Raw genomic sequence first — 55,879 nt, forward strand, 5'->3', positions numbered from 1 at the left:
CCCCCGCGGCCCGGTCGGCCAGGAGCAGCAGCATGAGGTGGAGCGCCAGCACCGTCTTCCCCGCCCCGGGCGCCCCCGTGATCACCAGGCGTCCCGGGCGCAGCGCCCGGTAGTAGTCGGCGACGTCCTCCAGCGTGCCGCTGGGTCGCGCACCGCTCGCGTTGTGGGCCGGGGCGGGCACGAAGGCGAACGTCACGTTGATGGTGCGGTCGCTGCCTCCCAGCAGTCGCTGCCGGGCTTCCTCCTCCCGCTTCCGCACCTCGACCGCCAGCCGGTCAGCCAGCCCGGCGGTGTCGCCGTCCTGCCAGCGCACCGCCACGAGCGCCAGATAGCCGCCCCACAGGGCGACGAGGAGACCGACCGTCGCGAGCACGGCCCCAGCTGGATCGACGTCGCCGGTCCCCGCCCACACGCCCACCGTCGCCACGACCATGAGGGCCGCCATGGCCACTCCACCCAGCACCCATCGAGCGACACGCCCAGTCCCCATGCCCCCATCATCCCCGGGACAGGGAGAACGTGTTCGACGAATGCAACGGACTGCTCGGCTGGAGGAGCGCGGCTGTCCGAGACCGGTGGTGGATGTTCGTCTGCTCCCTGACTCCCGCGAAGGCCGCGCGGATCCTGCGTACTCCTGGCCGACCACCAACCAGGCTGCGCGCACGCGGGCTCCTCCCGCGCATCCCACGCCCGGGGACCGCATCGGGGGAACGGCTCGGCCGGCACCGCTGGACGACCGAGCGGTCGATCGCCTGGCCGTTCGCCTGTCGCCGCCTCACGGTCCGATACCAGCGAGCCGGCTCGCACGCCCTCGCCCTTGCCTGGCCGCGCCGCACGCCCTGACCTGCCGCAGAAGCCCCCATGACTGAAGGGTCGGGCAGTGGGAGCCGCGACGGTCTCCCACTGCCAGAACGTGATCCGCGTCAGGCTCGGGCGCGCCTGGTCAGGCCCCAGTCACCGGCGCCTGGAGTTCCGTCACCCAGTCGTCACGGTTCTCGGGGCATTCGAGGGTGACCTCCCGGGGGTAGCCGATCGACTGGTAGCCGTTGGCATCAATCCAGCGCGCCAGGGTCTGGGCGGTCGGGAGCACGGTGTCCATCGAACCGCGGTGCACGATGGTCGCGGCCTGTTCGAGGGACGGCAGGTCGAGGACCCGGAAGGCGCCGTCCTGGAGCGGGGCGGAGACCTGGACGGCGGCGTGGACGACGATCCTGCCGCCGCCCTCCGGGGCGTCCTCGTAGGAGGCGACACCGGGGCCCGTGGGCGTGACGCCCGCCGAGCCCAGGCGGCGCAGCAACTCGTCGTAGAGCGGCCCGATGACCGGGCCGATGTCCTTCGGCTCGAAACTCGCGGCGGTCGCGGTCAGCTCCGCCACCCGGACAGTGGGGACGCTCTTGATGACAACGTCGTTCGTGGGCATCTGCCCCTCGCTCTCGATCGCTCGGAGCCTCGCCTCGACCTGGACCAGCCGTGCTCCCGCGTCAGCCATGGCCGTCTCCAGTTCGGCCCGCCGCAACCGCAGCATGCCGCGCAGTTCCTCGGCGCTGGCCTTCTCGTCCACGATGTCCTGGACCTGCTGGAGGGTGAATCCGAGGTCCTTGAGGGCGATGATCCGGTTGAGGCGGGCGAGCTGAGCAGCAGCGTAGTAGCGATAGCCGCTGGCGGGGTCGACGTGGGCCGGGCGCAGCAGACCCGTCGCGTCGTAGTGACGCAGCATCCGGACTGAGACGCGGCCGTGCCGGGCGAAGTCTCCGATGGTGAACATGATGTCTCCGAGTCGACCGCCTGACACGGTGTGAGAGTCAAGAAGTTACTTTGCGACCGCGGGGCGGCGAGACCGCGGAGCTTCATCGGCGCAGCCGCATGGGGTGTCCGTCAAGCGAACGGTCCGCGACGAGGCACCACCACGTGGGACGTCCTCTGAGTTCCTTCGGCGGAGACGACGTCTGATCTGCAATCCCTGTCCGGGCGGGGACTGGGAGATGCCCCGGTCAGTCGTGGACGGCAAGGCGACTGTTCCAGGTCAGGGGCCCGATCGCGGATCGCGGTCAGGCCCCTGACCTGTCGCGCCGCTGAAGCGGGAGAGTTCGGTGCGCGAGGTGATGCCGAGCTTGGGGAAGGCGTTGTACAGGTGGTAGCCGACCGTGCGGTGGCTCAGGAAGAGGTGGGTGGCGATCTCGCGGTTGGTCGCGCCGGTGGCGGCCAGCAGGACCACCTGGCGTTCCTGGGCGGTGAGGGCGGCGAGTTCGTCGACGGCCTGGGCGGGGGCCGTGCCGCGTGGTGTGGCGCCGATGGCGGTCAGTTCGGCGACCGCGCGGTCGAACCAGGGGGAGGCGCCGAGGTCCTGGAAGATCTTCGCGGCGGCGCGCAGCCGGGGCGCCGCGTCGTTCCGTCTTCGGGCGCGGCGCAGCCACTCGCCGTAGAGCAGCAGGGTGCGGGCGTGCTCGAACGGGCGGGTGGCGTGCTCGTGGTGGTCGAGGGCGGCGAGGTAGTGCTTCTCGGTGTGCTCGGGCGCGCCCAGCAGTGCGCGGCACCGTTCGGCGACCGCCAGCGCCCACGGCCGCGCGCTGTTGCGGGCCCAGCTCTCGAACCGGGCGAACGGCTCAGCGGCCCGGCCCGGCTCGCCGAGCCGCACGGCCGCCTCGACCAGGCTGGGGAGCGCGAAGCGGACGATCACCGTGTGCCCGACGGGTCCCGCTCGCAGGGCGGTCAGCCGGTCCGCGGCCAGGCGGTGGTCCCCCAGGCCCAGTGCCAGCAGCCCGAGAGCGTAGCCACCCCAGGAAGCGCCCGGTGCCCGGCCACCGTCGGTGCCGTTGCGGGCCAGCTCCTCGCAGCGCCCCTCGTCGCCCTGGATCGCCGCCGCGAGGGACAGGACGCCCCGGATGTCGCGGGCCCGCCGGGTGTGCCCGATGGCGTCGGTGATGCGCAGCGCCTCGGCCGCGTCCGCCTCGGCTTCGGGGATGCGGCCGAGGACGATCCATGCCTGGGTTCTCAGTTGCAGGGCATGCGTCAGTTCACTGATCTGGCCCTGGGCCCGGCAGATCCGCGTCAGCTCGTCGGCCGCGGCCAGCGCCTCGGAGTCCCCGCCGGTCCGCAGCGCCGCGAACACGGTGTAGGTGGCCGCCAGCAGGTCGGCGGGCACGGATGATCCGGCGGCGGCCAGCGATGCCCGCAGCAGTTCGAGACCGGCGGTGTGGTCGCCGGCCAGCAGGAGCTCGGTGCCTCGTACGACCGACGGGATGGTGCCCAGCGGAACGCCGCTGTGCCGCTGTACGGTCTCCATGAGGTGGCTGGCCCGCCGCAGGACCTCGCGGTCCCCGGCGAACCAGGCGTATCCGGCGGCCGCGCCGAGCAGGGCGACCGCCTGTTCCGGAGCGGTCGCGGCCGTGGTCTCGGCGGCGTCGGCGGCGATACGGCCGGCGGCCGCGGCGTTGCCCTGCTCGAACTCCAGGGCGGCGGTCACGGCGGCCAGGCGCGCCGCCACCTCCGGGCGCGCGGTGAGCCGGGTGCCGCGGGCGGCGAGCCGGCCGGCCCGGTCGAGTTGCCCGGCGGCGGCCGCGGCCTCGGCGGCCGCGGCGAGCCGCCCGGCGCGCAGTTCGGGGTCGGCGCTCAGCTGCGCGCACCGCTCGAAGACGGAGGCGGCGACGGCCGGGGCGCCGCGGCGCAGCGCGCGGTCGGCGGCGTGTTCCACGACGCGACCCAGGTCCTCGTCGACGCCGGTGGCGGCGGCGGCCAGGTGGTGGGCGCGGCGATCCTCGGCGCCGTCGCGGTCGTCCTCGGCGCCGCCGCGGCCCAGCTCGGCCGCGAGCGCCCGGTGCGCCGCCTGGCGGACCGACAGCGGTGCGCCCCGGTAGGCCGCGGCCTTGACCAGCGGGTGTCGGAAGGCCAGCACGTCCGCTCCGACGCGTACCAGGCCAGCGTGCTCGGCCGGCTCCAGGTCGGCGGCGACGGCCGCCAGGCGGCCCGCCGCCCGGAGGATCAGGTCGAGTCCGCGGGTGCCGTCGGCGGCGGCGACGGCCAGCAGGGTCCTGGTGCGCTCGGGAAGGGCGGCGATGCGCTCACGGTAGGCGGTCTCGACGCGGCCCGCCGGGGTGGCGGCCTCGGTGTAGAGGGTGAGCGCGGGCACCCTGCCCGCGCGTTCCTCTGGCCCGAGCATGCCGGACAGTTCGATCAGCGCGAGTGGGCTGCCCTCGGCCTCCGCGATGACGCGGTCGCGGACGGCGGGGGCGATCTCGCCGCACCGCTCGGCCAGCAGCGCCACCGACTGTTCGGCGTCGAGTCCCGCCAGGACCATCTCCGGGACGCCGGCCGCCGGGAAGGGACGGTCGCCGCCGCGGGCACCGAAGACGACCGCGATCCGCTCGGCGTTCAGGCGGCGGACGGCGAAGAGCAGCGCGTCGGCGGATGCCTGGTCCAGCCACTGGGCGTCGTCGACCAGGCACAGCAGCGGCCCGTCGTCGCTGAGGTCGGCGAGCAGCGTCAGCACGGCGAGCCCCGCGAGGAAGCGGTCGCCGTCGCGCGCGGGGGCCAGGCCGAACGCCGCGCGCAGCGCGCCGGACTGCGGTGCGGGAAGCGCGTCGATCCGGTGCCGGACCGGGTGCAGCAGGGCGTGGAGGGCGGCGAAGGGCAGGTCGCCCTCTGCCTCGGTGCCGGTGGTGCGGAGGACCGGCCCCGCGCCGTGGAGCCCGGCCGCGTAGTCCAGCAGCGTGGACTTGCCGATGCCGGGCTCGCCCCGGACGACCACCGCCTGGCCGCGCCCCCCGGCCGCGGCGGCGAGCAGGCCCGCCAGGCGCGCCCGTTCCCCCTCACGTCCGTGGATCACGGCCCCAACATACCGATGCCCGGGACCGGGTGCCCCGGTCATTCCCGGTACCCGTGACAGATCCGCCGCCGTGGTGCCCGCGCCTAGCGTCGAGACGTCGGCCCGCGCTACCGGAGGAGGCGTTCGTGCAGGTGAAGCCCGTAGGCATGGTGGTCGGTGGCCGGCCGGAACCGTACGACGACGACTGGGGCGCCGAGCGTGCGGTCATCCGGCTGGACGCCGACGCGTTCGGCGGCGAATCCCTCTTCGGGCTCGCGGAGTTCTCCCACATCGAGGTGGTGTTCGCGTTCCACCTCGTGGCCCCGGAGGACGTGAGCACCGGGGCCCGGCGTCCCCGGGGCAACCCCGGCTGGCCGCCCGTCGGGATCTTCGCGCAGCGCGGCAAGAACCGCCCGAACCGACTCGGGGTCTCGCGCTGCCGCCTGGTCTCCGTCGAGGGTCTTGACGTTCACGTCGCCGGCCTCGACGCGATCGACGGCACGCCGGTGCTCGACATCAAGCCCTACATGGCCGAGTTCGGGGCGCTGGGCGCGGTCCGGCAGCCGGAGTGGGCCACGGAGCTGATGCGCGACTACTACTGACCGGCCTCGGTGTCCCCTCCCCCGTCCTCGTCCCCGTTCCCGTCCACCCGTCCCGGGAGACTCATCGTGTCCACTCCACAGACCGCCGCACCCCCGCCCACCTCGACCACGCCCAGACGCGGGGTGCTCCCCGTCGTCCTGGTCTCACTCGCCGTCGTGGTGTCGGCCGTTCCCTCGCTGAACGTCGCCCTGCCCGGCCTCGCGCAGGACACCGGCGCCGACCAGACCCAACTGCAGTGGATCGTCGACGCCTACGCCCTGGTGTTCGCCGGGCTCCTGCTCCCCGCGGGCGCGCTGGGCGACCGCTTGGGCCGCAAACCCGTCCTGATCGCCGGCCTGGCGCTGTTCGCGGCGGGGGCGTTCGGCGCGGGCGCCGTGGACGAGCCGGACGCGATCATCGTCCTGCGCGGGCTCTCCGGGGTCGGCGCGGCCCTGGTCATGCCGACGACCCTGTCGATCATCACCAGTTCCTTCCCCGCGGCCGAGCGCGGCAAGGCGGTCGGCGCGTGGATCGGCGTCGCCGGAGCCGGCGCCGTCTTCGGCCTGCTGACCTCCGGGCTGCTGCTGGAGTGGTTCGCCTGGCCGTCGATCTTCGTCTTCGGCGGCAGCCTCGCCGCGCTGACGCTCGTCGCCGCGGTCGCCGTCATACCCGACTCGCGCGACGCCGCCGCGCCGCGCATCGACGCCGTCAGCGGCGTACTCTCCTCGCTCGGCCTGGCCGGGATCGTCTACGGCACCATCGAGGGCCCGCACCGCGGCTGGACCGACGCCGGCACCCTGACCGCGTTCGCCGTCGGCGTGCTCGCCGGCGCGCTGTGGCTGGGCTGGAGCCTGCGCACAGCCAACCCCATGCTCGACCCGAGGCTGTTCCGGGTGCGCGGCTTCGCCACCGGGGTGCTGTCCATCACCGTCCAGTTCTTCGTCTTCTTCGGCATGGTCTTCGTCGTCCTGCAGTACCTCCAGCTCATCCTGGACTACACCGCGCTGCAGGCCGGGCTGGCGATGACCCCCATGGGCCTGGTGCTCGGCGGCCTGTCGCGCCGCGCGCCGCACATCGTCGCGACGATCGGCCGGCGCCGGGCGGCGGGGATCGGGCTGGCCCTCATGACGGCGGGCGTGCTGGTCCTTGCCCGCCTCGACGCCGGCTCCTCGTACTGGCTGGTGCTCGCCGGGCTGCTGCCGATCGGCGCGGGCATGGCCCTGGCCACCACCCCGGCCACCACCTCCATCGTCGACTCCCTGCCCGGCCACAAGCAGGGCGTCGCCTCCGCCGTCAACGACGCCGCCCGCGAGGTCGGCGGGACCCTCGGCATCGCCGTCCTCGGAAGCCTCCTCAACGACGGCTACCGCCAGGGCGTCTCGGACAACGCCCCGGCCGGCCTGCCGCCCGAGGCGGTCCACGCGGCCCAGGAGTCCCTCGCGGTCTCGCAGACCGTCGCCGAGCGCCTCGGAGCCCACGGCGAACGCCTCGGCCAGGTCGCCGTCGACGCCTTCGTCGACGGATACGCCGTCGCGTACCTCGTCTCGGCCGTGCTGCTGGCGCTGACCGCCGTGGCGATCCTCGCGCTGGGGCCCGGCCGGGCGGCGAACGACAGCTGAACGTGTCCTCATGACGGGGCTCACGGCGTCCGTCCGCGAGGGGCGCGGATACGTTGGCGGGGCTCCGTCTGCACAGGCAGGGGATGACCGTCATGGAGGGCATCTCACTGAGCCCTTCCCGACCTGCGGTGCAGCAGTGTTGGTGGGCGGGCGGCCCGGGTGCGCGACGTGGCGAAGCTCCTGGTCGACGAGTTCACGACCAAGACCACCCCCCGACCAGGAGCTTCGTCGTGCTTGTCCACCCATCCGGGATCGATCTGTCCGGCTCGGCGCTGAGACACCTGGCCGGCCTGCTCGCGACCCGCCGCCGTGAGCCAGGAACCCGGCGGCGCAGGCTTCCGGTCGGCCGGCCGGCTCTGCTCGTCCTGGCCCACCCCTCGTGGCTGCCGCGGTGATGGACCTCGCTGATCCACTAATGCCTGGTCCTCGATCCCCTCGCCGCGGCTGTGGACATCGGGCCCCTTGTAGGCGGGCAGGTGGTGGATTCAGCCCTTCCCGCAGTGCGGAAGAACCGCTCGACGGTCGGCTTGTCCGTCGGCTTCTTCGGCTGAGCCGGCTGGATCGACATCCCCAGCCGGGTGCAGACACTGATGACGTGGGTCGACATGAACGCCCGCCCGTGATCGATGACCAGCGTCTCGGGTGGACACAAACCCCGGCCCGGCCGCGGCGTGTCCTCGGTGAAGACACCTCGTCGAACACCCCGTGGTAGGGAGCCAGCGCGGGGCGGGTGGCGTCCTGAAGCGGCGGGCACAGGGCCTCGAACAACACCCCGGCGACATCCACCGCCTTCGTCGAGTACGCGGTCACCCGCAGCCCGACGATGCGGAGAGGGAACAGGTTCTGGGCAACGGTCAGCTGGATGGGCACCCAGCGGCAGGTGACCGGCGCCATCGGTCGGCCTCCAGCCGTTCGGTGCCCCGGCGCAGCAGGGCTGAGCGGGTGGGCGTCGAGTCCGGGGCCGACGCGGCCACCACCCGGCGGACAGCGTCCTCCCAGCGCGGATCGACCCGCGAACCGCGGCCCTTCAACACCCGCGCGTCGATCAGAGCGCCTCACCGCCCTGACGGTAGGCAGCCACCGGGGCGACCCACCCCGCAGAGGGGTGAAGGGGCAGGCATCACGCGGAAGCCGGAGACCTGCCGGGCAAGGGCGGGTCCCGTGTGAACTCCGCTGTGGCAGCCGCGGGGTACGCCTCCGGCCGAGGACTCGCTGCTCTGCCCGGTGGGTAAGCGTGGAGCTGACAGTCCGCCAGCACGGCCAGGCCGCCCCCTGTCCGCCGGCCACACCCATGCGGTGGCGGCGTCGCCCTCGGACACACCGCGCGGGAGTGCGGCACCTCTGAGAGAGCGGGAGCTGCCATGGCTCATGCGGTCAGGCTCATCATCGCCGAGAGTGGAGAGAAGCCATGAAGTCCTCCGTCCGCACCTTCCTCGCCGGTTCCAGCATCCGGTACGCGCGCACGGCCCTGCAGGTGCGTGAAACGGGCCACGGCCCCGCCCCGAGCGACACCCCGACTCGTCCGGCCAGGGCCGGAGGATCGGTCATGCGGTTCCGGACCTTACTCGTCATCATCGGCCTGGTCGGTGCGCTGGTGGCGGGGACATCCACGCCCGCCGCGGCTGACACGGGCCGGTACCGGAACGTGGCCACGGGCCTGTGTCTGGACAGCAACGCCAGGGGCGAGGTCTACGCCATCAACTGCAACGGCGGGAACTACCAGAACTGGACAACGACGGTGAGTCCGCAGGGAGACCTCGAGTTGCGGAACGCGGCCACGGGACTGTGCCTGGACAGCAACGCGAGTGGCGACGTCTACACCCTCGGCTGCAACGGCGGGCATTGGCAGGCATGGCTGGAGCGGAGCCACGACGGCGGCGCGACGAGGGAGTTCATCAACCTGGCCACCGGTAGGTGCCTGGACAGCAACTTCATCCACGACGTGTACGCCCACGCCTGCAACGGTGGGGAGTACCAGCGCTGGTGGCGTTGATCGCCGCCGGCGGGACACCCGCGGAGCCGCCCCTTGCGGGACCGGAAGAGGTGCGGCTTTCCCTTTTTCCATCCCGGCGGAATGGAGTTCGGACGGTTGTCGCGGGGTAATGGGATTCCCGACAGGGGTGCAGTACACCCGTGACGTGTCCGGAAGTGCTCGACAACGGGATTGGTGCCCCTGCCGGGGCCCCGGCCCCACAGGTTCGGGGCGGTGGGTGCCGGCCTTTCCCGGCGGCACCGCGGCGCGGATGGCATGGGCGGCATGCAGCACATTCCGCTCGTACGTGCGCAGCCAGTCTTCGGGCGTCGAGTCCAGCAGCCCGCCCCCCGTACGCACCGCCGGCGTTGGCCACCAGCAGATCGAGACCGCCCATCTGCCCGGCCGCCTCGTCGACGGCCCGGGCAAGCGTCGCCCGGATCGGTGACGTCCGCCTGGATACCGGGCAGTCCGGATTCCTTGAGCCGCTCCGGATTCCGCCCGCAGACGGTGACCGCCGCTCCCTCTCCCCGCAGTGCCCGGCCGATGGCCAGCCCGATACCGCTGCTACCTCCGGTGATGAAGGCCGCTTTCCCCGCAAGGCCCAGTTCCATGGCGTCACCCTGTCAGCAGACAGCGAGACGACGAACCGATCATCTACGTCGACCAGTCCCTCATGGGCGTCCTCAAGATCCAGAAGGAGCGACAGGACAGAGAGAAGGACCGCCTCGGAGAAGCATGGACGGACCACGACCTGGTGTTCGCCCGGGACGGCTGGCGGCTGCGAGCTGCCGACCGTGCCGGCGGTCCCCAGGACCCCGACAAGGTGACAGCCCGCTGACGCACGGTCCGCAACCGCCTGGACCCGCCCGACAGCTTCCGGCTCCACGACGCCCGCGCCAGCAAGACCAACAACGATCTCGACGCCGGGGAGAACCCTGTGGAGGTCGCGGCGAACGCTCGCCAGCACAGCCCCGGCTACAGCATGAGGGCCTACGGCCGCCGCCGGGCCGACTCGGCCAAGAAGCTGGCCAGTGCCAGTGCCGCACGGATCGGGCTGGCCACGGTCAGCTGATCAGCAAGATCATTTCCGTTGGCCACGCGGTTGGCCACGAAGGGCTTCCGAGAGCCTTCGACAACAGAAAAACCCCAGCTCAGCTGGGGCCTCTGTGAGTGTCCGAGGGGGGACTTGAACCCCCACGCCCTTAATCGGGCACTAGCACCTCAAGCTAGCGCGTCTGCCATTCCGCCACCCGGACGAGGTGTTTTCCGGGGTCAACGATACCAAGACCGAGCGGGTGGTCTCACCGCGATACCGCGCCCGCCCCTCGCGCGCCCTCGGCGAGGTGGGCGCCGCAGGAGTCGCGGACGACGACGGTGGGCCACAGCTGGGTGCGGTGGACGGGTCGCTCGGCCGAGGGCGTGGCGGAGCGGGCCAGCGCGAGGTCGGCGGCGAGGGCGCCGAGGCGGTGCTTGTCCGGGCGGACGGCGGTCAGCGGTGGGTCGGAGGCGGCGGCGACCTCGTCGTCGTAGGAGACGACGGCGAGCTCGCCCGGGACGGCGATGCCCTGGTCGCGGGCGCGTTCGACCATGCCGACGGCCTCGCGGTCGGAGTGGACCAGCAGGGCGTGGGCGCCTCGCTCGCGGCAGCGGCGGAGCACCGCGTCGTAGGCGACGGCCCAGCCGGGGGCGCCGTAGTGCGGGACGTCGTGGGCGAGGCCGTCGTGCGGGGGCAGGTCGAGGGAGGCGACGGTCTCGCGCCAGCCGGCGCGCAGGGCGCGACTGGTGGGGCTGGTGCGGCTGGTCACCAGGGCGATGAGGCGGTGGCCGAGCGTGACGAGGTGGCGGACGGCGAGTCCCGCGCCGAGCGCGTGGGCGGTGGTGGCGGCGTCGAGGGCGAGGGTGGGGAGTTCGGGCGGGGGCAGCCGTTCGACGAGCACGACGGGCACGGGCAGGGAGCCGAGCCAGCGCAGCAGTTCCACGCCGGCGCTGCCGCCGGTGGCGGGGGCCACCAGGAGCGTGTCGACGCCGCGTTCCAGCAGCTTGCCGACCTGGCGGCGGTCCTCGGCGGCCTCGTAGCGGGAGGCGCGCAGCACCAGCCGACCGCCGGCGGCGGCGACGGTGGCCTGGGCGCCGTGGATGACGTGCGGCCAGTAGTACTCGACGGAGGGGACGACCATCCCGACCAGTGCGCCCGCGGCGCGTCGCGGCCCCGGTCGCTGCGGTGGGTAGGGGAGGGTGACGCCGCCGTGGACGCGGGCGACGAGGCCGCGGTCGGCGAGCGCGGTGACGTCGCGCCGCACGGTGACGGCGGAGACGCCCAGGTGCTGGGCGAGGTCGGCGAGGCGGACGGTGCCGTGGTGGCGGACGGCGGCGAGGATGCGTTCCTGCCGGTCCACGGCGAGCGCACCCTGTGCTGTCGCGCGACCCTCCATCGTCACCTTCGTTTCTGATCGATTCTGATCGTTTTCCTTCAGGCTGATTGACCCCGAACTATCGCACACGTATCAAGTGGCGGGCACCACACCCCACGAGGAGGTGTACGTCATGACGCTTCACCGCTCACGTGCCTGCTCGCGTCGGACGTTCCTGCGAGCCTCGGTCGGCGTCGCGGCGGCCACGGCGGCGGGCGCGTCGCTCACCGGCTGCGGCTCGACGACGACGGCCTCGGGCGCCACGCGGGTCACGGTCTGGTCGTGGATGACGGGCATGGACCAGTACGTCGCCGCCTTCAACGCCGCCCAGAGCGACGTCCACGTCGAACTGAGCGTGATCGCGGCCGGCCTCTCCGGCGGCTACGCGCAGCAGACGAACGCGATCAGGGCGCACAACGCGCCCGACATCCTGCACGTCGAGTACCAGGGTCTGGTCCAGCTCATGGTCAGCGGCGGCCTGCGCGACATCACCGACGACGTCGCCGACCTCGCCGAGGGCTACTCCCCCGCCGCCTGGCAGGGCGTCCGCCCCGGCGGACGCACCTGGGCGGTGCCGATGGACCTCGCCCCGATGGTCCTCTACTACCGCAAGGACCTCCTCGACCGGCACGGCATCCCGGTGCCCCGCACCTGGGAGGAGTTCCGCGAGGCCGCCAGGGCCGTGCGCCGGGCGGACCCCGGCGCCCGCCTCACCACCTTCCCCACCAACGACGGCTCCTTCTTCGCCGGCATGTGCTGGCAGACCGGCGACCCGTGGTGGCGGATCGAGGACGAGACGTGGGTGGTCGACATCGAGGGGGAGGGCACGCTGCGGACGGCCTCGTACTGGCAGGAGATGATCTCCTCCGGCCTGGTCCGCTCCACCCCCACCGGCACCCAGGAGTGGATCGCGGCCATCCACGAGGGCCGGCTGTGGGGCCTGCTCGGCGCCTCCTGGAGCGTCGGCACCCTGGCCAAGTCCGTTCCCGAGGACACCGGCCGCTGGGCCGTGACGACGATGCCGACCTGGGGCGGCGAGCCCGCCAACGGCGTGCAGGGCGGTACCGCGTTCGGCATATCGGAGGAGAGCGCGGTGCCCGAGGCGGCACTGACGTTCCTGCGCTGGCTGAGCACCGACCCCGAGGTGCCGCGCATCGGCGCCACCTTCACCTCCCCCTTCCCCGCCTACCTGCCCAACCGCGCGGTGGCCCGGCGGGTCTACCAGGGCGGCTACTTCCTCGGCGACCCGGTCTACGAGGTCCTCGACGAGGCCGCCGACCGCGTCCCGCCGTGGACCTGGGGCCCCAACGCCCTGGGCCTGTTCTCGACCGTCCGCGACGAGTTCGGCGGCGTCCCGACCGGCGCCACCACCCTCCCCGACGCCGTCCGCCGCGTCCACGCCTCGGCCCTGGACGACATGCGCGACCGGGGCCTCGCCGTGCGCGACGCCTCCACCCACGGGAGCCCGGCATGACCGTCGTCACCCCCGACCCCGCCACCGCGCCCTCCCCCACCACGTCCTCCACCGCCTCCCGCCGCCCCACCGCGCGCGGGCGCCGCTCCCGGCTGGCCGTGGCGGTCCTCGTCGGCCCGTTCACGCTGCTGCTGCTCGGCACCGTCCTCGTGCCCGTCGGCTACGCGCTCTACCTCAGCCTCTTCACCGAGAAGCTCTCGGGCCTCGGCTTCGAGGGCCCCCACGAGGTCTTCGTCTGGCTCGGGAACTACGCCGAGGTCCTCACCGACCCCGCCTTCCTCGACGGCGCCGGGAACGTCGCCGGCTACGCCGCCCTCCACGTCCCCGTCATGCTGGGTGGCGCCCTGCTGCTGGCGCTGCTGCTCGACAGCGCGACGGTCCGCCTGAAGCAGGTCTGGTCGCTGGCCGTCTTCCTGCCGTACGCCGTGCCGGGCGTGATCGGCGGCGTCATCTGGGCCTACCTCTACAGTCCCGACATCGGGCCCCTGGAGGACCTGCTGCCCTACGACCCGCTCGGCAGCGCCGGCATCCTGCCGTCGATCGTGACCATCGCGACCTGGCAGTGGCTCGGGTACAACACGATCATCTTCTACACCGCGCTGCGGACCGTCCCCCGCGAGCTGCTGGAGGCCGCCCGCGTCGACGGCGCGGGCGCGGTGCGGACGGCGCTCGCGGTGAAGGTCCCGCTGATCCGCCCCAGCGTCTTCGTCGCCCTCGTGTTCACCGTGATCGGCTCCCTCCAGCTCTTCACCGAGCCGCTGGTGCTGCGCACCGTCACCGGCTCGGTCAGCAGCACCTGGACGCCGAGCCTGTACGTGTACGAGTCGGCGTTCACCGGCAACGACTACGGCCGGGCCGCCGCCGCGTCGCTGCTGCTGGCCGCGGCCTGCGCCGCGCTGTCGGCCCTCGTCATGCGGCTGGCCACCCGCGGCACCAGGACGCACGGGACCCCCCGGAGGTCACGATGACCGCGACCACACCCACCCCCACCCCCGGCCGCGCGTCCGCGTCCGCCGCCCGTGGTGGCTCCCGCTGGACCTCGCGCGGCGCCGTCTACACCGTGCTCGTGCTCGCCACGCTCTACAGCGTGCTGCCGCTGGTGTGGCTGCTGACCTCCGCCACCAAGTCCGTCGGCGACTTCTCCACCACCTCGGCGTTCGAGTTCGCCGACTGGAACCTCGCGGCCAACATCGACGACCTCCTCGCCGAGGAGGACGGCGTCTTCCTGTCCTGGGTGCGCAACTCGCTGCTCTACGCCGGACTCGGCGCGCTGATCGGCGCCCTGGTCTGCGCCGCCTGCGGCTACGCCATCGCCAAACTCGACTTCCCCGGCCGTCGGCTGCTCTTCGCCGTCACCCTCACCGGCGTCCTCGTCCCCACGACCGCGCTCGCGCTGCCGCTGTACCTCCTGGCGAGCGAGCTGCGGATGGTCGACACCTTCTGGGCCGTCTTCCTGCCGCTGCTGACCAACCCCTTCGGCGTCTACCTCGCCCGCGCCTACGCCGAGGCCGCCGTCCCCGACGAGGTGCTGGAGGCCGCCCGCGTGGACGGCTCCGGGGAGCTGCGGACGTTCCTCACCATCGCCCTGCCGATGATGCGGCCCGGCGTGGTCACGATCCTCCTCTTCCAGTTCGTCGCCATCTGGAACAACTTCTTCCTCCCCCTGGTGATGCTGACCGACCCCGACCTCTTCCCCGTGACCCTCGGCCTCTACCAGTGGAGCACCCGCGTGACGCAGTTCCCGCAGTACAACCCGCTCGTGATCACCGGCTCGCTGCTCGCCGTCGTGCCGCTGGTCGCCGCCTTCGTCGTGCTGCGACGCCAGTGGCGCTCCGGCCTGGCGACGGGCAGCCTGCGGTGACGGCCCCGCCACGTCGCGGGCCGCGCCGGCCGGAGACGATGCTGGTGATGGACGAGGAGGTGCTGCGCACCCAGTTCGGCGCGGCGGAGCTGGCGCGGCTGCGGGCCACCGCCACGCTCGGCGAGCCCCTGGCCGCGCACGAGCTGCGGTCCCGCGCCGTGCGGCGCCGCCTCGCGGAGGTGGAGGTGCTGGTCACCTCCTGGGGCTGCCCCCCGCTGGACGAGGCGGTGCTGGCCGACGCGCCCCGGCTGCGGGCCGTGCTGCACGCCGCCGGCTCCGTCCGCCACCACGTGGGCGAGGCGGTCTTCGCCCGCGGCGCGCTGGTGACCACGGCGGCCGAGGCCAACGCCGAGCCCGTCGCCCACTACACCCTCGCGGCGGTGCTGTGGTCGTTCAAGAAGGCACCGTTCCTCGCGGCCGACGCCCGCCGCCACCGCGCCGACTGGGCCGCGTTCCGCGAGCGGCGGGGCGAGCTGAGCGGGCGCGACCGCACCGTCGCGCTGGTCGGCTTCTCCCGGGTCGGGCGGCGGGTGGCGGCGCTGCTGCGCCAGCTCGACCTGGCGCGGGTCCTCGTGGTCGACCCCGTGGCCGATCCCGCGCGGATCGAGGCGGCCGGCGCCGAGCCCGTCACCCTCGCCGAGGCGCTGCCGCGGGCGGACGTCCTCAGCCTCCACGCGCCGGCGCTGCCCGCGACCCGCCACCTGATCGGCCGCGCCGAGCTGGCCGCGCTGCCGCCGCACGCCGTGCTGGTCAACACCGCCAGGGGCGCGCTCGTGGACACGGCAGCGCTGGAGGAGGCGTGCCTGTCGGGCCGGCTCCACGCCGTCCTCGACGTGACCGAGCCCGAGCCGCTGCCCCCCGAGTCGCCCCTCTACGAGCTGCCGAACGTGGTGCTCACCCCGCACGTCGCCGGCTCGCTCGGCTCCGAGACCCGTCGCATGGCCGACGCGGCCCTGACCGAGCTCGAACGCTACGCCGCCGGCCTGCCGCCGGTGGATCCCGTCACCCCCCAGACCCTGGCGGTACAGGCATGACCACGGACAACACCACGGACGACTCGACGGGCGCGACCGCCGGCACCACCCCGCCGGAGGACCGGCGCCGCTCGCCGTACACCGGCTGGACCCGCCGGCACTGGGAGGAGCTGGCCGACCGGATGCTCGCCGGCCTCGACCGCCACCGCTCCCCCGCGGGCGCCCGCTACGCGCCGCCGGGGCCCGCCAGCCTGTCGGGGCCCGACTCCGACGGGCTGGAGGGCTTCGCCCGCAGCTTCCTCCTGGCCGGCTTCCGCGTCGTCGGCGAACGCGGCGCCGACCCGGCCGGCTGGCTGGAGCGCTACGCCGCCGGCCTGGCCGCCGGCACCGATCCCGGGCACCCCGAGTACTGGCCCCGCCCCGACCTGCTCGGCCAGGCCAAGGTCGAGGCCGCCTCCCTCGCGCTGGTGCTCCAGATGACCCGCCCCTGGCTGTGGGACCTGCTCGACGACGCCGTGCGCGACCGCGTCCTGGCCTGGTTCGGCACCGTCGTCGGCCAGCCCTACCCGCCCAACAACTGGCTGTGGTTCCGCGTCGTCGTGGAGTCCTTCCTGCGCGAGGCGGGCGGGGAGTGGTCGCCCGAGGACGTCGAGGCGGACCTGGCCCTGCACGCCTCGCTGCGCCGCGCCGACGGCTGGCTCACCGACCGCTCGTGCGAACGCGCCTACGACCACTACGCCGGGTGGGCCCTCCACCTCTACCCGCTGCTGTGGACCGAGTTCTTCGACGTCACCGGCACCCTCTGCCCGCCCGCGCTCCGCGCCACCTGGGCGGCGGACCTGGCGCGGTACCTGGACGACGCGGTGCGGATGGTCGGCGCGGACGGCTCGCCGCTGCTCCAGGGCCGCAGCCTGGTCTACCGCTTCGCCGCCGCCGCGCCCCTGTGGGTCGGCGCCCTCGCCGGCGTCGGCGGCCCGGCGCCGGGCCTGACGCGCCGGGCCGCCAGCGGCATGGTCCGCCACTTCGCCCACCACGGCGCGCCGGACGGCGACGGGCTGCTGAGCCTGGGCTGGCACGGGCCGTGGCCCGCGATGCGGCAGACCTACTCGGGGCCCGCCTCGCCGTACTGGGCGTCCAAGGGCATGTTGGGCCTCGCGCTGCCCGCCGACCACCCGGTGTGGACGGCCGTCGAACGGCCGCTGCCGGTGGAGGAGGAGCCGGTGGCGCGGGTCGTCGCCGCGCCGGGGTGGCTGCTCGCCGCGCGGCGGGAGGACGACGTCACGATCGTCCTCAACCACGGCACGGACCACGCCCCGCCGGGCGCCGACTGGGCCGACTCCCCGATCTACGCGCGCCTCGGGTACTCCACCGCGACCGTTCCGCCGCTGACGGGCCCGTCCGTCGCCGACCCGGTGGACAACGCCGTGGTCGTCCTGGACGACCACGGGCGGGCCACGCACCGCTCCGGCTTCGAGACGCTCTACGCCGAGCGGCTGCCGGGCGGCGTCCTGGCCGCCGCCTCCCGTGGCCGGGTCCGCTGGGTGGCCGCCACGCCGCGGGAGCACGACCACGGGTACGGCTACACGGGCGCGGTCACGCCGGGGCCCGTCGTCACCGTCGCCTCGGTGGTGCGTGACGGCGTCGAGGTCCGCCTCGCCCGGGTGGACGCCGGCGGGGACGGCGACGCCGAGGGGAGGTCGGCGGGCGGGCGGGCGGTGCGGATCGGCGGCTGGCCGGTGGCCTCCGACAGCCGCCCGAGCACGGGCCCGGGGGCGCGCGCGACGACCGCCGCGGGCCTGCACTCGCGCCTCGTTCCCCTCCTCGGCCTGGGCGCGGAGGAGGCGGGCGGCGCGGGCGTCACGGTGGAGCGCGACACCAGCCCGCTCGGGGCGTGGACCGCGATCCCGTGGCTGGCGACGACGGGCCCGCTGCCGCTGGGCGAGGTCCTCGCGGCGGCCGTCGTGCTGACCCGCTCCCCCCGGGCGGCCGACGCCGCCGACCCCGCCGTCACCGTCGCCGTCGGCGGGCGAACCGGCGAGGGCGACGGCCACGGCGACGGCGACGGCGCGGCGACGGTGGTGGTGACCTGGTCCGACGGCCTGACCACCGAGGTGTCCCTGCCTCCGGCGGCCTGAGCCGCCCGGGGGCAGGGACACCCTCACCCCCTCACCGAGGGCGCTACGTCACGGGGATGGTCGGGTCCCAGCCCTCGGGCAGCGCGGCCGGCACCGCCTCCCGCGGCAGCGGCGGAACGGCACGGAACGCGCGCCCCTGGGCGGAGTCCGCGATCGCCGCCATCGTCTCCAGCACGTGCAGCGCGAGCGCGCCGGAGGCGCGGTGCGGCCCGCCGCCCCGCAGCGTCCGCGCCATGTCCAGCACGCCGAGGCCCCGCCCCGCGGTGGTCCCGGCCACGGGCAGCTCCCGCCACTCGTCCGAGCCGTTGGCCCGCACCCGCAGCGGGCCCTCGAAGGTGTTCGGGTCGGGCACGGCGAGGGTGCCCTCGCTGCCGGTGACCTCGAAGGCGATCCGGCCGACCGCCGAGTCGAAGCTGAAGACCGACTGGGCGACCGGTCCCGAGGCGAACTCCAGCAGCGCCGTCACGTGCGTCGCCACCGCGACGGGGAAGACCTCCCCCGCACGCGGCCCGCTGCCGGTCACGCGCTCCTCCCGCGCCCGCGTCGCGGTGGCCGCCACGGTGGCGACGGGCCCGAAGAGCGCCACCAGCGCGGTGAGGTAGTACGGGCCGAGGTCGTACAGCGGCCCGCCGCCCGGCTGGTAGAAGAACGCGGGGTCGGGGTGCCAGCCCTCTGGGCCCAGGCTCTGCACGGCCGTGGTCGCGGCCACCGGCGTGCCGATCACACCGGCGCGCACGGCCCGCAGCGCCGACTGGATCCCGGCGCCGAGGAACGTGTCGGGCGCGTTGCCGACGAGCAGGCCGCGGGCCGCCGCCTCGGCCAGCAGCGCCTGGCCCTCCTCGGGCGTGGTGGTGATCGGCTTCTCCCCGTACACGTGCTTCCCGGCGCGCAGCGCCGCCGAGGCGACGGCCGCGTGGGCGGCGGGCACGGTGAGGTTGACGACGATCTCGACCTCCGGGATCGCGAGCACGGTGGGGACGTCGCCCGCGACCGGCACGCCGTGCTCGTGGGCCGCGGCCTTGGCCCGGGTGACGTCGAGGTCGGCCACGCCCAGCACGGCGATGTCGGGGAAGCCGCGCAGGGTTCGCAGGTACGCCCCGCTGATCACGCCCGCCCCGACGACGGCCACGCCGACCGGCCCGCCGCGCCTCGCCGCTCCCGCTCCGCTCACCGCGTCCGTTCCCTTCGCCGTGTTCGCTCCGCTCGTTGTGCTCGTCACGCGGCCACCAGTTCGCTCAGGTAGACGTAGGAGTCGGCGAGCGCGTCGAACAGGTCGGTCGCGCAGGAGTCGAGCTCCGCCACCCACTGGGCCTCGGGCGGGGCGGCGCCGAGTATCTCGGGCACGGGCATGGCGCCCGCGCCGACGGCCACCTGCGGCGCGGTGGTGCTGCCCCGCCCGGCGGGGCCGTCCTTGACGTGCAGGGACACCACGCGCTGTCCGAGGCGGCGCAGCAGCGCCGGCACGTCCGCCCCGCCGACGGCGGCCCAGTACGTGTCGACCTGGAGCACCACCTCGGGCGCGAGGAGTTCGGCGAGGACCTCCAGCGCGTGGCGGTCCTCTATCAACGGCTCCAGCTCCCACCAGTGGTTGTGGTAGCCGAGCCGGATGCCGGCCCGGGCGGCGTGCTCGGCGAGGCCGTTGAGAAGGTCGGCGACGCGGGCGAGTCCGTCGCGGGTGGTGAACTCCTCGGCGGGGATGCCGGCCGGCACGATGGCCAGGCCGCTGCCGAGGGTGGCGACGGCGTCGAGGACGGCGGCCGGGTCGCCGTCGAGCAGCTGGATGGCGTGGACGCTGGTGACGGTCAGCCCCAACGCGTCGGCGGTGCGCCGGAATCCGGTGGGGTCGTTGGTGGGGTCGAACGGCTCCACGGTGGTGAAGCCGATGTCGGCGACGCGGGCGAGCGTCGCGTCGCGGTCGTCGGCGAGCGCGGTGCGGACGGTGTAGAGCTGGACGCCCAGGGGCGGCGCCTTGGCCATGGTCGTTCCTTCCCGTCTTCGTCACGAGGTGCAGGAGATCCGAGAAGGACGATGACCGCCTTTGTTGACTTAGGCAACAGGGCCCGCAGCAGGCACGACGTGCTCATCCATCCCCGCGGTGTGCGAAGGCATCGCGGGGCGCGCCGCGGGCGACGCCTCAGACCGCGCGCAGCGCGCGCGGGCGGCGGCCGGTGAGCTCGTCGAGCGCGGCGGCCGTGGCGTCGTCGGCGGGGAGGTAGGTGACCAGCCGCTGGTCGTCCTCGGGGAGCGTCAACATCTCGTAGGCCAGGCGCAGTTCGCCCGCCTCCGGGTGGCGCAGGCGGGTGACCCCGCTGGAGCGCAGCGGTCCGACGAGGGTGACGATCCGGTCGGTGAAGGCCGCCCCCGCCGTCACCGTCAGCTCGTCGGCCAGCTCCGCGACCTCCCGGTCGCTGCCGTAGGGACCCTCCTTGAGGAGGGCGACCTGCTCGTCGGCGACGTGGTCCCAGTCGGGGTAGGCGACGCGGGCCCGCGGGTCGGAGAGGACGAAGCGGACCAGGTTCGGCCGGTCGCCGTCGAGCAGGCCGACCGGCTCGGCCAGCGCCCGCAGCCCCGCGGTGTGGGCGAGGACGTCGCCCAGGCGGTTGAGGACGACGGCGGGGGTGGGCTCCAGCCGGGCCAGCAGCTCGCGCACGACGGGCCGCACGCTGCGGGTCGGGGGCGCGCCCGCGCCCGGACCCGTGCAGCTGAACCCGTCGTCGGCCGTCGCGATGCGGTACAGGTACACCCGCTCCGTCAGGGGCAGCCGCAGCGCGTCGGCCAGGCCGGCGAGCACCGCGGCGGAGGGCCGGCGGTCGCGGCCCTGTTCGAGGCGGGTCAGGTACTCCACGCTGACGCCCGCGAGCATGGCCAGCTCCGAGCGGCGCAGGCCGGGGGTGCGGCGCCGTGAACCGGCGGGCAGCCCCACCTGGGCGGGCGTCACGGCCTCGCGGCGCGACCGCAGGAAGATGCCGAGTTCGTTGGCGGTGCACACCCCTCGAACGTAACAGGCCCGGCACGCCGCATCGTGGCCCTGTCACTACCACCCTTGGCCCGGTCTCCCTCGCCCTCGCTTCCGGGGCGACGGTGGAGTCCGTCGGCACGGCGCCGACGTTCGTTTCCGCAGTGGACCGTGAAAGGTGACCCATGTCCGACAACGCACCCCTGAAGCTCGCGGTGATCCTGGCCAGCGTCCGCGAGGGCCGCTTCGGCCCCGTCGTCGCCCGGTGGTACACCGACCGGCTCGCGGGGGACGCCCGGTTCGAGGTGGACGTGATCGACCTGGCGCGGGAGTCGCTGCCGCTGGCGCTGCCGGCCGAGTCACCGAAGATGGCGGGCGACGCCTACCGGCGCCCGCCGGAGATGGCGGAGCTCACGCGGCGGCTGGAGGCCGCCGACGCGTTCGTCGTGATCACTCCCGAGTACAACCGCAGCTTCCCCGCGGCGCTGAAGTCCGCCATCGACTGGCACTTCACGCAGTGGCAGGCCAAGCCGGTCGGATTCGTCGGCTACAGCGGGATGAGCGGGGCCCTGCTCGCGATCGAGCAGCTGAAGCAGGTCTTCGGGGAGCTCTACGCGCACCCGGTGCGCAACGGCGTCATCTTCCCCCGCTACTACCTGCTGTTCGACGGTGAGGGGAACCTGAAGGAGCCGGAGGAGGCCAACGAGGCGGCCGGGCTGATGCTGGAGGAGCTGGCCTGGTGGGGCACGGCGCTGCGGACGGCTCGCGGCGTGCGGCCCCTGGCGGGGGTCTGAGCCGGCGCCGGGGCGGGTGGCGGCCGGGCGGCGCGGGGGCGGGCGAGCGGGGCGGCGTGTCGGGCCGACGTGTCAGGGCCGGTAGTAGATGTCGCCGTCACGGGTGCGGACCAGCAGGCCCGCCTCCACGAGGTAGCGGCGCAGCGCCGCGTGGTCGTCGTGGACGGTCTTCAGGGCCTCGTTGACCTCGGGCTCGGAGTAGGCGAGGTCGGGGTCGAACAGGGTCTGCGCCAGGTGCGTCAGCAGCTGCTCGCGACGGGCCGTCTTCCGGGGGATCGCCACCAGGCGGCCCTTCACGAACAGCGCCGACACGTCGTGGGACGTCGTCATGGCTGGGGAGCCTCGCACACGGGCGGGGACCCGGCAACGGGATTAGCGCCGCCGCCGTCGGTGCCGTTGCCGCCGCCCACCGCGCCGTTGTCGCGGCCGGCGACCGTGGCGCCGAACTGCGCGGCCTGGATGCCGTACAGCTCGCGGAAGTGGCCTCCCGGCCGGGCGAGCAGCTCCGCCGGTCCGCCGGACTCGATCAGCCGCCCCTGCCGCAGCACGTGGACGAGGTCGGCGTGGCGGACCGAGGCCATGCGGTGGGTGATGAGGATGACGGTCTGCCCGCCCGCCGCCAGCGCGCGGATCTGGTCGAAGACCCGCTGCTCCTCCCTGGCGTCGAGCGCGGCCGTCGGCTCGTCCACGATCAGGATGCCTGCGTTCCGGTAGTGGGCGCGGGCGATGCCGATGCGCTGCCACTGTCCGCCGCTGAGCTGGTGCCCGCCCTGGTACCCCCGGGCCAGGAGGGTGTCCCAGCCGCGCGGCAGGGCGCCGACGACCTCGTCGGCTCCCGCCTGCCGCGCGGCCGCGTCGAGCCGCTCCTCGCTGATCGGCCGCGTCGGCTCGCCGATCGCGACGTTGACGCGGGCGGTGAAGCGCCAGCGGTTGAAGTCCTGGGCGACCATGGCGATGCGGCTGAACAGCTCCTGCCGGTCGGCGACGTCGGTGGGGACGTCGTCGTAGCGGACGCAGCCCTGGTCGGGCAGGTAGAGCCCGGCGAGCAGCTTCACCAGGGTCGTCTTCCCGGAGCCGTTCTCCCCCACCAGGGCGGTGATCCGCCCGGTGGGGATCGTCAACGTCACCCCGTCGAGTGCGGGCGGCGCCGCCGGCTCCGCCCCGGGGTAGCGGAACGTCACCTCGTCGAAGTGGATGGCGCGCACCGTCTCGGGCAGTGGCCGGCCGCCCTCGGGGATCGCCGACTCCCTGCCCTGGCGGCACACCCGGTCGAGGTCGGCCACGAACAGGCTCTCGTCGTACAGCTCGTTGATCGCGTGCACCATGCCGCTGAGGTTCGCCGATCCGGTGCGGATCGCGACGACGGCCGTGCCGGCCACCGCCATCCCCATCGCCCCGTTCCACGCCAGGGCCCCGAGCGTGAGGTAGGTGGCGACGGTCGCCACCCCCGTCCACGCCGAGGCCCACAGCCGGGTGCGGGCGTCGAGCCGCGCCAGCCGCGTCTGCTCGGTCTCCGAACTGGCCGACATCGCGCGGAAGTGCCGCAGCAGGAACGGCCCCACCTGGTGCGCGCGGATCTCGGCCGCCGTCTCGGCCTCGGTCAGCTCGCTGCTGATGACGCGGCTGGCGCGGCGGTGCTGCACCCAGGTCTGGAACGACTCGTAGCGGCGGCGGGCGATGACGAGGGTGCCCCACATGCTGGGCAGCGTCATCAGGAGAAGCAGCGGCAGCAGCACGGGGTGCAGGACCGCGAGCACGCTGGCGGACGCGAGGAGCGTGAGCAGCGCGTTCACGACGCGGACGCTGTAGGGGATCATGCGGCGGGCGGAGACCGCGCCGAACTGGGCGGTGTCCAGGAGCCGGTGGAACTCGTCGTCCTCCATGGCCGCGAGCTCCACCCGCCACGCCTGGTCGAGGTACCGCTCGGTCGCGACACGCTCCACCTTCGGCTCCAGGCGGCCCAGACCGTACGTGGAGGCGGCGGAGAGGACGGCGGCGACGAGCGCGGTGACGGCGACGACCGCGAGCGCGGGCAACGCGTCCCGCAGCCGCTCGGACGCCTCGCCGCCGGCCAGCAGCGCCTCCAGCACGGCGTTGACCGCCACCAGCCCGACCGCCTGCGCCAGCCCGCGCCCGACCTCGGCCCCGGCGAGGATCCGCAGCGCGACGGCGTCCGCCTGCCGCGCGAGCCGCATCGCGGTGAGCACCAGCCTCGGCATCACGCGCAGCATCGAGCCGAGGCCGAGCCGGACGAAGGCGCCCTCGTGGGTGCTCCAGCCGGAGTCGTAGAGGAGCGGGCCGCCGAAGAGGAGTTGCTCGGAACGGGAGACGTGGTCGGAACTGCTGTCCTGCCCGGTGTCGCTCGCATCGCTCACACCAGGAACGTGCCTCGTCGAAGAAATGTGTATGCGCAGCGTGATCACATGCGCCCCGGCTCTCGATCCCTTCCGGCCGGGCCCGGGGCGGGAACGGCACGAGCCCGGCCGGAAGGGGACCGGCCGGGCTCGGAGCGGGACGTGGCGTCAGTCCTGCCGCAGGTGCGCGACGAACGTCTTCCAGGCGGCCGGGGCCACCTCGACGACAGGGGCGTGCCCAGTCTTGGTGTCGGCCACGGCGACCACCGGGGGAACCGCGGCGACGGCGACGCAGTCGTTGATGCTGTAGGACGACGTGGTGAAGGCGGCCGCGACCGCCACACAGTCGTCGTTGCTCATGGTCGAGGTACGGAACGGAACGCCGTGGTGTGTGGGGACATGAGTGGTCATCGGTCTCAGGCTCCAAGGACTTCGGCGATGTAACTGCGCGACTCGGTGAGTCCCATGGAGGCGCTCACCAGGTCCGCCCAGGCTGATCGGACCCGCGCGAGGTCGTCGATCCGCGACGTGTACGTTCCGCCAGCCGGGTTCTCCATGTACGCGCAGGCAGGGGTACTCCTGTTCTCAGTCTCCCCGGTCTCACTCTCGGGGAACGCCCACAGGAAGAGGTGCGCGGTGAACAGCGGGGGCGGGGTGGCGAAGGGAAGGATCATCACGCGGATCCCCGGCTGGGTGTCGATGAGGCGCAGCAGGTACTCAAGCTGCCGGGCGTGAGCCTCGGTCTCGATCTCGTGCATGATCGCCTGCTGCCCGATGACGAAGATTCCCGTCAGGCGATCCGCGGCCAGCTGATCGAGAAAGGCCTGGGTCCGCGCCGAGCGCATCAGGACCCAGCGGCGCAACTCCGACTCGGACAGACGAGGGTACGCGGCCCTCGTCGCGGCCAGGGCGTACGAGGGGTGTTGGAGAAGCCCGGGCACGTACAGGACGTTGTACGAACGGATGACGCAGGCGTGTGCGTCGAGACACGTCAGGCGCTCGATGTTCGGCACGCCGTACTCGGTCGCCTCGACCCGGCCCGCTCCCCACTGATCGTTGCTCCGCAGCTCCCAGATCAGTCGCTCCACCGCATCCATGGCCCAACTCCCTCGTCCGCGCCGGATGGTGAGACTTCCCACGTTATCGACCATCCGATACAGACACCCCAAACATCACTCCATCGGGTGATTAGCCCTCGCCACGCCCGTCGGCGATGAGTTTCCCGGCGAGGCCGAGTCTGCCCTCGCGAAGCGACCCTGTGGAGGAGAGAGGTGTGGGTGTCGTGGCCGTTGACCTCTTCGCCGGGATTCCCGTGGCGGACTACAGATCCGCGCTGGCCTGGTACGAGCGGCTGTTCGGCTCGCCGCCGGCTTTCGTGCCGAACGACAGTGAGGCGGTGTGGGAGCTGGCCGAGCACCGGTATGTCTACGTCGAGCACAGCCCCGAGCGCGCGGGGCACGCGATGCACACCGTCTTCGTCGACGACTTCGACGCCCGGCTCGCGGCGATCGCCGGGCGCGGACTGGAGCCGGCGATGCGGGAGACGTACGAGAACGGGGTGCGGAAGGCGATCTTCCACGACCCCGACGGGAACGAGATCGGCTTCGGCGGCGCGCCGACCTGACAGCACCTGACGGCGCGACCACCGCGAACACCGCGAACGCCGCGCGCATGAGACCGGGGCCGTGGAGGTGGCCGACAGGGGCGGCCCTCCACAGCCCCGGATCCCTACCTGGTCCTGCTGGAAGGTGCACTGACCGTCCGTCCCCGCGCGGGCAGGGGGCGGGGGGTCAGCTCACGGTGATGTTCGAGCTGCCGCTGCTCTGGTAGCCCTCCGTCGCCATGATCATGTAGTAGTTGAAGCTGCCGAGGTTCATGCCGGCGCGGGCCCACGCGTCGAAGTGGGTGCCGGTGTTGAGGCTGCCGCTGCTGCGGTGGTTCTGCCGGACGCTCCAGTACTGCGGGAAGGTCTGGGTGCCCTCCACCGACGGCGCGTTGTACCGCATGGATCGGACGATGGTGTAGTTGCTGCCGTCGGCGTTGACCGTGCCGCGCGTCTCGCCGCCGCTGCTGGGGTTGTACGGTCCGTGGGACTCCACGATGTAGTACTCCACCAGCGGGTTGGAGGTCCAGCCGTAGAGGGCCAGGTAGCCGTTGCTGCCGTGGTTGACCCAGCCGCTGAAGTTCACGGTACGGCGGCTGCCGTTGCTCCAGCCCTTGCCGCAGACGAAGTTGTTCGTGCCGTTCCACTGGGTGCTGTAGTTGCCGCCGGATCCCAGGGTCATGGAGACCGAGCCCTGGGAGTCGGTCCAGAAGGAGTAGTAGTACCCGTTGTGGTTGCCGGTCTGGTTGGTGGTGATGGTCTGCTGGGCCCTGGCGGTCCCGGGCAGCATCAGCCCGGCCGCGCCGCCGAGGGCCAGCGCGCCGACACCGCCGATCAGTCCCCTGCGGCCGATCATCGGCGCGGGATTGTTCTCCATGGTCATGCTTCCTCCTCGTAAGGGCTGGCGGAGGCCAGGCAGCGTGGGCGACTCGACAGGGATGTCAGGCCGTCGATGACCAGGGCGAGGTCGCCGACGGAACGTCGGCGTTTTCGCGGCTGCGGGAGCTGGCCGGTCGGCGTGCGGCTCACGACCGTAAGGGCCAGATCGCGCGGGTGACCCGGATCGACAGTGGTGACGTGGGGGTGCGGTGGGGAGGCCTGTCGATGTCATGACCATGCTGGGAGGACCCCGTTGAGTTGTCAACAGTTTCCGCAAGGTTTACGGGAAACATGTCGTTGTCAGAACACCCCTGAACGCCTATCAGGCCAGGTCAACGCGGCGAAGCACCCGACGGACCCACACGAACCCCTCAAGATCTCCAGGCATCTCCACCGAAAATTTTCGGAGCCCTTCCGGATCGCACGCCACGACAGCACGTCGCTCGACGGTCCGCCCTCCGCCACGCCGCCTTCCGCGCTCCCCGGCCCGTCGACTACTCCCCGCGAGCCCACCGCGTTACCTGGTGCGCGTCACCGCCCCGGCGTCGTGGCGCAGGGAGTTGAGCGAGAGCGTCCGGAGAACGTCACCGGCGTCCCGGCCGACACCGAGCGCGCCGCCGGCCGGCCCCTACCGTGACGCCACGACCGACGGCTCACCGGCGCAGACGGGGAACCCCTGTTCGGTTTCTGCCACGGCCTGTGCCGCCGCGCCTTCGCGGACGAGCACGGGATCTTTCTCGGCGCGTGGGGCCCGCGAGGCGGGGCAACGGGGAGCAGGCGGGCCGGGGCGCGTCACGGCCGGCGGCGCGTGGGGCGACGGAGTCGGTATCAGGACGACGCCTCGCCGTCGACGTCGCGGACCGCCGGCGGGCGCTCGTGGTCCCACGGCGGCGTGCGCGGAGCGTCACGTCCGGGTCGCGATCCCCCACCGCCCCCGGAGTTGGTCGCCCGGGAAGCCCGGCCCGACCGCTGTGGGCCGGGCCGGGCCGCGGGGGACGGTCGGGGAACGCGCTCGCGGCCGGCGCGGCCGTCTAGCGGAAGAGCCGGTCCGCCGTCGCGAGCGTGTGCGCGGCGACGTCGAGGCCGAGCTGGACGCCGACCTCGTCGGCGGTCCTGGTGTGGATGCCGGAGTAGACCCGGGCGTCGACGTTCTCGTCCGACAGCTGCCGCCAGCTGGTGACGGTGCGGGTCACGCCCGGTGCGGTCGGGCTCGTCAGGTCGAACGGCTCGGCCAGCTCGCCGACGAGGGCGGTCAGGACGCCCTCCGCGGCGCCGGAGTACGTGTTGTGGCCGCTGGGGTAGTCCGGGTGGGACGGGGTGACGTGCAGCGGCGTCCACTCCGGGTCGTCCTGGGCGCGGATCGCGGTGACCGGACGCCAGGCAAGGTAGGCGTACTTGGTGTCCGAGGTCGCGATCTGGGTGTCCACCAGGGCGACGTGGAAGAGCGCGACGAGTCGGGCGCGTTCGGCCAGCGGCTCGCCGGACCGCGACAACGCGACGCGCAGCGGCTCGGTGTAGAGGGTGAGGGAGGAGCCGTACCAGAACTGCGCGATCTCGGTCTGCTCCGCGGTCCGGCTGACGCTGTCGGCGCCGCCGAGCTCCCGCACCTCCGCCAGGTCGGCGCGGGCGGCCTCGGAGTCGGGCGCGGGCGGCGGAGCCGGGCGGTACTGGTCGGCGCTCTCCAACAGGAACGGCCGGGCGTCACGGAGTCCCGCCTGGAGCGCGGGCCCGTGGTCGGGCGGGGTCGGCTGCCACACGCCGGGGGCCGGCTCGGGGGCGGCGAACGCCCTGTTGACCGAGGCGGGGTCGAGCCCGTCTCCCTCGCGGTCGGCCAGCAGCGCCCGGGCCTCGGCGCGTCCCGCCGCGAGGCCCCGCTCCTCGTCGGCGCCGTCGGGGACGCGGTCCAGGGTGGTCGCCAGCGCGGCGTCGAGCTCCGCGGCCCGGGTCGGGACGAGCGTGACGAGGGCGTGGTGGACGGCGCCGGCGAGCGCCGCGTCCCGGTAGGCGGACGACCGCCGGCCGCCGTCGCCGTCGAGGGCGCGGGCCGCGGCGAGCCAACCGATCGCCCAGGTACGACTGTTGGTGACCTGCGCCCCCGCGGGGGCGGCGGCGACCGACTCGGCCGTGACGTCGTACCACTCCAGCGCCACGTCGACCCGCCGCACGGCGCTCTCGCCCGAGGCGGCGGACGAGGTCAGGGGCGCGGCGACGAGGGCCAGGGCCGTGGCCGCGAGAACGAGGGTCCGGCGGCGACGGGACGCCATCCGTGGGGCCCGCTTCCGTGTGATGTGCTCGTTTTGCCTGGTCATGCCGGCATCCTGACAGCTGAACGTTGCACCCGGCTGACCCCGCGTGACCGTCTCGTGTCGGTGGGGCGGGCCCTCGGGCAGGCCGCGTCGCGTCCCACCGCGCCGGGGCCGTGGAGCGCGATTCACACGGACGAGGGAGCGGCGGAACCCGTGTCGTCCCGTCGACGCAACACCGCGGGAAGTCGCGGGCGACGCGTATACGGTGGGCCCTGCTTCGCCTAGGATCCCTAGTCCATCGATAGGAGTCGCACCGTCATGGGCATCACGGTCAACGGACTCGCGGAGCTGGCTCGGCTCTCCGGCGCCGACCTGGGGGTCAGCGACTGGGTCACCGTCAGCCAGGACCGTGTCGGGCGCTTCGCCGACGCCACGGACGACCACCAGTGGATCCACGTCGACGTCGACCGCGCGGCCCGCGAGAGCCCCTTCGGCGGGCCCGTCGCCCACGGATACCTGACGCTCTCCCTCTGCGCGCCGCTGATGGGACAGCTGCTGACCGTGGACGGCGTCACCGCGAAGATCAACTACGGCCTCAACCGCGTCCGTTTCCCGGCGCCGGTGCCCTCCGGGGCCCGGATCCGCCTGGCGGGCCGGATCGCGGAGGTGGCGGAGGTGACGGGCGGTCTCCAGGTCACCGTGGACGGGACGATGGAGGTCGAGGGCAACGCGAAGCCCGCCTGCGTGCTCCAGAGCGTCACGCGGTACTACGGGTGACGTCGCCGCCATGCGGCGGCCGTCCTTCGCCCGCGACCCCCGAGGGCGCCGGTGTCGCCCAACGACGACGGCACCGGGCGCCGGGCACGGCACCGAGCACCGAGCACCGAGCACCGAGCACCACGAGGACATCACGAGGACCACAGACAGAGTGGACGAACCCATGACAACGGACACGGCCAGACCGGGGCCACTGCCCCCGGCACGGCTCTTCGTCGACGGGACGTGGCAGGAGGGGAGCGGGGAGCGTCGGGACATCCTCGACCCCGCGACGGGCGCGGTGGTCACCACGGCCGTCGAGGCCGGGCCACGGGACGTCACGCGGGCCGTCGACGCGGCCCGTCGGGCGTTCGACGCGGGCCCGTGGGCGGGCACCACCCCCCGCGAGCGCGGCGCGGTGCTGCTGCGGGCGGCCGGGCTGCTGCGGGAGCGGGCGGAGGAGTTCGCGCGGCTGGAGTCGCTCGACGTCGGCAAGCCGATCACCTTCACCCGCGCCGTCGACGTGCCCAGGACCGTCGAACACCTGGAGTACTACGCCACCGCCGCCGTCGGCATCCAGGGGGCCACGCGGACCATCGCCACCCCCGCGTTCGCCTACACCCGCAGGGAACCCCTCGGCGTGGTGGCCGCGATCAGCCCGTTCAACTTCCCCCTCATCCTCTCCAGCATCAAGATCGCCGCAGCGCTGGCCGCGGGCAACACGGTGGTGCACAAGCCGGCCGAGGAGACCCCGCTGACCGCCCTGGCCATGGCCGAGCTGCTGCGGGACGCGGGCGTGCCGGACGGGGTGTTCAACGTCGTCACCGGCGGCGCCGCGACCGGCGAGGCGCTGGTGCGCGACCCGCGGGTCGACAAGATCGCCTTCACCGGCTCGACGGCGGTGGGACGCGCCATCGCCGCCACGGCCGCGCGGACCCTGACGCCCGTCACCCTCGAACTCGGCGGCAAGGGGGCCCACCTCGTCTTCGCCGACGCCGACCTCGACGCGGCGGTCCACACGGCGGTCAGCGCCTTCGTCTACAACACCGGCCAGTTCTGCATGTCGGGATCCCGGCTGCTGGTGGAGCGTCCGCTGTACGAGGACGTCGTCACCGCCCTCGGCGCGGCGTGCGCGCACGTGCCGGTCGGTGACCCGTTCGCCGAGGGCACCGTCGTCGGCCCCATGGCGGGGCCGCGGCACCTGCGGAAGGTCCGCGACGTCCTGGAGCGGGCCGCCAAGGACGGCGTGACGGTCCTCGGCGACGCCGAGCCCGCGGTCGCCGGCGGCGACGCCGGCCGCGGCGGGTTCTGGATCTCGCCCTCGGTGCTGACGGGCGTGGAGCAGGAGTCGCCGTACGTGCAGGAGGAGATCTTCGGACCCGTCCTGACGGTGCAGCCGTTCGACACCGAGGAGGAGGCGGTACGCCTGGCCAACGGCACTCCCTACGGGCTGGCCGCCGGCCTCCAGACCCGCGACCTGACGCGCGCTCACCGGGTCGCCGCCAGGCTCAGGTCGGGCAGCGTGTGGGTCAACGCGTGGCCGCTGCTGGACGCGGCCATGCCCTCCGGCGGCTACGGCCAGTCCGGGTACGGGCGGGAGGGCGGGCCCGAGGGGCTGGACGCCTACCTCCAGACCAAGTCGGTCGCCATCGCCATGCCGGACAGCGCCGTGGCGGAGAGCGCCGTGGTGGACGACACCACCAGGGACGACAGCACCAGGGACGACGACACGGGAGACGACAGATGATCACCACGAGAGCCGCCGTGGTCGAGGAGGCGGGCGCGCCGTTCACCGTGCAGGAGGTGACGCTGGACGAGCCGCGCCCCACCGAGGTGCTGGTGCGGATGGTGGCCGCCGGGCTGTGCCACACCGACCTGCTGGTGCGGGCGGCGGGCGCCCCGTTCCGGCTGCCGGGCGTGCTCGGCCACGAGGGCGCGGGCGTCGTGGAGCGGGTCGGCTCCGCGGTGACCTCCGTGGAGCCGGGCGACCAGGTGGTGCTCAGCTTCACCTCCTGCGGCGCGTGCGTCGGCTGCCGCGACGGACACCCCGCGTACTGCGCCAGCTGGATGGCGCACAACCTGCTGGCGGGGACGCGGGTCGACGGCTCGGCGACGCTCAGCCGCGACGGGCGGCCGCTCGGCGGCCGCTTCTTCGGCCAGTCCTCCTTCGCCGAGTACGCCCTGGCGGACGAGCGCAGCGTCGTGCGGGTCGGCCCCGACGCGGACCTGGCGGTGCTGGCGCCGCTGGGCTGCGGGGTGCTGACGGGCTTCGGCACGGTGTGGAACGTGCTGCGCCCGGCGCCCGGTCAGACGCTGGCGGTCTTCGGCACGGGCACGGTGGGCCTGGCGGCCGTGATGGCGGCGGCCCAGCTGCCGCTGGTGACGGTCGTCGGCATCGACCTGCTGCCCGAGCGGCTGGCCCTGGCCGCCGAGTTGGGCGCCACCCACACCGTCACCGCCGGCAAGGAGGACGTGGCGGCACGGCTCGCGGAGATCACCGGCGGGCGCGGCGTCGACGCGGTCGTCGAGACCACGGCGAGTCCCGAGGTGCTGCGCGGCGCCGTGGACGGTCTGGCGGTGCGGGGGCAGTGCGCGGTGGTGGGGGCCCCGCCGCCGGGGACCGAGGTGGCCCTCGACATGCAGGGGCTGCTGACGGGCAAGCGGGTCGTGGGCGTCACGATCGGCGACGCCGACCCGGCGGCGCTCATACCCCGGCTGATCCGGCTGCACCAGGACGGCGGGCTCCCGCTGGAGCGGCTGGTGCGGTACTACACGCTGGACGAGCTGAACCGGGCCGCGGCCGACATGCACCAGGGCCGGACGGTCAAGCCGGTCATCCGCTTCGCCGCCCCGTAGGTAGGAAGGGCGCGGCTCACTCCGAGGGCCGGGCGCGGACGTGGATGCGTTCGCCCTGGGCGCCGAAGAGGCTGAGGAACTCCACGGGGATCTCGCCCGCGTTCGCGAAGCCGTGGGGCACGCGGGTGTCGAACTCCGCGACCTCGCCCGAGGTGAGGACCAGGTCGTTCTCACCGAGGGCGAGGCGCAGCCGTCCGGAGAGCACGTAGAGCCACTCGTACCCCTCGTGGACGCGCTGCTCGGGCCGGCCCTCGCCGCCGTAGCCGACGGGGAGGATCTGTTTGTAGGCGTGGAGGCCGCCGAGATAGCGCGTCAGCGGCACGAAGGTCTGCCCGAAGCGCGTGAAGGGGCGGGCGTGGACGCGGGGGTCGCCGGTCGGCGGGGCGCCGACCAGCTCGTCGAGGGGGACGCGGTAGGCGCGCGCCAGGGGCAGCAGCAGCTCCAGCGTCGGCCGGCGCTGGCCCGACTCCAGGCGCGAGAGCGTGCTCTGGGAGATGCCGGTGGTCTCGCTCAGCTCGGCCAGGGTCGTGCCGCGGGTCTGGCGCACCGCCCGCAGGCGGGGGCCGACCTCCGTGAGGACGCGTGTGAGGTCCCGGTCGCCGCCGCGGTCGCCGCCGCGAGCGTCACCGCGGTCGTTGTCGCCCTTGTTGTCGCCGTTGCTGTCGCCGTCTCGGTCGTTGTTCACCTCTCCATTTGCCGATACGGCAAGGAATCTTGTCAAGCGGACCGGTGAGGGCGGAGTCTCGCGGTGGACGCGACGCACGCGAGGAGAGCGAAGGAGTGACGGGCATGGCGACGACGAAGCCCGAAGGACGGCGGGAGCGGCGGTACGAGGTGGTGGTCGTCGGGGGCGGCGCCGCCGGGCTGAGCGGGGCGCTGGTGCTGGCGCGCGCCAGGCGCCGGGTGCTGGTGGTCGACGGCGGGCGGCCACGCAACGCCCCCGCGGCCGGCATCCACGGGTACCTGGGGCGCGAGGGCACCCCGCCGGAGGTGTTCCTCGCGGCCGGGCGGCAGGAGGTCACCGGGTACGGCGGCGAGATCGAGCCGGGCACCGTCGCCACCGTGGAGCGCGGGGAGGACGGCTTCCGGGTGGTCCTCGACGACGGCTCGGCGGTGTTCTGCGACCGGCTGCTCGTCGCGACGGGCCTGGTCGACGAGCTGCCCCCGGTCCCCGGTCTCGCGGAGCGCTGGGGCCGCGACGTCCTCCACTGCCCCTACTGCCACGGCTGGGAGGTCCGCGACCAGCCGATCGGCGTGCTCGCCACCGGACCGCAGGCCGTCCACGGCGCGCTGCTGTGGCGGCAGTGGAGCCAGGACGTCACGCTGCTGCGGCACACGGCGCCCGCCCCCACGGCCGAGGAGTACGAGCAGCTCGCGGCGCGCGGCGTCCGGGTGGTGGAGGGGGAGGTGACCGGCCTGACGGTGGCGGAGGACCGGCTCACCGGTGTCACCCTGGCCGACGGCGGCCGGGTGCCGCTCGCCGCCCTGGCCGCCGCGCCGCGCATGGCCGCGCGGGCGGAGATCCTCGCCGGCCTCGGCCTCTCCCCCGCCGTGCAGGAGTGGGCCGGGCACCCGATCGGCAGCCAGGTCGAGCCCGAGGACCCGATGGGCGGGACGGCCGTGCCGGGCGTGTGGGTCGCGGGCAACGTCGCGAGCCTCATGGACCAGGTGGTGTCCGCCGCGGCGGCGGGGGTGCGCGCCGCCGCGGCCATCAACGCCGACCTCGTCGCCGAGGAGACCCGCACGGCCGTCGCGGCCCGCGCGGCGCTCGCCGGGGCCTGAGGGCGAGGTTCTCACCGCCGCCGGCTGGTCGGTGGATAGGACGGATTCGTCCGGTGCGGGATCACCGACGCGACGCGACGCGACGCGGACCGGACCGAGCCGCTGACGCCGGCCGGTCCGGTCCGCGGACGGAGGTGTCAGGGGCGGACGCGGGTGCTCACGACGCGCCGTCCCGCGGGAGCCAGGCGGTGACGTCCACCTCGCGCGCGTGCACGGGTTCGGACAGGACGACGCCGGTGGTGGTGTCCCCCAGTTCCGTCAGGCGCTCGATGACCTCTTCCAGCTGCCGCGCGTCCCGCACGGCGATCGCCAGCTCGTAGCAGTTCTCGCCGGTGACGTGGACGCAGGACAGGACGTGTCCGATGGCGAGGAGGCGGTCACGCACGCCCTGCGCGTTCCGGACGGAACGGTGCCGTGGGCGCAGCGAGACGTGGGCCCTCAGGCCGAGCCCGAGCCGGGCGAGGTCGAGGTCGGCACCGTAGCCCCTGATCACTCCGGACTCCTCCAGCCGCCGTACCCGCTCGGCGACCGCCGGCCGGCTGAGAGACACCCGGCGGCCCAGCTCGGCGAGGCTGACCCGGGCGTTCCGGGAGAGCTCGCGGATGATCGCGATGTCGGCGCTGTCCATGGGTGACGATGCGTAACCTTTCCTGGGGAGAAGCCTCCGGATCGACGGCCGTCGCGCGCGGATGCCGTCGAAGTGACATGGGCGAACGGGCGGCCGAACCCTAGCATGATCACCCATGAGAGCAGCGGTGTTGGAGCAGGTCGGACGCGTCCGGCTGGTCGACGTCCCCGACCCGGTGATCCGGCGGCCGGGCGACGCGCTGGTGCGCGTGTGCCTCGCCGCCGTGTGCGGGTCCGACCTGTGGCCCTACCGCGGCCGGGAGTCGTTCACTCCCGGTGACCGGATGGGCCACGAATGGATCGGCGTCGTGGAGGAGGTCGGCACGGACGTCGCTCGGGTCCGACCGGGCGATCTCGTCCTCGCGCCGTTCGCCTTCGCGGACGGCACCTGCCTGGCGTGCCGCGACGGCCTGTTCACCTCCTGCCCCGACGGCGGCTTCTGGGGCGGCCACCACGACGGGGGGCAGGCGGAGGCGGTCCGTGTGCCCTTCGCGGACGGCACGCTCGTCCCGGTGCGCGAGGCGGCGGACGCCGCGCTGCTCCGCCGGCTGCTTCCGTTGACCGACGTCATGGCGACAGGCGTTCACGCCGCCTCCCTGGCCGACGTCCGACCGGGATCGACCGTCGTCGTCCTCGGCGACGGCGCCGTCGGGCTGTGCGCCACCCTCGCCGCCCGCCGCGCCGGAGCGGAACGCGTCATCCTCCTCGGCCGCCACCCCGAGCGCGGCGACCTCGCCCGGCGCATGGGAGCGACCGACCTCCTGGCGGCGGACGACCCCGCCACCGTCGGCCTCGTCCGGGAGGAGACCGGGGGCGGCGTGCCGGCGGTGGCCGAGTGCGCGGGCACGCAGTCCGCGGTGGACCTCGCGATCGACCTGGTCCGGGCCGGTGGCACCATCGGCTCCGTCGGCGTCCCCCACGGCGTGGACCGCGTCGACCTCTACCGGCTCTTCCGCCACAACATCACCCTGCGGGCGGGCGTCGCACCCGCCCGCCGCTACCTGGAGCCCCTGCTCGCCGACGTCCTGACCGGGCGTCTGGACCCGTCGCCCGTCCTCTCGGCCGTGCTGCCCCTGGACGCGGTCGCCACCGCCTACCAGGCCATGGACAGCCGCCAGGCGGTCAAGGTCGCGCTCCAGCCGTGAGTCCCGAGGCATGGCACCGACCGCGGGCGCCCGGGTCAGGCCGCGGCCACCCGCTCACCAGCCCGGCCACCACGTTTCACCTGAAGGGAAGGTCCCCATGTTCTCGCTGCCGCTGCACGACGACGCCCACCTCGGCCCGCTGGAGGTCTGGCACGCCGAGGAGTTCGCCGACCACCTCGACCGGGCCCGGGAGCACATCCGCCCATGGGTCGGGGCCACGTTCGTCACCGACGACCTGGCCGGGGCACGGGCCACGCTTCGGCGGTACGCCGACCACCAGGCCGCCGACGGCGCCCGCCTGTACGGCATCTGGCGGGAGGGAGTGCTGGTCGGCGGCGTGATGTTCACCGACTTCCAAACCGCCCTCGGCTCGTGCGAGCTCGGCTGCTGGCTGGAGCCGGCCGGGGAGGGCCACGGCCTGGTCACGCGGGCGTGCCGCGTGCTGCTGGACTGGGCGTTCTCCGCCCGCGGACTGCACCGGGCCGAGTGGCACTGCCGGTCCGACAACGACCGCAGCGCGGCGGTGGCCAAGCGGCTCGGCATGACGTTGGAGGGCGTGCGGCGCGAGGCGTGGCCCTACGAGGGCACGCGCTACGACAAGCAGGTCTGGGCGGTCCTCGCTCCCGCGTGGCGAGCGCTCGACCGGTGACCGGTGGCGGGCTCGCGGCGGTACGGCCTCGTCACAGGGGCTCGCCCGCGGGTCCGCTCGCGTGCGGGCCGCCGTCCTCGGGGCCGACGGACCGGTCCTCCCACCGGAGGACACGCCAGCCCTTCTCCGGGGCGCCGGAGAGGATGACGACACCCGTGTTCCGCAGCTCGTGGGCGGCCGCGAAGGCGACGTCGACGTTGTCCGCCCGCGCGGCCGTCCACGTGCGGATCACGGCGCCGTGGCTGACCATGGCGACCGTCCCCGCCCCGGTGCGCGCGGCCTCCTCGACCACGGCGTCGAAGCGCCCCAGCGCCTCGACGCCGTTCTCCCCTCCCGGCATCCGACGGGCGGTCTCCCCCGCCGACCAGGCGAAGGCCGTGGTCAGGTAGGTCTCGATCGCCTGGTCGTCGCCCCGCATCTCCAGCTCGCCGGCCGCGAGCTCCCGGATGCCCGCCCGCACGACGACCTCCAGCCCCGTCCGGGCGGCCAGCGGCGCGGCGGTGAGCTGGGTGCGCAGCAGCGTGGACGCGTAGAGGGCCTCGATCCTCTCCGCCGCGAGCGCGTCCGGGAGGGCGGCCGCCTGCTGCTGGCCCAGCGGCGTCAGCGCGGGGCCGGGTTCGGCCGTGTCGAGCAGGTGCTTGAGGTTGGAGGGGGTCTGGCCGTGTCGAATGAGCAGCAGTCGCATGGAGGGGTCGGTCTCCGGTTGTCCTGGCGGGCGGGCGGCGCCTTCCACTGTGTCACCGCCGGGTCCGGCGCCCTCGCCGGGGCGTCCGTGACGATCCGCACGTGACGTGCGGCGGGCGGGCGACAGGCCGGCTTCCGCGCCCCACGTGGTGAGGATCACCTCCGCCCGGCCCTGTCCTCTCGGGGCCGGCGGGGACTCGCGGCGGGCCGGGCCGCCGGGCGTCGCCGGGGCGCGCGGCACGGTGACCGGCCGGGCGGGACAGCCGTCCAGCCGGTCACCGCATACCGGTCACCGTGGGCCGGTCACCGGCCACGGGAGGCCGGCTAGAAGCGGGCGCCCACGGGGGTGCCGTCGGCCGGCACCAGGAAGTCGGAGCCGGGGATCGAGCCGTCGGGCGTGCGGGGCCCGGTGATCTCGGTGGGGTCGGTGGACGCCAGCGCGCCCTCGTCCCACGTACCCCCGAGGTCCCAGGAGCTGCCGACGGAGGTCGAGGAGTCCCCGAGCGCCACGGCCTCGGCGTCGGCCACGGACAGGCAGGCCGTCAGCGTGGAGGCGGACACGTCCACGTCGAAGCCCGTCGCGCCGTTGCGGAAGGTGGTGACGCGGGAGATCTCCAGCGCGCCCGGGTTGCTGTTGTCGGTGACGCCGTCGGCGGCGTTGTCGAAGGCGATCGCGTTGCTCAGGACGTGGTCGGCGGGGAGGTCCTCGTCGCCGCCGCCCATCTTGAAGCCGTTGCCGTCCCCGCCCCAGTCGGGGAAGCCCCAGCGGTTGACGCCGTTGCCGTAGGCGATGGTGTCCTCGATCTCGACGGCGGAGAGGAACTCCCACGCGTCGAAGCCGTCGTCGGCGTTGTGCCACAGGCGGGCTCCGACGACGCGGTTGCCCTCGCCCGAGCCCTCCTTGATGCCGAGGCCGTCGGCGCTCTCGCCGTTCTTGCGGGGGTCGCGGTTGGCGTAGGAGTCGAGGCCGGCGATGAGGTTGTGGCTGGAGGCGCCCTGGAGCTGGAAGCCCGTCTCGTAGTTGTGGTGGGTGGAGAGGTTCAGGAACTCGTTGTGGTCGCAGCCGTCGCAGTAGACGGCGTACGGACCGTTGACGATCTCCAGGTCGTGGATGCGCCAGTGCGACGCCTCCATGTGGATGGCGCCCCGCTCGGCGCGCGGGACGCTGCCGCCGACCGGGGTGTCGGTGGCGGGCAGCTGCTCGCCGTCGATGGTGACGTGCTCGCCCTGGTAGGGCCCCAGGGTGATGGGGCTGCCCGCCTCGCCCGAGGTGGCGATGGTGATGTTGTCGTCGGTCAGGGCGTGGGTGCCGCCGCGCAGCGCGATGGTGTCACCGGGGCCGGCCCGGTCCACCGCCGCCTGGACGGTGGCCAGCGGCTCCTCGACGGTGCCCGCCGCCGCGTCGTCGCCGTCCACGGCCACGACGATCGTCGTGCCCTGGGCGGAGGCCGACGGCGGGGCCGCGAGGGCGAACGCGCCGGCCGCGCCGAGCGCGGCGAGAAGCGCGGCGGTGGTCCTGCCGGGCCGGGGGATCGTGGCGAAGGTCATCGTTTCCCTCTTCATGGGGTTTCCACGGTCTTGGTGGGTTCTCTCCGGGTTCGGACCCTCTGGTGGCCCGTCTCCGGTGCGCGGCCTTCCCCCTCCCTGTCGCCGCTCGGCCGCCGAAGGTTGCCAGCCGGGGCGGAGCTCGTACTACGGTCTGCTCATGCTGACGACGGGCACACCGGGACAGAACTGGGCGGGCAACCTCACCTTCGGCGCGGCGCGCGTGCACCGCCCCGCGAGCGTGGGAGAGCTGCGGCGGATCGTGGCGGGCGCGCGCCGCGTGCGGGCGCTGGGCAGCGGGCACTCGTTCAGCCGCGTCGCCGACAGCGACGACGAGCTCGTGCGAGTCGACGGGCTGCCGCGCCGCGTGGAGGTCGACGCCGACGCCCGGCGGGTGACCGTCACCGCCGGCATGCGGTACGCGGAGGTCGCCGCGGCGCTGCACGCGCGCGGCTTCGCGCTGGCCAACATGGCGTCGCTGCCGCACATCTCGGTGGCCGGCTCCGTCGCCACCGGCACCCACGGCTCGGGCAACGCGCTGCGCGGGCTGGCCTCGGCGGTCACGGGCCTGGAACTCGTCGGAGCCGACGGCGGCCTCGCGCGGCTGGAGCGGGGGGAGCCCGGCTTCGACGGCGCGGTGGTGAGCCTCGGCGCGCTCGGCGTCGTCACCGCCCTCACGCTGGAGATCGAGCCGGCCTTCGAGGTGGCGCAGTGGGTGTACCTCGGGGTGCCGCTCGCCGCCGTGGCGCCCCGGTACGTGACGGACGTGGCGGGCGCGGCGTACAGCGTGAGCCTGTTCACCGACTGGCACGGCGGCACGGGCACGGTGGTGCTGAAGCGCCGCACCGACCGGGAGGACGCCGGGCACCTGGGCGAGGAGTGGCAGGGCGGGCGGCTGGCGGACGAGCCGTGGCACCCGGTGCCGGGCATGCCGCCCGCGTACTGCACCGAGCAGCTGGGGTCGGTCGGGCCGTGGCACGAGCGGCTGCCGCACTTCCGTCCCGAGTTCACCCCGAGCAACGGCGAGGAGCTCCAGTCGGAGCTGTTCCTGCCCCGCGCGGCGGCGCCGGAGGCGTTCGCGGCGCTGGGCGCGATGGGCGCGGCGTTCGAGGGGCTGCTCCAGGTGTCGGAGGTGCGGACGATCGCCGCCGAGGAGCAGTGGCTCAGCCCCGCGTACGGGCGGGACTCCGTGGCGTTCCACTTCACGTGGGTGAGGGACGTCGAGGCGGTGTTGCCGGTGCTGGCGGCCGTGGAGGAGCGGCTGCTGCCGCTGGGGGCGCGGCCGCACTGGGGGAAGCTGACCACGGCGGCCGGGCACGGGGCCGGCGCCGGCGGGAGGTACGAGCGGCTGGCGGACTTCGCGCGGCTGGTGGCGGAGCGGGACCCGGAGGGCCGGTTCCGCAACGCCTACGTGGACGAGGTGCTCGCCTCGCTCGCCTGAGCCGTCTCCCGCCCGTTGGGCCCGGTCCAGCCCGCCCTCGTCTCCGTCGCGGCCGGGCCCGTCGGCGGAGCCGTTGTGACTCCGCCGACGGGCGGGGGATGCGCCCCCCTGGTGGCCGGGGGGCGTCAGGCCCGTCAGGCGACGGCGCAGGCGCTGCCGCTGAGGGTGAACGCGGTCGGGGCGTCGTTGCTGGCGCCCCGGTTCGCGGTGAAGCCGACGGAGACCGAGCCGTCGGCCGGGATGGTGCTGGTGTAGGACGCGGCGTTGACGGTCACGTCGGCCCCGTTCTGGCTGGGCGTGCCGCCCCACATGTTGGTGATGGTCTGGCCGTCGGGGAAGGCGAAGGCCAGGGACCAGCCACTGATGGTCTCGTCACCGGTGTTGCGGATCGTGATCTCGCCCTGGAAGCCGCTGCCCCAGTCGTTGACCACCCGGTAGCCGACGGCGCAGGTGCCGCCCGGCGTGCTGCCCTCGCCCGTGGTGACGGCCACGGTGGGCGAGCGCTCGGAGCGGTTGCCGGCGGCGTCGCGGGCGTAGACGGCGAAGGTGTAGTCGGTCTCGGCGGTCAGGCCGGTGACGGTGGCCGAGGGGGTGGTGGAGCTGGCGACGATCGTCTCCTCGCCGTCCTGGCCGACGCTGACGACGTCGTAGCCGGTGACGCGGACGTTGTCGGTGGCGGCGGACCAGCTCAGGGCCGCGGAGTCGGCCGTCACGGCGGAGGCGCTCGGGGCGCCGGGCGCGGTCGGCGCCTCGGTGTCGTCGGAGCCGCCGCCGAAGATGGTGGCCTCGACCGCGGTCTGGGCGATGCCGTTGGGGCCGTTGAAGATGCGCTCGCCCCAGGCGGTGATCTGCGTCGGGTCGAAGTTCAGGACCAGGTCGAGGATGGGGTCGGTGTTGCCGCTCCAGGACCAGGCCAGGTAGCCGATGTCGAGCGCCTCGGCGGCGGCCATCATGCTGTCCTCGTCCGGGTCGCCCCACTGGTCGGCGGGCCCGCCGAACTCGCCGATGACGATCGGCAGCCCGGCGTCGACGAACGAGCTCAGGTAGCTGGTGATGGTCGCGGCGTCCTGGTAGACGCTGTACATGTGGATCGAGAAGAGCAGGTTGCCGGTGGGGTCCGCCTCGTAGACGGTCTGCGCGTTGGTGCGCATGACGTTCTGCCAGTCCTGGCCCCAGTTCGGCGCGTCGATCATGATCGTGTGCTCGAAGCCCGCGTCGCGCATCTTCCCGATGGCGGCGATGGTCGGCTCGGTCCAGCCCTCGGGGTTGGTGTTGCCCCAGGGCTCGTTACCGATGTTGATGATGACGTAGTCCTCCTGGCCGACGAGGACGTCCTTCAGGCCGATCCAGTAGTCGACGGCCTGGTCCAGCGAGGCGGCCGTCGCCTCCTCGCCGTAGCCGGTGGTGTCGTGGACCTCCAGCACGCAGATCATGCGGTTGGCCTTGCACAGCTCGATGACGTTGGCGACGCTCTCGGGGCTGTCCGGCCCCCAGCGCTGGCCGCTGCCGAGGACGACGCGGACGGTGTTGGCGCCGAACTCCTTGATGTCGGCGAACGACTGCGTCTGGTGGGTGTACCAGGTGTGGGCGTGGTTGACCCCGCGCATGACGAAGTCGTTGCCGTTGGCTTCGAGCACCCGCCCGTCGCTGATGTGGATGCCGGTGGCGGCGGCGCTGGGCGGCTGCGCCTGGGCGGTGGAGGCCAGGCTTCCGAGGCCGACGAGGCCGAGGAGGGTGGCCAGTCCCGCGAGGAGGGCGGCCAGTTTTCTCCGTTTTCTCACTGCGACTCCATGCTGTGAGGTAGAAACTTAGTCATCTGACGAAACTTCGCGCGGGAGCGCTCCCATCAACGCACCATGTCCCTGACACGTCAAGACGTCGCGCAGCCCCGGCCCCGGATGCCGGCGGGCCGCGGCCGGCATAGGCTGCGGGAGGGAACACCCGGTAGGACAACCTGGCAGGACCGGCAGGAAGGACCCGGCATGGAGGACAGGGACATCCTGCGGGAGGTCGACCAACTGGTGGCGGAGGAGCGCGTGCTGCGCGACCGCGCCACCGGGCAGGGCCTGACGCCGGACGAGCGCGTCCGGCTCACCGAGCTGGAGGTCCGGCTCGACCAGTGCTGGGACCTGCTGCGGCAGCGCCGGGCCCGCAGCGAGTTCGGCGAGAACCCGGACGCCGCGGCGGTCCGCCCGCCGGGCGAGGTGGAGGGGTACGAGGGCTGAGCCCGACGGCCGGCCGTCGGCGGCCGAGGGGCGGCCGACGCGGGGGTCTTGGTGGTCCGCCCACCCCGGGGTGTGGGTGTGAATCAGCGGTCCCGGGGTGGGCGGGGGTGTCCCTCACCGCGGTGCGGCACCTCAGTGAAGAGGCGGACCGGGGCGGGAGCGACTGGGGGCACCTCCCAGCTGCCAGGCTGGGGGAGCGCCGCTGGGCCGCTCGGGGCTGGTCCGGTCGGGGGACGTACCCGGCCGCCGGGGGCGGCCGGGATTCTCTACGTGTCAGCGGTGTCAGCCGGGGCCACCCACCACGCCCCGCTCGGCGGGGCCCGGCTCGTCGACGCGCCTGAGGTCGTCGAGGTCGGCACGCCACTCGCGCCCCGACCCGTCGAGGGGCCGCATGTGGGCCTCCGACCAGACCACCCGCTCGCGCCCGAGGTCGTCACGGACCAGGTGCTCGATCACCAGGCCCAGCCGCCCGGTCCGGCCGGTCCGTGGATGAACGACCTGCCGCCCGTACCAGGGGTGGCCGTCCACCCACCGCAGACCCTCACCGCCCCTCACCTCGCCGTCCCCGCCCGGTAGGTGACCTCGCCACGCCAACCGTCGGGCTGCTCGTCCGCCGGCACGATCCCGTGGTGCGCGACGCACGCCGCGCAGGCGTGGCGGTACCAGCCGGGCCCGGAGTTCACCTCGACGAACCCGACCGTGACGAGGGCGCCGAGCGTCGTGAAGCACCAGCCGCAGAACGGCACCACCGCGCTCACCGTCCCGGCTCCGGACGCGGACCGCCCACGGCCTGGCGTGCGGTGGCGGTCAGGGCGTCGCGCAGCTCCCGCGCGTCGGTCAGGGCGTCCCAGCCGGGCTCCGGCCTGACCACCCACTCCACCCACCGCCCGTGGCCGGCGCCGAGCGAGGGCACCAGCAGGCGGCAGGCCACGCCGTACACCTCGACCGGCAGGCACTCCCGCCAGCCGTCCGCCGCACCGGGCCTGACGAACCATGCGTAGACGCCGTCACGGCGGTCGCCGACCACCGGCCCCGACCGGCCCGCCAACGCCTCCAACGCGGCGGCGCCCACCGCCTCGGCGACGCGCACGGCGTCCCACCATCTACCCGCCGCCACGCGGCGCGCCGGGACGTCCACGGGCGGCAGCCACACGGGCAGGGAGGGGGCGGCGGGCGCCGCGGACGCGGGGTGTTCAGGCATGATCGACTCCAGTGACGACTCACACACGGACCGTCGTTACCTGAAGACGCTACGCATCATGTGACCCTCCGACCATGGCAGTTCGACGGAGCGTCAGGACGAAGTGTCAGTCAGAGGGGAAGCCTGATCGCGTCGGCCAGTTCACGCATCTGAGGCGTCAGCGTGCGACGGCGCTCGATCAGCGTCCCGAGCACATCCCGCGCGTACTGCTGATGGGACAGCCACTGCGGCGCGGCCGAGTGGATCCCGAGAAGGACCGCCATCGCCTCGTCCGGTTGCCGCGTCTTCACGTAGGCGTGGGCCACGTCGAGCCGATGCCTGTTGGTGTTGCTGTCCGTGCTCGGACCGTCCGGGAGACCTCCCGCGAGCGCCAGCACTCGCTCGGGCTTGTCACGGATCGAGGCGTACTCGGCGGACTTGTACGCCACGATGGAGGGCCCCCACCGGTTCATGCGCGGACCCTCGGGCAGTTCACGTCCGGTCATGACCGCCGCGGCCCGCGCCAGGCGAAGCGCGTCCGCCGCCTCTCCCGGGCGGTTGTCCCTCACGGCCGCTGACGCCAACTCCAGCAGCGTCCAACCCCACGTGGCGAGTTCGTCAGCGGTCGAGCGCGAGACCCGGGACGGCTCGGTCTCGTCCGCCCACCGGGTGGCCAACTCCCGCGCGGGCGAGAGGTGACCCTGCCGCAGCAGCAGCCAGCACCGCGTTCCCACGAGCGCCGCCCGGGTCACGCCGTCCGGCGCGTCGTCCTCGGCCCGCGAAAGAGCCGCCTCAGCCGCGGGGAACGCACGCACCTGCACGAGCACGGTCGCCGTCAGGTGCAGTATCCGGGCCCTCAGAAGACGGGCGTCATGGTCGCCGCCGAGCGCGTCCGCGTCACGGAGGAGGGACGGCAGCAGCCCGGGCAGTTCCTCGATCCGGTCGGCGAAGTACGCCGTCCGCGCCTCCTGGAGAAGCGGGCTCAGGCCCTCGACCGTGGGTGGCTCGTCGCCCGCGGGGCGAGGTGGCTGCTCGACCGCGTCCTGGACGGCGCGCCACGTCTCTCCCGCGTGGGGGTCGGGTGGCGGGAGTTCGGATCGGTTGATGAGCCGGGTCGTGGGGATGCGCAGTGCGGCAGCCAGGCGGTGCGCCGTCTCCATGCGCGTGTCCCGCAACTCGCCCTGCTCCAGCTTGCGGATGAGGGAGACAGAGACCTCGGCCGCGGTCGCGAGGTCCTTCTGGGTCAGGCCGCGGCGCTTCCGCGCTTCCCGCAGCCTGTCGCCGAGTGATGCTGCCATCGCAGACTACTCCCGTCGTTCTGACGTCCTATCGGAACGGTAACCCCCGCCCGCCGCTGAGGGGACAGCTTCGGCCCCGCTTCGGTGGGCCGTCGTGTGTTCGATTCCGGCCGCGTCCCACGCGGTGGCATCCTGGGCCTGGGGTGCCGACCGAGCGCGGCCCCGGGGACAGCTCACCCCCCACCGGGTCGGCCGTCGGGCCGGACCCCCACGGGCCCGGGACGCGCCTCAGACCAGGCCGCGGCGGGCGGCCTGCCACGCGAGTTGCATGCGGGTGGCCGCACCCGTCAGGTCCATGAGGTGCTGGACGCGGCGCTGGACCGTGCGGCGGGATATCTGGAGCTGGGTCGCGATGGCCTTGTCCGCGACGCCCGCCACCAGCAGGGACAGCAGCTGCCGGTCGGTCGCGGACAGGCTCTCGGTCTCGCCCTCCGTCCCGGTCAGGGCGCCGTCGTGGGTGACGCGCAGCGGCACCGCGGTCTCCCAGTAGCTCTCGAAGAGCGCGATCAGCGCGTCCAGCAGGCTGCTGGCGCGGACCACGGCCGCCGTCGGCTCCTGCGGGCTGCCGCTGGGGCCGCCCGGCACCAGGGGGCAGACGGCGACCTCCCGGTCGGCGACGGCCATCCGCAGCGGCAGGGCGGGCACGGACCGCGCGTGCTCCCCCGCGCGGACGCCGGCGACGAGGCTGTCGACGGAGCCGGGATCCTCGAAGTAGTCCCGTTCGTAGACCACCCGGTAGCGCACCCCCCGCGCGAGGGCGTCGAACTCGGCGTCGTTGTCGCTCGACGGCATGGCCACGTACTGGGCTTTGCAGAACCACATCATCTCCGAGCGTGCGCCCGCCTGGAGCTGCCACACGTAGTGGCGGAGCGCGGCGGTGCCCGTGACGAGCTCGATGAGCTGGCCGGCGTCGTGGCGGCGGCGCGTGCCCCGGTACGTCTCCAGAAGCTCGGTCAGCACCGAGCGCGCCTGCTCCAGTTCGCGTTCCTGTCGTTGCAGGCGGGGCAGCAGCGCCACGTCGGGCGGGTTGGCGGCGAAGACGTCGGCGTCGGCGTCACCGTCGGCACGGCTGACCAGACCCCGGCGTTCGAGGCCCGCCAGCAGCCGCTCGGTGTCGGCGGCGGCGAGCCCGGTGCGCGCGGCGACGTCGGCGGCGGGGGCCGACTCCACCGACACCAGGTGCCGGTAGACCCGCTCCTCCTCCGTCGTGAGACCGGCGGCCTGGAGCACCCGTCTCACCTCCGCAAGGTCCCGGCCGACACAGGACCGTCGTGGTGGCACGTTAGTGACATGTCGCCACTGCGACAACGGGAATACCGTGACACCGCCCGCCGCGTGCCCCGATCCTTGCCATGCCCGCCCTGACCACGGGCGGGAGGAAAGGACAGCCGCTGATGGAACGGTCGAGGAGCGGGCACCGCAGAGCGTGGCGGACACGGCTGGCCGCCGCGATGACAACGGGGACACTGGCGGCGGGCGTGGCCGTCGCGTCCCCCGCCGCCCTCGCCGAGGCGGCCGACGCCACCGGCGTCGGGGGCGCCGCACACACCCACGGCGCCCCCGTCCCCACCGGACGGACCGACACGGTGCGGCTGGTGACCGGCGACACGGTGACGGTGACGAGCACCGCCGACGGACGGCGCACGGTGTCCGTCACGCCGGGCGAGGGCCGCGACGGTCTGGCGTTCCAGACCATCGACCACGACGGCGCCCTCACGGTGCTCCCCTCCGACGTGGAGCCGCTGTTCGTGGCCGGCCACATCGACCCGGCGCTGTTCGACGTGACGGGCCTGGTCGAGCGGGGCCTCGACACCGCCCACGCCGACGCGCTGCCGCTGCTGGTCTTCCACCCCGAGGGCGTCTCGGCCGCCGCGGCCGAGGACTCGGTGGACGCCCTCGCCTCGCTGCGCGACACCGAGGCGCCCTCCTTCTCGTTGGAGAGCATCGGCGCGACGTCCATGGCGGTCGACGACGAGGACCTCGGGGACTTCTGGGAGGCGCTTCACGCGCCGGCCCGGCCGAGCGCCCGGAACCTCGGCGCGACGCCCCGGCTGTGGCTGGACGCCCCGGTCTCCGCCCAGCTGGACCGCAGCACCGGGCAGGTCAACGCCCCCGCCGCCTGGGAAGCCGGGCTCGACGGCAGCGGCGTGAGGGTCGCCGTCCTCGACACCGGCGCCGACCCCGAGCACCCCGACCTGGCGGGGCGGATCACCGCCGCCGAGGACTTCACCGGGAGCGGCGGCACGCACGACGCCGTCGGGCACGGCACCCACGTGGCCGCGACCGTGGCCGGCACCGGCGCGGGCGGCGAGGGTGGCCGCCAGGGCATGGCGCCCGGCGCCGAGGTGCTCGTGGGCAAGGTGCTCGGTGACACCGGGTCCGGCTCCACCTCTCAGGTCATCGCCGGCATGGAGTGGGCGGCCGAACAGGGCTCGGACGTCGTCACCATGAGCCTCGGCTCCGACGAGCCGAGCGACGGCACCGACCCGCTCAGCCTCGCGGTCAACGAGCTGACCGCGTCCACCGACACCCTGTTCGTCGTGGCGGCGGGCAACAACGGCGCGGCCGGCGAGGGCACGATCGGCTCCCCCGCCGCCGCCGACGCGGCCCTGACCGTCGGCGCCGTGGACCGCGAGGACGTCCTCGCGCCGTTCTCCAGCCGCGGCCCGCGCTACGGCGACGCGGCCGTCAAGCCGGACCTCACCGCGCCGGGCGTCGGCATCGTCGCGGCCCGCGCGGCCGGCACCTCCATGGGCACGCCCGTCGACGCCCTGTACACGGCCGCCTCCGGCACCTCGATGGCGACGCCGCACGTGGCGGGCGCGGCCGTGCTGCTCGCGCAGGCCCACCCCGAGTGGGACGCCGAGCTGCTGAAGTCCGCGCTGGTCAGCACCGCCCACACGGTGGACGGCGCGGCCGTCACCGAGCAGGGCGGCGGGCGCCTGGACGTGGCGGCGGCCCTGGCCGGGCCCTTGGTGGCCAGCGGCACGGTGGCGCTCGGCCCGTTCGAGACCGGCGACGGCGCCGGGCAGGCCGAGACGGAGACGCTGCGGTACACCAACACCGTCGACGAGCCCGTGACGCTGCGGCTCGCCGCCTCCCTGACGACGGACGACGGCGAGCCGCTCCCCGAGGGCGCGGTCAGCCTGGCGGCCGCCGAGGTGACCGTGGAGCCGGGGAAGACCGCCGAGGTGCCGCTCACGGCCGACCCGACGGGCGTCCCGCACGGCGCGTACTACGGCTACGTGACCGCCACGACGGACGACGGCGAGGTGGTGGCGCACACCACGGTGAGCCTCGTCGTCCAGCCGCCCTCCCACCGCCTCGACGTGACGATCACCGGCCCCGACGGGGAGCCGGTCACCTGGGCGATGCCGCTGTTCTGGGGGCCGGCCGGCTTCGTGAGCTTCCGCCGCGAGGGCCCGGGGAGGGTGTCGGCCGAGGTGCCGGAGGGCACGTACCTCGGCCGCGAGTTCGGCCAGCACATGGGCGAGGACGAGCTGCCCCAGTACCGGATGGCGGTGCTGCCCGAGGTGCGGGTCACCGAGGACACGGCCGTCACCCTGGACCTGCGCGTGGCCACCCCGGTGGAGATCCGCACCCCGCGCCCCACCGACTACCGCGGCTGGCTCGTCTTCCAGCTCCACCGGGAGCTCGACGGGCACGCGTTCCTGAACACCGTGCAGTACCCGCACGGGGCGCGGCTGTGGGTCTCCCCCACCGAGCCGGTGACCGAGGGCAGCTTCGAGTTCGCCTCCCGCTGGCACCTGGCCGCGCCCCTGCTGGACGCCCGCGTCCCCGGCGCGCGGGACCTCGCGCTCGACCCGTACTACTCCTCGTACTCGCCCCTGATGGCCCCGGGGCGGCTGCGACAGACGCTGGTGGCCGTCGACGCGGGCAGCGTGGAGGAGCCCGACTTCAGCCGGGCGGAGGGCCGGCTCGCGGTGCTGCGCGGCGAGGGGTTCCTGTGGGACCTGGCCGAACAGGCCGCCGAGGCCGGGGTGGCCGCGCTGCTCCTGGTGCGGGACGACGACGGCTCCGCCGTCACCCCCTGGCACCCGAACGGCGACCGCTACGCCACGCCGATCGCGCGCGTCACGGCCGCGCACGGGGCGGCGCTGCTGGAGCGGATCGCGCAGCGGCGGACGACGGTGGAGTTCACCGGCGACGCCCGCGGCTCCTACGCCTACGACGTGCTCCAGGTCTCCCGGGGCCACATCCCCGAACGGGTGGTGCACACCGTCACCGAGGACAACACCGCCCGCGTGAGGACGTCCTACGCGCGGCTGGGCGCGACCGACCAGCTGCCCACGCACCGGGTCGCCTGGCGGCCCTACCAGGACACGACGGTCGTCGGCCCGCCGGTCTGGGCGCCCTCCGCGTGGGAGCGCACCGAGTACGTGAGCACCGGCGCGCCGGGCACCACGGGCGAGGCCGTGTGGCAGCGGTTCGTGCACTACACCATGCCGTGGCTGGTCGACGCGCCGGTGGACGGGGCGGCGATGCGCGACCGGCCGCGGTCCTACGAGGTGGGGCAGCGGGTGACGCAGGAGTGGCTCGGAGCCGTCGTGCGGCCGGCGATCCCGGCCGGCGGCCAGCTGGTCAGCGAGCGCGCGGGGAACATGATGACGCTGCGGGTCCCGGAGTTCGCCGACGCGGGCGCGGCGGCCGGGCAGTGGTCCTCGGGCGGCACGGCCGACGGCGCGCTGTACCGGGAGGGCGAGCACCTCGGGGCGTCCGACGGCGGCTTCGGCTCCTTCGAGGTGCCGGCGGGCGAGGCCGCGTACCGCTTCGACCTCACCACCAGCCGCTCGAACGCGGACTGGACGTTCGGCACCCGGACCGACACCTCCTGGAGCTTCACCTCCGAGGCCACGTCCGAGGCGGCGCCGCTGCCGCTGCTCCAGCTCGACTACGCCCTCCGCGCCGGCCTGGACAACGCGGTGGACGCGGGCGGGCGGCACACCCTCGGGGTGAGCGTCCGTCACCAGGACGGGCTGGCGCCCCCCGAGGGTGTCGAGGTACGGGTCGAGGCCTCCTACGACGACGGGGAGAGCTTCTCCCCGGCGGTGCGGCTGCGTCCCGTCGGCGGCGAGGGCACCGCGTTCGAGGCCACGATCGAACGGCCGCGCGACGTGCGGGGCGACGCGTACGTGACGCTGCGGGTCACCGCGAGCGACGCGGCGGGCAACGAGGTCCGGCAGACCGTGACGCGGGCCTACGCGGACCTCGACTGACGCCCCTGGCCCCGCGTTCCGTTCGCGGGCCCGACCCGGGCCCCCGCTACGGGTAGGCCGCCGCCAGGCGGTCGTACTCCTCCCGCGTCAGCGGCAGGACGGTCCCGTGGCGGGGGCTCGCGGGCAGGTCGTAGCCGGAGGAGACGGTCCACCGACCCGAGTCGAGGTCGGTGGACTCGAACGGCACGTAGCCGCGCCCGCCGAACTCGTCGATGAACAGGTACCACTTCTCCTCGGTGTTCGAGCGGAAGACGGTCGGGCCCTCGCCCTGGCTGATGACGCCCGAGCCCAGGCAGTCGGCAATCACCTCGTAGGAGGGGGACAGCAGGTCGGTGGCGGACTCGGCGGTGACGTACTTCCCGCAGGGCGCGTCGCCGCCGCGGGAGCGCTCGTCCTTGGTGAAGCGGTAGTAGGTGTCGCCCTCGCGGATGACGGTGGAGTCGATCACGGAGTGGCCCGGGTCGTGCCACACGCGGGCCTCGCTGAAGGTGACGAAGTCGGTGGTGGTGGCGTACATCATGCGGTTGTGGGTGCTGCCGGTGTGGCCGGGGTCGTCCTCCGCGTAGATCTTGGAGGCCCAGAAGACGACGTAGGCGCCGCGCTCCGCGTCGTAGTACGCCTCCGGCGCCCAGGTGTTGCCCGCGGTGTCGGGCGAGACCCGTGCCAGCCGGGGCGAGGTCCAGGTGACGAGGTCGGTCGACTCCCAGACGACGATCGACCGGCTGCCGTGGCGCTGCGCGCCGTCCCAGTCGCCGTCGCCGTGGATGCGCAGGTCGGTGGCGATGAGGTAGAAGCGGTCGTTCTCGGGCGAGCGGATGACGAACGGGTCGCGCACGCCCTGCTCGCCGACGCCCGAGCGCAGCACGGGCGCGCCGCCGTTCAGCTCCCGCCAGTGCAGGGGGTCGTTGCCCTCGCTCAGGGCGAAGTAGACCTGTTCGCCGTCGGCGGTGCCCTCGCCGGTGAAGTACGTGAAGAGGTATCCGGCGTATTCCTGCTGCGCCGGTCGGGCCGTCTCGGCCGGCCGCGTCGGCTGGTTCGGGCGGGCCTCGGCGTGGGGGGCGGTGGTGGCGGTCAGCAGCAGCGCGGCGAGGGCCAGCAGGGTCCTGCCACGCCATCGGGTGCGTCGCATCGGCGGTCTCCTGTCGGTGGGGGGCGGTGGCGACGAGGACGGTGAGCGACGTGGTGAGTGTCGGATCACGGCGTGGCCACGTCAAGAGAGCGACGCGACCGGTGAAACGGGAGGGACTCTTGGGACAATGCACCCATGAACAGCCGCAAGCCGAACGTCCTCGTCGTCCTGACCGACCAGCAGCGCTGGGACACCACCGGGGTGGGTGGGTGCTCCGCCGGCGTGACCCCCGAGTTCGACGCCATGGCCCGTGCCGGCACCCACGTGGAGTGCGCGGTGACGCCGCAGCCGGTGTGCGCGCCGGCACGGGCGGCGTTGCAGACCGGCCGATGGCCGACGACGACGGGGGTGTACCGCAACGGGCTGCCGCTGCCCGCCGAGGGGACGACGCTGGCGCGGTCGTTCGCCGAGGCCGGGTACGTCACCGGGTACCTCGGCAAGTGGCACCTGGCGGGGCAGCAGCCGGGCGAGGGCGCGGGCCCGGTGCCGCCCGAGCGGCGGGCCGGCTACGAGCGCTGGCTGGCCAGCGAGCTGCTGGAGTTCACCTCCGACGCGTACCGCACGGTGCTGTACGACGAGGAGGGCGAGCCGGTCCGGCTGCCCGGGTACCGCTCGGACGCGCTGGTGGACGCGGCGATCCGGTTCGTCGCCGACCACCACGACCGGCCGTTCCTGCTCTTCCTGTCGCTGCTGGAGCCGCACCACCAGAACGCCACCGACGACTATCCGGCGCCCGCCGGCTACCGCGAGCGGTACGAGGGGCGCTGGCTGCCGCCCGACCTCGCGGCGTTGAGCCCGGCCGCGAGGGAGGGCGGGGCCCTGCGCCACCTCGGCGGGTACCTGGGCCAGATCCGGCGCGTGGACGAGGGCCTGGGGCGGCTGCGGGACGCGCTGCGCAGCCTGGAGCTGGAGGAGGACACGATCGTGGCCTACACCGCGGACCACGGCTCGCACTTCAGGACCCGCAACGACGAGTACAAGCGCTCGGCGCACGACGCCTCGGTGCGGGTGCCGCTGGCGCTGACCGGCGGCCGCTTCACGGGTGGCGGTCTCGTGCGGCATCCGGTGAGCACGCTGGACCTGGTGCCGACGCTGCTGGACGCGGCGGGGCTGCCGGTGCCCGACGACGTGCAGGGGCGCTCGTTCCTGCCGCTGCTCGGCGGCGGGAGGGACCCGGGCCGTCCCGCGGAGGTCTTCGTGCAGATCAGCGAGTCGCAGGTGGGGCGGGCGCTGCGGAGTGAGCGGTGGAAGTACGTGGTGACCGCGCCGGAGGGCGAGGCGGACCCGTGGGACGACCCCCGGGCGCGGCGGTACGTCGAGAGCGAGCTGTACGACCTGCACACCGACCCGTACGAGCTGGACAACCTCGCCGGTCTCGACTCCCACCGGCAGGTCGCCGACCGGCTGCGGGAGGCGCTGCTGGCGTGGCTTACGCGGGCCGGCGAGGAGCCGGCCGAGGTGCTGCCGGCTCCCGTGCTGCCGGCCCGCCTCCAGCGGCGGGTCGACGCCGAGGCGCGCGAGCTGCCGTGGGACGGGCTGCCGTTCGGCCACCAGGCGCGGCGGAACGGCAGCCCGGGTTGAGAACCGGTGACGTGACGATGGCCCGTCACCGGTGGTCCGGCCACCGGTGAGGCGTCAGCGGTGGTGGGGGGCGGGGCTCGGCACCCCCGAGGTGGTCCAGTCGATGATCTGCACGGCGGCGCCGGCCGCCTCCTGCCCACGACAGACGTGCCGGTGGCGGGCGGTGATGTCGGCGACGCGCAGCCGGCGGCGGAACGCGGGCTCGACGAGCATCCGGTGGGCGTACGCCCACAGCTGCCGGTGCCCGGCCACGCGGTGCACCGCGTCGACGTCGAGGTGCCAGCGGTGCACCGTGTCGAGCTCGACGAGGGTGACCCACAGGTGCAGGTCGGCGGCCGTCAGGGAGTGTCCGAGCAGGTAGGCGTGGCCGCGCGCCAGGCGGTCCTCGAGCGCGCACAGCACCGTCAGCAGCGTGTCGAGGGCCCGCTGCCTGCCCCGGTGGTCGCCGAAGGGGTCGGGGTCGCTGGGCAGCGGCGCGTGGCTCGCGGGCTGGCCCGCCCGCTGCGCCGCGGCGACGATGCCGTGCTCGCACAGCTCGGCGACCATGGCGATGTCCTCGTCGAGGGCGTCGGGGAAGAGACGAGGGCCGTCGTCGCCGAAGTGGGTGGCGAGGTCGGCCAGGATGTCGGGGGCGTGGTTGCTGACGACGCGTCCGGTCCAGGTGTCGACGAGGGCGGGGGCGACGGCGGGGCCGGCGACGCGGTGCTCCGTCGCCTCGTAGGCGGTCCGCAGCACGGCGTATCCGCCGGTGGGGTCGGGGACCGGCGGGAGCAGGGTGAGCCGGACGCGGTCGTGGAGGCGGAGCAGGTCGTAGGCGATCGCGATTCGCAGACAGTGCGGACAGGACAGCGTCAGGTAGAGGTGGAAGCGATGGGGCGCCGCGTGGAAGCCGCCGCGGGCGTCGCGGCCGATGCGGCCCCGGAAGGCGTGAGGCGTGTTCGACGACGTGGCTGACATGACTCTCCCCGGACAGGACACGAGAGGCAAGGAACGGAGTCGGGAGACAGACAGGGAAGCGGGGCGGGGCCGCTGAGGTCGGCTCAGAACGACCGGAACCAGCCGAGCGTGGCGGGAACGGGCCGGACCGGCCTAAGGGGAACGAGCGTTCCCACGGCCCTGGCGCCCGGGGTCAGCCTCGTGAACTGATGGCGCTGCACACGCGCAGCAGGTCGATGTGCCGCCGGGAGGTCAACAGGCGGAGCCGGGGCGCGACGGGGGGCACGGCTCGACTGGCCGCCTCTCCGTTCGCGCCTGTCATGACGTCCCACCCATCCCATCGTTCCCGTGCGTACCGTCCGGTCTGGCCCAAGGCCCGTCGGAAGGTCCGTCCCGGAGTCAGTCCGTCACGAGTCACCTCGAAGAGGGCTCGGTCGGATTGTCCGACCGCCGTCCTGCGTGGTCAAGGGTCACCACGGCGTGTGCGACGTGCCATGAGGTGGGCACGGAGGCACGGGGGGCGCATTCCCGCCACGCGGGTCTTCCGAAACAACCGACTGACGGGCCGTCACCGTGTGAAAGATTTTCGGAAAGCGCTCGCTGACCTGGCCACTCCGCACTCCGGGGTGTTGCCCACGTGAAACCCGGAAATCCTGGGCTAACAGAGGTATTGACCTGGCCATGTCCGCTCATTAGCCTTCCGCGACATCTTCCGGAATCGTTCCGGAAATTATCGGTCAGCCCGCCGCCGGGAGCGAACCCACCATGACGAGCCGCCGCACCTTCCTGAGCCTCCTGCCCGCCACCGTCGCCGCCACCACCGTGAGCACCGCCTCGGCCACCGCCGCCTCCCCCACCTCCGCCGCCCGGCCGAGCCGTCAGGAACGCAGACGCAGCGTCTTCCTGTCCACCTCGTGGCAGCCCGGCAGCCTCCGCCTCGCCGGCGGCGGCAGGGCCACCCCGATCGTCGTCAGCTCCACCGACCACCCCGGCGTGGTGCGGGTGGTGGGCGACCTCCAGGCCGACATCGAACGGGTGACCGGCATACGGCCCGAGGTCTCCCAGGACCAGGTCCCCGGCGGCGTCGACGAGGTCGTCATCGTCGGCACCATCGGCGCGAGCCCGCTGATCGACCGGCTCGTCGAATCCGGAAAGCTCGACGTCGAGGGCATCGCCGGCCGCTGGGAGACCACCCGTCAGCAGCTCGTGCGCGACCCGCTCCCCGGCGTGCGGCGCGCGTTCGTCATCGCCGGCAGCGACCAGCGCGGCACGATCTTCGGCGTGTACGAGGCGTCCCGCCAGATGGGCGTCTCCCCGTGGTACTGGTGGGACGACGTCCCCGCCCCGCGCCACCCCGCGCTCTACGCCCTCCCCGGCCGCTACACCCAGGGCACCCCGGCGGTGCGGTACCGCGGCATCTTCATCAACGACGAGAACCCGGCCCTCGGCACCTGGGCCCCGGCGTTCTTCGGCCCCGGACACGCCCCCGGCTTCGAGAACGGCTTCAACAAGGAGTTCTTCGCCAAGGTCTTCGAGGCCATGCTGCGGCTGAAGGCCAACTACCTGTGGCCCGCCGTCTGGGGCCGCGCCTTCGCCGAGGACGACCCCGAGAACCACGCCACCGCGACGCTCTACGGCATCGTCATGGGCACCTCCCACGAGGCGCCCATGATGCGCGGCATCGAGGAGTGGAACCGCCACCCCGACGCCTACGGCGGCACCGGCGAGTGGAGCTTCGTCCGCAACGCCGACGCCATCCGGGCGTACTGGCGCGACGGCGCCCGCCGCATGGCCGACGAGGGCTTCGAGGGCGTGGTCACCCTCGGCATGCGCGGCAACGGCGACACCAGCCTGCCCGACGGCGACGGCATCGAGCTGATGCAGGAGATCATCTCCACCCAGCGGGAGATCCTGACCGAGGAGTTCGGCGGCGACATCACCGACGTCCCGCAGGTCTTCACCCTCTACAAGGAGGTCCAGCGGTACTGGGACCGGGGCCTGAGGCCCCCCGAGGACGTCACCGTCATCCTCTGCGACGACAACTGGGGCAACCTGCGCAAGCTCCCCGACCTGTCGATGGAGGAGCGCCCCGGCGGCTACGGCATGTACTACCACTTCGACTACGTCGGCGGCGGCCGGAACTA

The 55,879-nt window shown here is 73.9% G+C and carries 48 protein-coding genes, 1 tRNA gene and 2 pseudogenes (2 of these 51 only partly in view); 23 read left to right on the forward strand and 28 right to left on the reverse strand.

All coding sequences use genetic code 11. The features are described 5' to 3' along the window. From ACTWP5_RS17850 to ACTWP5_RS17860, 3 genes are all read right to left on the reverse strand, one after another. Positions 1 to 445: the 5' portion of an NACHT domain-containing protein gene (locus tag ACTWP5_RS17850; protein ID WP_443221976.1), read on the reverse strand. 1,598 nt of this gene lie to the left of the window's left edge; 445 of the gene's 2,043 nt are visible here — the first part of the coding sequence; its start codon is at positions 443 to 445; its stop codon lies beyond the left edge, outside the window. A 498-nt stretch (positions 446 to 943) separates the two neighbouring features. Continuing rightward, positions 944 to 1,765: a MerR family transcriptional regulator gene (locus ACTWP5_RS17855; RefSeq protein ID WP_443221977.1), complete on the reverse strand. Its 822-nt coding sequence runs from the start codon at positions 1,763 to 1,765 to the stop codon at positions 944 to 946. 258 nt (positions 1,766 to 2,023) lie between these two features. Beyond that, entirely contained in the window at positions 2,024 to 4,822 is a 2,799-nt protein-coding gene (locus ACTWP5_RS17860) for an ATP-binding protein (protein ID WP_443221978.1), read from the reverse strand. A gap of 146 nt (positions 4,823 to 4,968) precedes the next feature. On the opposite strand from ACTWP5_RS17860, the gene ACTWP5_RS17865 reads away from it, so the two are divergent. From ACTWP5_RS17865 to ACTWP5_RS17880, 4 genes are all read left to right on the forward strand, one after another. Then, complete coding sequence (locus tag ACTWP5_RS17865) at positions 4,969 to 5,403, forward strand: SAM-dependent methyltransferase (protein WP_443222034.1); 435 nt, start codon at positions 4,969 to 4,971, stop codon at positions 5,401 to 5,403. Positions 5,404 to 5,469: 66 nt separating this feature from the next. Beyond that, the gene (locus tag ACTWP5_RS17870; protein WP_443221979.1) at positions 5,470 to 7,002 is read left to right on the forward strand and encodes an MFS transporter; all 1,533 of its coding nucleotides are present in this window, start codon (positions 5,470 to 5,472) and stop codon (positions 7,000 to 7,002) included. Between the two features lie 1,546 nt (positions 7,003 to 8,548). Beyond that, positions 8,549 to 8,995, forward strand: coding sequence for an RICIN domain-containing protein (locus ACTWP5_RS17875; protein WP_443221980.1), 447 nt, complete (start codon positions 8,549 to 8,551; stop codon positions 8,993 to 8,995). Positions 8,996 to 9,281: 286 nt separating this feature from the next. Then, positions 9,282 to 9,422 (forward strand): hypothetical protein, encoded by a 141-nt coding sequence (locus ACTWP5_RS17880; RefSeq protein WP_443222041.1) that lies wholly within the window; start codon positions 9,282 to 9,284, stop codon positions 9,420 to 9,422. A gap of 40 nt (positions 9,423 to 9,462) precedes the next feature. Here ACTWP5_RS17880 and ACTWP5_RS17885 read toward each other — a convergent pair. Then, a pseudogene (locus ACTWP5_RS17885) lies at positions 9,463 to 9,588 on the reverse strand (SDR family NAD(P)-dependent oxidoreductase); the annotation flags it as partial. Positions 9,589 to 9,650: 62 nt separating this feature from the next. Here ACTWP5_RS17885 and ACTWP5_RS17890 point away from each other — a divergent pair. Then, positions 9,651 to 9,815: a hypothetical protein gene (locus ACTWP5_RS17890; RefSeq protein WP_443221981.1), complete on the forward strand. Its 165-nt coding sequence runs from the start codon at positions 9,651 to 9,653 to the stop codon at positions 9,813 to 9,815. Between the two features lie 333 nt (positions 9,816 to 10,148). Here the strand turns inward: ACTWP5_RS17890 and ACTWP5_RS17895 are convergent. The 3 genes from ACTWP5_RS17895 to ACTWP5_RS17905 form a co-directional block, all read right to left on the reverse strand. After that, a tRNA-Leu gene (locus tag ACTWP5_RS17895) sits at positions 10,149 to 10,233 on the reverse strand. A gap of 45 nt (positions 10,234 to 10,278) precedes the next feature. Further along, entirely contained in the window at positions 10,279 to 11,409 is a 1,131-nt protein-coding gene (locus ACTWP5_RS17900) for a substrate-binding domain-containing protein (RefSeq protein ID WP_443221982.1), read from the reverse strand. Positions 11,410 to 11,529: 120 nt separating this feature from the next. Next, positions 11,530 to 11,685, reverse strand: coding sequence for a hypothetical protein (locus tag ACTWP5_RS17905; RefSeq protein WP_443221983.1), 156 nt, complete (start codon positions 11,683 to 11,685; stop codon positions 11,530 to 11,532). Between ACTWP5_RS17905 and ACTWP5_RS17910 the strand changes: the two genes are divergently transcribed. From ACTWP5_RS17910 to ACTWP5_RS17930, 5 genes are read left to right on the forward strand one after another with little or no spacing between them, the layout of a single operon-like run. Beyond that, complete coding sequence (locus tag ACTWP5_RS17910; protein WP_443221984.1) at positions 11,684 to 12,862, forward strand: ABC transporter substrate-binding protein; 1,179 nt, start codon at positions 11,684 to 11,686, stop codon at positions 12,860 to 12,862. The genes ACTWP5_RS17905 and ACTWP5_RS17910 overlap by 2 nt on opposite strands. Further along, a complete protein-coding gene (locus ACTWP5_RS17915; protein WP_443221985.1) occupies positions 12,859 to 13,830 on the forward strand; it encodes a carbohydrate ABC transporter permease in 972 nt (323 codons plus the stop codon). The genes ACTWP5_RS17910 and ACTWP5_RS17915 overlap by 4 nt, the downstream gene beginning before the upstream one ends. Continuing rightward, complete coding sequence (locus ACTWP5_RS17920) at positions 13,827 to 14,723, forward strand: carbohydrate ABC transporter permease (RefSeq protein WP_443221986.1); 897 nt, start codon at positions 13,827 to 13,829, stop codon at positions 14,721 to 14,723. Before ACTWP5_RS17915 ends, ACTWP5_RS17920 begins: the two co-directional genes overlap by 4 nt. Before the next feature lie 47 nt (positions 14,724 to 14,770). Continuing rightward, a complete protein-coding gene (locus tag ACTWP5_RS17925) occupies positions 14,771 to 15,757 on the forward strand; it encodes a hydroxyacid dehydrogenase (protein ID WP_443221987.1) in 987 nt (328 codons plus the stop codon). Further along, positions 15,754 to 17,832 (forward strand): DUF2264 domain-containing protein, encoded by a 2,079-nt coding sequence (locus ACTWP5_RS17930; RefSeq protein ID WP_443221988.1) that lies wholly within the window; start codon positions 15,754 to 15,756, stop codon positions 17,830 to 17,832. Before ACTWP5_RS17925 ends, ACTWP5_RS17930 begins: the two co-directional genes overlap by 4 nt. Before the next feature lie 43 nt (positions 17,833 to 17,875). Here ACTWP5_RS17930 and ACTWP5_RS17935 read toward each other — a convergent pair whose 3' ends face one another. From ACTWP5_RS17935 to ACTWP5_RS17945, 3 genes are all read right to left on the reverse strand, one after another. Next, positions 17,876 to 19,003: a Gfo/Idh/MocA family protein gene (locus ACTWP5_RS17935; protein ID WP_443221989.1), complete on the reverse strand. Its 1,128-nt coding sequence runs from the start codon at positions 19,001 to 19,003 to the stop codon at positions 17,876 to 17,878. Between the two features lie 44 nt (positions 19,004 to 19,047). Then, positions 19,048 to 19,809: a sugar phosphate isomerase/epimerase family protein gene (locus ACTWP5_RS17940; protein WP_443221990.1), complete on the reverse strand. Its 762-nt coding sequence runs from the start codon at positions 19,807 to 19,809 to the stop codon at positions 19,048 to 19,050. 157 nt (positions 19,810 to 19,966) lie between these two features. Beyond that, positions 19,967 to 20,821, reverse strand: a complete 855-nt coding sequence (locus tag ACTWP5_RS17945; RefSeq protein WP_443221991.1) for a helix-turn-helix domain-containing protein — start codon at positions 20,819 to 20,821, stop codon at positions 19,967 to 19,969. 152 nt (positions 20,822 to 20,973) lie between these two features. On the opposite strand from ACTWP5_RS17945, the gene ACTWP5_RS17950 reads away from it, so the two are divergent. Continuing rightward, a complete protein-coding gene (locus ACTWP5_RS17950; protein WP_443221992.1) occupies positions 20,974 to 21,582 on the forward strand; it encodes an NADPH-dependent FMN reductase in 609 nt (202 codons plus the stop codon). 72 nt (positions 21,583 to 21,654) lie between these two features. Here ACTWP5_RS17950 and ACTWP5_RS17955 read toward each other — a convergent pair whose 3' ends face one another. The 4 genes from ACTWP5_RS17955 to ACTWP5_RS17970 all read right to left on the reverse strand — a co-directional run bounded on the left by ACTWP5_RS17955 (position 21,655) and on the right by ACTWP5_RS17970 (position 25,033). Further along, entirely contained in the window at positions 21,655 to 21,912 is a 258-nt protein-coding gene (locus ACTWP5_RS17955; protein ID WP_443221993.1) for a DUF2087 domain-containing protein, read from the reverse strand. After that, a complete protein-coding gene (locus ACTWP5_RS17960) occupies positions 21,909 to 23,957 on the reverse strand; it encodes an ABC transporter ATP-binding protein (RefSeq protein WP_443221994.1) in 2,049 nt (682 codons plus the stop codon). Before ACTWP5_RS17960 ends, ACTWP5_RS17955 begins: the two co-directional genes overlap by 4 nt. A gap of 147 nt (positions 23,958 to 24,104) precedes the next feature. Further along, the gene (locus tag ACTWP5_RS17965; protein WP_443221995.1) at positions 24,105 to 24,347 is read right to left on the reverse strand and encodes a DUF397 domain-containing protein; all 243 of its coding nucleotides are present in this window, start codon (positions 24,345 to 24,347) and stop codon (positions 24,105 to 24,107) included. A gap of 5 nt (positions 24,348 to 24,352) precedes the next feature. Beyond that, the gene (locus tag ACTWP5_RS17970; protein WP_443221996.1) at positions 24,353 to 25,033 is read right to left on the reverse strand and encodes a DUF5753 domain-containing protein; all 681 of its coding nucleotides are present in this window, start codon (positions 25,031 to 25,033) and stop codon (positions 24,353 to 24,355) included. A gap of 185 nt (positions 25,034 to 25,218) precedes the next feature. Here ACTWP5_RS17970 and ACTWP5_RS17975 point away from each other — a divergent pair, with 185 nt between their 5' ends. Next, on the forward strand, positions 25,219 to 25,560 hold the full coding sequence (locus ACTWP5_RS17975) for a VOC family protein (RefSeq protein WP_443221997.1): 342 nt from the start codon (positions 25,219 to 25,221) through the stop codon (positions 25,558 to 25,560). Between the two features lie 166 nt (positions 25,561 to 25,726). Here ACTWP5_RS17975 and ACTWP5_RS17980 read toward each other — a convergent pair whose 3' ends face one another. After that, positions 25,727 to 26,416 carry a glycoside hydrolase family 11 protein gene (locus ACTWP5_RS17980; RefSeq protein ID WP_443222035.1) on the reverse strand — a complete coding sequence of 230 codons (690 nt, stop codon included), beginning with the start codon at positions 26,414 to 26,416 and terminating at the stop codon, positions 25,727 to 25,729. Positions 26,417 to 27,449: 1,033 nt separating this feature from the next. Further along, positions 27,450 to 28,727, reverse strand: a complete 1,278-nt coding sequence (locus ACTWP5_RS17985; protein ID WP_443221998.1) for a vanadium-dependent haloperoxidase — start codon at positions 28,725 to 28,727, stop codon at positions 27,450 to 27,452. A 255-nt stretch (positions 28,728 to 28,982) separates the two neighbouring features. Between ACTWP5_RS17985 and ACTWP5_RS17990 the strand changes: the two genes are divergently transcribed. The 3 genes from ACTWP5_RS17990 (at position 28,983) to ACTWP5_RS18000 (ending at position 32,276) form a co-directional block, all read left to right on the forward strand. Then, a complete protein-coding gene (locus ACTWP5_RS17990) occupies positions 28,983 to 29,441 on the forward strand; it encodes a MaoC family dehydratase (protein WP_443221999.1) in 459 nt (152 codons plus the stop codon). Positions 29,442 to 29,604: 163 nt separating this feature from the next. After that, entirely contained in the window at positions 29,605 to 31,167 is a 1,563-nt protein-coding gene (locus tag ACTWP5_RS17995; RefSeq protein WP_443222000.1) for an aldehyde dehydrogenase family protein, read from the forward strand. Continuing rightward, positions 31,164 to 32,276 carry an NAD(P)-dependent alcohol dehydrogenase gene (locus tag ACTWP5_RS18000; RefSeq protein WP_443222001.1) on the forward strand — a complete coding sequence of 371 codons (1,113 nt, stop codon included), beginning with the start codon at positions 31,164 to 31,166 and terminating at the stop codon, positions 32,274 to 32,276. The genes ACTWP5_RS17995 and ACTWP5_RS18000 overlap by 4 nt, the downstream gene beginning before the upstream one ends. Positions 32,277 to 32,292: 16 nt before the next feature. Here the strand turns inward: ACTWP5_RS18000 and ACTWP5_RS18005 are convergent, their stop codons facing one another. Beyond that, entirely contained in the window at positions 32,293 to 32,832 is a 540-nt protein-coding gene (locus ACTWP5_RS18005; protein ID WP_443222036.1) for a helix-turn-helix domain-containing protein, read from the reverse strand. A gap of 233 nt (positions 32,833 to 33,065) precedes the next feature. On the opposite strand from ACTWP5_RS18005, the gene ACTWP5_RS18010 reads away from it, so the two are divergent. Next, positions 33,066 to 34,058, forward strand: a complete 993-nt coding sequence (locus tag ACTWP5_RS18010; protein WP_443222002.1) for an NAD(P)/FAD-dependent oxidoreductase — start codon at positions 33,066 to 33,068, stop codon at positions 34,056 to 34,058. Between the two features lie 157 nt (positions 34,059 to 34,215). On the opposite strand, the gene ACTWP5_RS18015 is transcribed toward ACTWP5_RS18010, so the two are convergent. Further along, complete coding sequence (locus ACTWP5_RS18015) at positions 34,216 to 34,686, reverse strand: Lrp/AsnC family transcriptional regulator (RefSeq protein WP_443222003.1); 471 nt, start codon at positions 34,684 to 34,686, stop codon at positions 34,216 to 34,218. Between the two features lie 115 nt (positions 34,687 to 34,801). On the opposite strand from ACTWP5_RS18015, the gene ACTWP5_RS18020 reads away from it, so the two are divergent. Together ACTWP5_RS18020 and ACTWP5_RS18025 are read left to right on the forward strand one after the other, a co-directional pair. Continuing rightward, complete coding sequence (locus tag ACTWP5_RS18020; RefSeq protein WP_443222004.1) at positions 34,802 to 35,830, forward strand: zinc-binding dehydrogenase; 1,029 nt, start codon at positions 34,802 to 34,804, stop codon at positions 35,828 to 35,830. A 97-nt stretch (positions 35,831 to 35,927) separates the two neighbouring features. Continuing rightward, a complete protein-coding gene (locus tag ACTWP5_RS18025; protein ID WP_443222005.1) occupies positions 35,928 to 36,479 on the forward strand; it encodes a GNAT family N-acetyltransferase in 552 nt (183 codons plus the stop codon). A gap of 31 nt (positions 36,480 to 36,510) precedes the next feature. Here ACTWP5_RS18025 and ACTWP5_RS18030 read toward each other — a convergent pair whose 3' ends face one another. Beyond that, the gene (locus ACTWP5_RS18030; protein WP_443222006.1) at positions 36,511 to 37,164 is read right to left on the reverse strand and encodes a histidine phosphatase family protein; all 654 of its coding nucleotides are present in this window, start codon (positions 37,162 to 37,164) and stop codon (positions 36,511 to 36,513) included. Positions 37,165 to 37,487: 323 nt separating this feature from the next. Further along, positions 37,488 to 38,726 (reverse strand): right-handed parallel beta-helix repeat-containing protein, encoded by a 1,239-nt coding sequence (locus tag ACTWP5_RS18035; protein ID WP_443222007.1) that lies wholly within the window; start codon positions 38,724 to 38,726, stop codon positions 37,488 to 37,490. Between the two features lie 142 nt (positions 38,727 to 38,868). Here ACTWP5_RS18035 and ACTWP5_RS18040 point away from each other — a divergent pair, with 142 nt between their 5' ends. Next, positions 38,869 to 40,149, forward strand: coding sequence for an FAD-binding protein (locus ACTWP5_RS18040; protein WP_443222008.1), 1,281 nt, complete (start codon positions 38,869 to 38,871; stop codon positions 40,147 to 40,149). Between the two features lie 134 nt (positions 40,150 to 40,283). Here the strand turns inward: ACTWP5_RS18040 and ACTWP5_RS18045 are convergent, their stop codons facing one another. Continuing rightward, entirely contained in the window at positions 40,284 to 41,930 is a 1,647-nt protein-coding gene (locus ACTWP5_RS18045) for a cellulase family glycosylhydrolase (RefSeq protein WP_443222009.1), read from the reverse strand. Between the two features lie 201 nt (positions 41,931 to 42,131). On the opposite strand from ACTWP5_RS18045, the gene ACTWP5_RS18050 reads away from it, so the two are divergent. Continuing rightward, positions 42,132 to 42,374 carry a DUF2630 family protein gene (locus ACTWP5_RS18050; protein ID WP_443222010.1) on the forward strand — a complete coding sequence of 81 codons (243 nt, stop codon included), beginning with the start codon at positions 42,132 to 42,134 and terminating at the stop codon, positions 42,372 to 42,374. Positions 42,375 to 42,656: 282 nt separating this feature from the next. On the opposite strand, the gene ACTWP5_RS18055 is transcribed toward ACTWP5_RS18050, so the two are convergent. The 5 genes from ACTWP5_RS18055 to ACTWP5_RS18075 form a co-directional block, all read right to left on the reverse strand. Continuing rightward, positions 42,657 to 42,929: a hypothetical protein gene (locus ACTWP5_RS18055; RefSeq protein WP_443222011.1), complete on the reverse strand. Its 273-nt coding sequence runs from the start codon at positions 42,927 to 42,929 to the stop codon at positions 42,657 to 42,659. Beyond that, positions 42,926 to 43,132: a hypothetical protein gene (locus ACTWP5_RS18060; RefSeq protein WP_443222012.1), complete on the reverse strand. Its 207-nt coding sequence runs from the start codon at positions 43,130 to 43,132 to the stop codon at positions 42,926 to 42,928. Before ACTWP5_RS18060 ends, ACTWP5_RS18055 begins: the two co-directional genes overlap by 4 nt. Further along, complete coding sequence (locus ACTWP5_RS18065; protein ID WP_443222013.1) at positions 43,129 to 43,575, reverse strand: hypothetical protein; 447 nt, start codon at positions 43,573 to 43,575, stop codon at positions 43,129 to 43,131. Before ACTWP5_RS18065 ends, ACTWP5_RS18060 begins: the two co-directional genes overlap by 4 nt. 110 nt (positions 43,576 to 43,685) lie before the next feature. Continuing rightward, positions 43,686 to 44,852: a helix-turn-helix transcriptional regulator gene (locus tag ACTWP5_RS18070; RefSeq protein WP_443222014.1), complete on the reverse strand. Its 1,167-nt coding sequence runs from the start codon at positions 44,850 to 44,852 to the stop codon at positions 43,686 to 43,688. A 228-nt stretch (positions 44,853 to 45,080) separates the two neighbouring features. Then, positions 45,081 to 46,082, reverse strand: a complete 1,002-nt coding sequence (locus tag ACTWP5_RS18075) for a helix-turn-helix domain-containing protein (protein WP_443222037.1) — start codon at positions 46,080 to 46,082, stop codon at positions 45,081 to 45,083. Positions 46,083 to 46,246: 164 nt separating this feature from the next. Here ACTWP5_RS18075 and ACTWP5_RS18080 point away from each other — a divergent pair, with 164 nt between their 5' ends. After that, entirely contained in the window at positions 46,247 to 50,089 is a 3,843-nt protein-coding gene (locus tag ACTWP5_RS18080) for a S8 family serine peptidase (RefSeq protein WP_443222015.1), read from the forward strand. Positions 50,090 to 50,138: 49 nt separating this feature from the next. On the opposite strand, the pseudogene ACTWP5_RS18085 reads toward ACTWP5_RS18080, so the two are convergent. Then, positions 50,139 to 51,218 (reverse strand): annotated as a pseudogene (locus tag ACTWP5_RS18085) (glycoside hydrolase family 43 protein); the annotation flags it as partial. Between the two features lie 135 nt (positions 51,219 to 51,353). Between ACTWP5_RS18085 and ACTWP5_RS18090 the strand changes: the two are divergent. Next, on the forward strand, positions 51,354 to 52,799 hold the full coding sequence (locus ACTWP5_RS18090) for a sulfatase-like hydrolase/transferase (RefSeq protein ID WP_443222016.1): 1,446 nt from the start codon (positions 51,354 to 51,356) through the stop codon (positions 52,797 to 52,799). A 54-nt stretch (positions 52,800 to 52,853) separates the two neighbouring features. On the opposite strand, the gene ACTWP5_RS18095 is transcribed toward ACTWP5_RS18090, so the two are convergent. After that, positions 52,854 to 53,756 (reverse strand): glutathione S-transferase C-terminal domain-containing protein, encoded by a 903-nt coding sequence (locus ACTWP5_RS18095; RefSeq protein WP_443222017.1) that lies wholly within the window; start codon positions 53,754 to 53,756, stop codon positions 52,854 to 52,856. A gap of 744 nt (positions 53,757 to 54,500) precedes the next feature. Between ACTWP5_RS18095 and ACTWP5_RS18100 the strand changes: the two genes are divergently transcribed. Continuing rightward, positions 54,501 to 55,879: the 5' end (the start) of a glycosyl hydrolase 115 family protein gene (locus ACTWP5_RS18100; RefSeq protein WP_443222018.1), read on the forward strand. The gene runs 1,741 nt beyond the window's last position; 1,379 of the gene's 3,120 nt are visible here — the first part of the coding sequence; the start codon lies at positions 54,501 to 54,503; its stop codon lies beyond the right edge, outside the window.

The sequence above is a fragment of the Streptomyces sp. 4N509B genome (genome assembly GCF_052245655.1).
GTDB lineage: Bacteria > Actinomycetota > Actinomycetes > Streptomycetales > Streptomycetaceae > Streptomyces.

Excerpts from the sequence above, each read along its gene's own strand:
- ACTWP5_RS17855 (WP_443221977.1), bottom strand. The coding sequence starts at position 1,765 with ATGTTCACCATCGGAGACTTCGCCCGGCACGGCCGCGTCTCAGTCCGG.
- ACTWP5_RS17865 (WP_443222034.1), top strand. The coding sequence starts at position 4,969 with ATGGTGGTCGGTGGCCGGCCGGAACCGTACGACGACGACTGGGGCGCC.
- ACTWP5_RS17875 (WP_443221980.1), top strand. The coding sequence starts at position 8,549 with ATGCGGTTCCGGACCTTACTCGTCATCATCGGCCTGGTCGGTGCGCTG.
- ACTWP5_RS17890 (WP_443221981.1), top strand. The coding sequence starts at position 9,651 with ATGGGCGTCCTCAAGATCCAGAAGGAGCGACAGGACAGAGAGAAGGAC.
- ACTWP5_RS17900 (WP_443221982.1), bottom strand. The coding sequence starts at position 11,409 with ATGGAGGGTCGCGCGACAGCACAGGGTGCGCTCGCCGTGGACCGGCAG.
- ACTWP5_RS17910 (WP_443221984.1), top strand. The coding sequence starts at position 11,684 with ATGGACCAGTACGTCGCCGCCTTCAACGCCGCCCAGAGCGACGTCCAC.
- ACTWP5_RS17905 (WP_443221983.1), bottom strand. The coding sequence starts at position 11,685 with ATGCCCGTCATCCACGACCAGACCGTGACCCGCGTGGCGCCCGAGGCC.
- ACTWP5_RS17915 (WP_443221985.1), top strand. The coding sequence starts at position 12,859 with ATGACCGTCGTCACCCCCGACCCCGCCACCGCGCCCTCCCCCACCACG.
- ACTWP5_RS17920 (WP_443221986.1), top strand. The coding sequence starts at position 13,827 with ATGACCGCGACCACACCCACCCCCACCCCCGGCCGCGCGTCCGCGTCC.
- ACTWP5_RS17925 (WP_443221987.1), top strand. The coding sequence starts at position 14,771 with ATGGACGAGGAGGTGCTGCGCACCCAGTTCGGCGCGGCGGAGCTGGCG.
- ACTWP5_RS17930 (WP_443221988.1), top strand. The coding sequence starts at position 15,754 with ATGACCACGGACAACACCACGGACGACTCGACGGGCGCGACCGCCGGC.
- ACTWP5_RS17940 (WP_443221990.1), bottom strand. The coding sequence starts at position 19,809 with ATGGCCAAGGCGCCGCCCCTGGGCGTCCAGCTCTACACCGTCCGCACC.
- ACTWP5_RS17950 (WP_443221992.1), top strand. The coding sequence starts at position 20,974 with ATGTCCGACAACGCACCCCTGAAGCTCGCGGTGATCCTGGCCAGCGTC.
- ACTWP5_RS17955 (WP_443221993.1), bottom strand. The coding sequence starts at position 21,912 with ATGACGACGTCCCACGACGTGTCGGCGCTGTTCGTGAAGGGCCGCCTG.
- ACTWP5_RS17965 (WP_443221995.1), bottom strand. The coding sequence starts at position 24,347 with ATGACCACTCATGTCCCCACACACCACGGCGTTCCGTTCCGTACCTCG.
- ACTWP5_RS17970 (WP_443221996.1), bottom strand. The coding sequence starts at position 25,033 with ATGGATGCGGTGGAGCGACTGATCTGGGAGCTGCGGAGCAACGATCAG.
- ACTWP5_RS17980 (WP_443222035.1), bottom strand. The coding sequence starts at position 26,416 with ATGGAGAACAATCCCGCGCCGATGATCGGCCGCAGGGGACTGATCGGC.
- ACTWP5_RS17985 (WP_443221998.1), bottom strand. The coding sequence starts at position 28,727 with ATGACCAGGCAAAACGAGCACATCACACGGAAGCGGGCCCCACGGATG.
- ACTWP5_RS17990 (WP_443221999.1), top strand. The coding sequence starts at position 28,983 with ATGGGCATCACGGTCAACGGACTCGCGGAGCTGGCTCGGCTCTCCGGC.
- ACTWP5_RS17995 (WP_443222000.1), top strand. The coding sequence starts at position 29,605 with ATGACAACGGACACGGCCAGACCGGGGCCACTGCCCCCGGCACGGCTC.
- ACTWP5_RS18000 (WP_443222001.1), top strand. The coding sequence starts at position 31,164 with ATGATCACCACGAGAGCCGCCGTGGTCGAGGAGGCGGGCGCGCCGTTC.
- ACTWP5_RS18010 (WP_443222002.1), top strand. The coding sequence starts at position 33,066 with ATGGCGACGACGAAGCCCGAAGGACGGCGGGAGCGGCGGTACGAGGTG.
- ACTWP5_RS18015 (WP_443222003.1), bottom strand. The coding sequence starts at position 34,686 with ATGGACAGCGCCGACATCGCGATCATCCGCGAGCTCTCCCGGAACGCC.
- ACTWP5_RS18020 (WP_443222004.1), top strand. The coding sequence starts at position 34,802 with ATGAGAGCAGCGGTGTTGGAGCAGGTCGGACGCGTCCGGCTGGTCGAC.
- ACTWP5_RS18025 (WP_443222005.1), top strand. The coding sequence starts at position 35,928 with ATGTTCTCGCTGCCGCTGCACGACGACGCCCACCTCGGCCCGCTGGAG.
- ACTWP5_RS18030 (WP_443222006.1), bottom strand. The coding sequence starts at position 37,164 with ATGCGACTGCTGCTCATTCGACACGGCCAGACCCCCTCCAACCTCAAG.
- ACTWP5_RS18035 (WP_443222007.1), bottom strand. The coding sequence starts at position 38,726 with ATGAAGAGGGAAACGATGACCTTCGCCACGATCCCCCGGCCCGGCAGG.
- ACTWP5_RS18040 (WP_443222008.1), top strand. The coding sequence starts at position 38,869 with ATGCTGACGACGGGCACACCGGGACAGAACTGGGCGGGCAACCTCACC.
- ACTWP5_RS18050 (WP_443222010.1), top strand. The coding sequence starts at position 42,132 with ATGGAGGACAGGGACATCCTGCGGGAGGTCGACCAACTGGTGGCGGAG.
- ACTWP5_RS18065 (WP_443222013.1), bottom strand. The coding sequence starts at position 43,575 with ATGCCTGAACACCCCGCGTCCGCGGCGCCCGCCGCCCCCTCCCTGCCC.
- ACTWP5_RS18070 (WP_443222014.1), bottom strand. The coding sequence starts at position 44,852 with ATGGCAGCATCACTCGGCGACAGGCTGCGGGAAGCGCGGAAGCGCCGC.
- ACTWP5_RS18080 (WP_443222015.1), top strand. The coding sequence starts at position 46,247 with ATGGAACGGTCGAGGAGCGGGCACCGCAGAGCGTGGCGGACACGGCTG.
- ACTWP5_RS18090 (WP_443222016.1), top strand. The coding sequence starts at position 51,354 with ATGAACAGCCGCAAGCCGAACGTCCTCGTCGTCCTGACCGACCAGCAG.
- ACTWP5_RS18095 (WP_443222017.1), bottom strand. The coding sequence starts at position 53,756 with ATGTCAGCCACGTCGTCGAACACGCCTCACGCCTTCCGGGGCCGCATC.